50 protein-coding genes and 1 pseudogene (1 of these 51 running past the window's edge) are annotated in these 57671 nt (G+C 55.5%); 27 read left to right on the top strand and 24 right to left on the bottom strand.

What is annotated here, in order from left to right; genetic code table 11:
• Both Y017_RS03590 and Y017_RS03585 read left to right on the top strand, forming a co-directional pair.
• Positions 1-225: the 3' portion of a sirohydrochlorin chelatase gene (locus Y017_RS03590; protein ID WP_011587548.1), read on the top strand. Its footprint begins 156 nt before the window's first position; 225 of the gene's 381 nt are visible here — the last part of the coding sequence; the start codon falls outside the window, past its left edge; the stop codon is at positions 223-225.
• A gap of 207 nt (positions 226-432) precedes the next feature.
• Positions 433-1599: an acetyl-CoA C-acetyltransferase gene (locus Y017_RS03585; protein WP_035458975.1), complete on the top strand. Its 1167-nt coding sequence runs from the start codon at positions 433-435 to the stop codon at positions 1597-1599.
• A 178-nt stretch (positions 1600-1777) separates the two neighbouring features.
• On the opposite strand, the pseudogene Y017_RS03580 reads toward Y017_RS03585, so the two are convergent.
• Both Y017_RS03580 and Y017_RS15390 read right to left on the bottom strand, forming a co-directional pair.
• A pseudogene (locus Y017_RS03580) lies at positions 1778-3148 on the bottom strand (ATP-binding cassette domain-containing protein); the annotation flags it as partial.
• Position 3149: 1 nt separating this feature from the next.
• The coding region (locus tag Y017_RS15390; RefSeq protein ID WP_231483372.1) for an ATP-binding cassette domain-containing protein at positions 3150-3693 on the bottom strand (544 nt) is incomplete at its 3' end.
• Positions 3694-3815: 122 nt separating this feature from the next.
• Here Y017_RS15390 and Y017_RS03575 point away from each other — a divergent pair.
• From Y017_RS03575 to Y017_RS03560, 4 genes are all read left to right on the top strand, one after another.
• Positions 3816-4292, top strand: a complete 477-nt coding sequence (locus Y017_RS03575) for a TIGR02444 family protein (RefSeq protein WP_035458973.1) — start codon at positions 3816-3818, stop codon at positions 4290-4292.
• Between the two features lie 227 nt (positions 4293-4519).
• Positions 4520-5794: an adenosylmethionine--8-amino-7-oxononanoate transaminase gene (gene bioA / locus Y017_RS03570; RefSeq protein ID WP_035458970.1), complete on the top strand. Its 1275-nt coding sequence runs from the start codon at positions 4520-4522 to the stop codon at positions 5792-5794.
• 621 nt (positions 5795-6415) lie between these two features.
• Positions 6416-6754 (top strand): DUF4124 domain-containing protein, encoded by a 339-nt coding sequence (locus Y017_RS03565; RefSeq protein WP_011587553.1) that lies wholly within the window; start codon positions 6416-6418, stop codon positions 6752-6754.
• 22 nt (positions 6755-6776) lie between these two features.
• Positions 6777-7487 carry an FKBP-type peptidyl-prolyl cis-trans isomerase gene (locus tag Y017_RS03560; protein ID WP_011587554.1) on the top strand — a complete coding sequence of 237 codons (711 nt, stop codon included), beginning with the start codon at positions 6777-6779 and terminating at the stop codon, positions 7485-7487.
• A 246-nt stretch (positions 7488-7733) separates the two neighbouring features.
• Here the strand turns inward: Y017_RS03560 and rsd are convergent, their stop codons facing one another.
• The 9 genes from rsd to Y017_RS03515 form a co-directional block, all read right to left on the bottom strand.
• Positions 7734-8234 (bottom strand): sigma D regulator, encoded by a 501-nt coding sequence (rsd, locus tag Y017_RS03555; protein WP_011587555.1) that lies wholly within the window; start codon positions 8232-8234, stop codon positions 7734-7736.
• Positions 8235-8524: 290 nt separating this feature from the next.
• Positions 8525-9250 (bottom strand): LrgB family protein, encoded by a 726-nt coding sequence (locus Y017_RS03550; protein ID WP_035458968.1) that lies wholly within the window; start codon positions 9248-9250, stop codon positions 8525-8527.
• Positions 9240-9623, bottom strand: a complete 384-nt coding sequence (locus Y017_RS03545; protein ID WP_011587557.1) for a CidA/LrgA family protein — start codon at positions 9621-9623, stop codon at positions 9240-9242. Before Y017_RS03545 ends, Y017_RS03550 begins: the two co-directional genes overlap by 11 nt.
• Before the next feature lie 7 nt (positions 9624-9630).
• Positions 9631-10134: a disulfide bond formation protein B gene (locus Y017_RS03540; protein ID WP_011587558.1), complete on the bottom strand. Its 504-nt coding sequence runs from the start codon at positions 10132-10134 to the stop codon at positions 9631-9633.
• Between the two features lie 482 nt (positions 10135-10616).
• Positions 10617-12194 (bottom strand): glutamate--cysteine ligase, encoded by a 1578-nt coding sequence (gshA, locus tag Y017_RS03535; protein WP_011587559.1) that lies wholly within the window; start codon positions 12192-12194, stop codon positions 10617-10619.
• 104 nt (positions 12195-12298) lie between these two features.
• Entirely contained in the window at positions 12299-14671 is a 2373-nt protein-coding gene (locus Y017_RS03530; protein WP_011587560.1) for a Tex family protein, read from the bottom strand.
• A 182-nt stretch (positions 14672-14853) separates the two neighbouring features.
• Complete coding sequence (locus Y017_RS03525; RefSeq protein ID WP_011587561.1) at positions 14854-15216, bottom strand: PleD family two-component system response regulator; 363 nt, start codon at positions 15214-15216, stop codon at positions 14854-14856.
• Between the two features lie 206 nt (positions 15217-15422).
• Positions 15423-19034 carry an efflux RND transporter permease subunit gene (locus Y017_RS03520; RefSeq protein ID WP_035458965.1) on the bottom strand — a complete coding sequence of 1204 codons (3612 nt, stop codon included), beginning with the start codon at positions 19032-19034 and terminating at the stop codon, positions 15423-15425.
• The gene (locus Y017_RS03515; RefSeq protein ID WP_011587563.1) at positions 19027-20391 is read right to left on the bottom strand and encodes an efflux RND transporter periplasmic adaptor subunit; all 1365 of its coding nucleotides are present in this window, start codon (positions 20389-20391) and stop codon (positions 19027-19029) included. The genes Y017_RS03520 and Y017_RS03515 overlap by 8 nt, the downstream gene beginning before the upstream one ends.
• A 182-nt stretch (positions 20392-20573) precedes the next feature.
• Here Y017_RS03515 and ompR point away from each other — a divergent pair, with 182 nt between their 5' ends.
• Together ompR and Y017_RS03505 are read left to right on the top strand one after the other, a co-directional pair.
• Positions 20574-21284 carry a two-component system response regulator OmpR gene (ompR, locus tag Y017_RS03510; RefSeq protein ID WP_011587564.1) on the top strand — a complete coding sequence of 237 codons (711 nt, stop codon included), beginning with the start codon at positions 20574-20576 and terminating at the stop codon, positions 21282-21284.
• A gap of 94 nt (positions 21285-21378) precedes the next feature.
• On the top strand, positions 21379-22698 hold the full coding sequence (locus Y017_RS03505) for an ATP-binding protein (RefSeq protein WP_011587565.1): 1320 nt from the start codon (positions 21379-21381) through the stop codon (positions 22696-22698).
• 208 nt (positions 22699-22906) lie between these two features.
• Here the strand turns inward: Y017_RS03505 and Y017_RS03500 are convergent, their stop codons facing one another.
• Entirely contained in the window at positions 22907-24112 is a 1206-nt protein-coding gene (locus Y017_RS03500; RefSeq protein WP_035458963.1) for a lytic murein transglycosylase, read from the bottom strand.
• Positions 24113-24306: 194 nt separating this feature from the next.
• Here Y017_RS03500 and Y017_RS03495 point away from each other — a divergent pair, with 194 nt between their 5' ends.
• Positions 24307-24957: a TrkA family potassium uptake protein gene (locus Y017_RS03495; RefSeq protein ID WP_011587567.1), complete on the top strand. Its 651-nt coding sequence runs from the start codon at positions 24307-24309 to the stop codon at positions 24955-24957.
• 56 nt (positions 24958-25013) lie between these two features.
• Positions 25014-26315 (top strand): TrkH family potassium uptake protein, encoded by a 1302-nt coding sequence (locus Y017_RS03490; RefSeq protein WP_231483371.1) that lies wholly within the window; start codon positions 25014-25016, stop codon positions 26313-26315.
• Positions 26316-26343: 28 nt separating this feature from the next.
• Here Y017_RS03490 and Y017_RS03485 read toward each other — a convergent pair whose 3' ends face one another.
• The 6 genes from Y017_RS03485 to yrfG form a co-directional block, all read right to left on the bottom strand.
• On the bottom strand, positions 26344-27273 hold the full coding sequence (locus tag Y017_RS03485; protein WP_101235048.1) for a YihY/virulence factor BrkB family protein: 930 nt from the start codon (positions 27271-27273) through the stop codon (positions 26344-26346).
• 217 nt (positions 27274-27490) lie between these two features.
• Positions 27491-28783 carry an NAD(P)/FAD-dependent oxidoreductase gene (locus Y017_RS03480; protein ID WP_035458961.1) on the bottom strand — a complete coding sequence of 431 codons (1293 nt, stop codon included), beginning with the start codon at positions 28781-28783 and terminating at the stop codon, positions 27491-27493.
• Positions 28784-29047: 264 nt separating this feature from the next.
• A complete protein-coding gene (locus tag Y017_RS03475; protein ID WP_035458959.1) occupies positions 29048-30592 on the bottom strand; it encodes a phosphoenolpyruvate carboxykinase in 1545 nt (514 codons plus the stop codon).
• Positions 30593-30951: 359 nt separating this feature from the next.
• Positions 30952-31806 (bottom strand): Hsp33 family molecular chaperone HslO, encoded by an 855-nt coding sequence (hslO, locus tag Y017_RS03470; protein WP_011587572.1) that lies wholly within the window; start codon positions 31804-31806, stop codon positions 30952-30954.
• Between the two features lie 51 nt (positions 31807-31857).
• Positions 31858-32244, bottom strand: coding sequence for an RNA-binding S4 domain-containing protein (locus Y017_RS03465; RefSeq protein WP_081737568.1), 387 nt, complete (start codon positions 32242-32244; stop codon positions 31858-31860).
• Between the two features lie 21 nt (positions 32245-32265).
• Positions 32266-32919, bottom strand: a complete 654-nt coding sequence (gene yrfG, locus Y017_RS03460) for a GMP/IMP nucleotidase (RefSeq protein WP_035458954.1) — start codon at positions 32917-32919, stop codon at positions 32266-32268.
• A 56-nt stretch (positions 32920-32975) separates the two neighbouring features.
• On the opposite strand from yrfG, the gene nudE reads away from it, so the two are divergent.
• The 4 genes from nudE to Y017_RS03440 all read left to right on the top strand — a co-directional run bounded on the left by nudE (position 32976) and on the right by Y017_RS03440 (position 37467).
• Positions 32976-33521, top strand: a complete 546-nt coding sequence (nudE, locus tag Y017_RS03455) for an ADP compounds hydrolase NudE (protein ID WP_035458952.1) — start codon at positions 32976-32978, stop codon at positions 33519-33521.
• A gap of 37 nt (positions 33522-33558) precedes the next feature.
• Complete coding sequence (gene cysQ / locus Y017_RS03450; protein ID WP_035458950.1) at positions 33559-34374, top strand: 3'(2'),5'-bisphosphate nucleotidase CysQ; 816 nt, start codon at positions 33559-33561, stop codon at positions 34372-34374.
• Between the two features lie 119 nt (positions 34375-34493).
• The gene (locus Y017_RS03445; protein ID WP_035458948.1) at positions 34494-35381 is read left to right on the top strand and encodes an alpha/beta hydrolase; all 888 of its coding nucleotides are present in this window, start codon (positions 34494-34496) and stop codon (positions 35379-35381) included.
• 586 nt (positions 35382-35967) lie between these two features.
• The gene (locus tag Y017_RS03440) at positions 35968-37467 is read left to right on the top strand and encodes an NAD(P)/FAD-dependent oxidoreductase (RefSeq protein ID WP_011587578.1); all 1500 of its coding nucleotides are present in this window, start codon (positions 35968-35970) and stop codon (positions 37465-37467) included.
• Between the two features lie 193 nt (positions 37468-37660).
• Here Y017_RS03440 and Y017_RS03435 read toward each other — a convergent pair whose 3' ends face one another.
• The 3 genes from Y017_RS03435 to Y017_RS03425 all read right to left on the bottom strand — a co-directional run bounded on the left by Y017_RS03435 (position 37661) and on the right by Y017_RS03425 (position 39951).
• A complete protein-coding gene (locus tag Y017_RS03435; protein WP_011587579.1) occupies positions 37661-38626 on the bottom strand; it encodes a nitronate monooxygenase family protein in 966 nt (321 codons plus the stop codon).
• Positions 38627-38781: 155 nt separating this feature from the next.
• A complete protein-coding gene (locus Y017_RS03430) occupies positions 38782-39276 on the bottom strand; it encodes a DUF4282 domain-containing protein (protein WP_011587580.1) in 495 nt (164 codons plus the stop codon).
• Between the two features lie 54 nt (positions 39277-39330).
• A complete protein-coding gene (locus Y017_RS03425) occupies positions 39331-39951 on the bottom strand; it encodes a TetR/AcrR family transcriptional regulator (RefSeq protein WP_035458946.1) in 621 nt (206 codons plus the stop codon).
• 114 nt (positions 39952-40065) lie between these two features.
• Here Y017_RS03425 and Y017_RS03420 point away from each other — a divergent pair, with 114 nt between their 5' ends.
• The 4 genes from Y017_RS03420 to Y017_RS03405 all read left to right on the top strand — a co-directional run bounded on the left by Y017_RS03420 (position 40066) and on the right by Y017_RS03405 (position 45678).
• The gene (locus Y017_RS03420) at positions 40066-40899 is read left to right on the top strand and encodes an SDR family oxidoreductase (RefSeq protein WP_011587582.1); all 834 of its coding nucleotides are present in this window, start codon (positions 40066-40068) and stop codon (positions 40897-40899) included.
• Between the two features lie 53 nt (positions 40900-40952).
• Positions 40953-41879, top strand: a complete 927-nt coding sequence (locus tag Y017_RS03415) for a reductase (RefSeq protein WP_035458944.1) — start codon at positions 40953-40955, stop codon at positions 41877-41879.
• Between the two features lie 70 nt (positions 41880-41949).
• Positions 41950-43503: an NAD(P)/FAD-dependent oxidoreductase gene (locus Y017_RS03410; protein ID WP_035458942.1), complete on the top strand. Its 1554-nt coding sequence runs from the start codon at positions 41950-41952 to the stop codon at positions 43501-43503.
• A gap of 264 nt (positions 43504-43767) precedes the next feature.
• A complete protein-coding gene (locus tag Y017_RS03405) occupies positions 43768-45678 on the top strand; it encodes a choice-of-anchor I family protein (RefSeq protein ID WP_035458941.1) in 1911 nt (636 codons plus the stop codon).
• Positions 45679-45769: 91 nt separating this feature from the next.
• Here the strand turns inward: Y017_RS03405 and Y017_RS03400 are convergent, their stop codons facing one another.
• Positions 45770-46081 (bottom strand): DUF1244 domain-containing protein, encoded by a 312-nt coding sequence (locus Y017_RS03400; RefSeq protein WP_011587586.1) that lies wholly within the window; start codon positions 46079-46081, stop codon positions 45770-45772.
• A gap of 113 nt (positions 46082-46194) precedes the next feature.
• Positions 46195-47778 carry an ABC-F family ATPase gene (locus Y017_RS03395; protein WP_035458939.1) on the bottom strand — a complete coding sequence of 528 codons (1584 nt, stop codon included), beginning with the start codon at positions 47776-47778 and terminating at the stop codon, positions 46195-46197.
• A 198-nt stretch (positions 47779-47976) separates the two neighbouring features.
• Here Y017_RS03395 and Y017_RS03390 point away from each other — a divergent pair, with 198 nt between their 5' ends.
• From Y017_RS03390 to Y017_RS03365, 6 genes are all read left to right on the top strand, one after another.
• Entirely contained in the window at positions 47977-48774 is a 798-nt protein-coding gene (locus tag Y017_RS03390) for a hypothetical protein (RefSeq protein ID WP_035458937.1), read from the top strand.
• A gap of 83 nt (positions 48775-48857) precedes the next feature.
• The gene (locus Y017_RS03385) at positions 48858-49262 is read left to right on the top strand and encodes a thioesterase family protein (protein WP_035459078.1); all 405 of its coding nucleotides are present in this window, start codon (positions 48858-48860) and stop codon (positions 49260-49262) included.
• Positions 49263-49348: 86 nt separating this feature from the next.
• Positions 49349-50374 (top strand): ferrochelatase, encoded by a 1026-nt coding sequence (hemH, locus tag Y017_RS03380; protein WP_011587590.1) that lies wholly within the window; start codon positions 49349-49351, stop codon positions 50372-50374.
• A gap of 136 nt (positions 50375-50510) precedes the next feature.
• Positions 50511-52127, top strand: a complete 1617-nt coding sequence (locus Y017_RS03375) for a hypothetical protein (protein WP_155849241.1) — start codon at positions 50511-50513, stop codon at positions 52125-52127.
• A 112-nt stretch (positions 52128-52239) separates the two neighbouring features.
• Positions 52240-52776, top strand: coding sequence for a hypothetical protein (locus Y017_RS03370; RefSeq protein WP_155849240.1), 537 nt, complete (start codon positions 52240-52242; stop codon positions 52774-52776).
• Positions 52777-52869: 93 nt separating this feature from the next.
• Complete coding sequence (locus Y017_RS03365; RefSeq protein ID WP_035458933.1) at positions 52870-53970, top strand: hypothetical protein; 1101 nt, start codon at positions 52870-52872, stop codon at positions 53968-53970.
• A gap of 52 nt (positions 53971-54022) precedes the next feature.
• Here Y017_RS03365 and Y017_RS03360 read toward each other — a convergent pair whose 3' ends face one another.
• Positions 54023-55039, bottom strand: coding sequence for an isocitrate dehydrogenase (locus Y017_RS03360; RefSeq protein ID WP_011587592.1), 1017 nt, complete (start codon positions 55037-55039; stop codon positions 54023-54025).
• A gap of 429 nt (positions 55040-55468) precedes the next feature.
• Here Y017_RS03360 and Y017_RS03355 point away from each other — a divergent pair, with 429 nt between their 5' ends.
• From Y017_RS03355 to Y017_RS03345, 3 genes are all read left to right on the top strand, one after another.
• Complete coding sequence (locus tag Y017_RS03355; protein ID WP_011587593.1) at positions 55469-56467, top strand: ABC transporter ATP-binding protein; 999 nt, start codon at positions 55469-55471, stop codon at positions 56465-56467.
• Positions 56464-57225 (top strand): ABC transporter permease, encoded by a 762-nt coding sequence (locus Y017_RS03350; protein WP_011587594.1) that lies wholly within the window; start codon positions 56464-56466, stop codon positions 57223-57225. Before Y017_RS03355 ends, Y017_RS03350 begins: the two co-directional genes overlap by 4 nt.
• Positions 57226-57324: 99 nt before the next feature.
• Positions 57325-57666: a bestrophin family protein gene (locus tag Y017_RS03345; RefSeq protein WP_231483369.1), complete on the top strand. Its 342-nt coding sequence runs from the start codon at positions 57325-57327 to the stop codon at positions 57664-57666.
• Positions 57667-57671 lie beyond the last annotated feature (5 nt).

Raw genomic sequence — 57671 nt, 5'->3', positions numbered from 1 at the left:
TCATTGATCGAAGCGATTCAACAGCTTGAACACCAACCAGTGAAAACAGTGCAGCTGTATCCTTTATTCTTTAATAAGGGAAAGCATGTAGGCAGGGATATCCCCGCTCAAGTGGAGGATGCCCGCCAGCGCTTCCCGGATTTGTCGATTGAGCTACTGGAATATTTCGGTAATGCCCACGGGCTGACCTCGTTAATTTTGCAACATGTTGGTGAGCAAGCCTAACAGGGGGCAGGGAGGTACATAGTGCTCGCTATAGCATTGGCTATGTAATCGATTTCGTATTCCCTCGCACTTGTGTTGACCTGGAAATGACTAGATCCACGCCCGGTGGTCTATTTTGGTCATTGAGGTTCCTTGTGGAGAGGGCGTAGCCTCGATGCCATCTTTATGACCTGATAGTCAACAGCGTGTGATGACGAGGAGAGTACGGTGGCAGAAGCATATATCGTAGCGGCGGTGCGTACCGCGGGTGGTAAAAAGAACGGTCGGTTGAGCAAGGTACACCCGGCGGACATGGGTGGCCGTGTTATTGATGCAGTGGTAGAGCGCACGGGTGTGGCTCCAGAGAAAGTCGACGACGTGATTTTTGGTTGCGTGAGCCAGATTGGCCCACAGGCCTTTAACGTGGCGCGCACTTCCATTATGAGCTCCTGCCTACCGGAATCTGTGCCGGGGGTTACGATTGACCGCCAGTGTGGGTCTTCCCAGCAGGCCATCCACTTTGCAGCCCAAGCAGTGATGAGTGGCACTCAGGATTTGGTAATTGCGGGTGGTGTGGAATCCATGAGCCAGCTGCCGATCGGTTCCCCGGTGCTTGCGGCGAAAGAACTGGGCAACCCGTTTACCGGTGAAATCAGCAAGCGATATCCCAGTGCAACATTCAGCCAATTCCATGGGGCTGAGTGTATGGCGGAAAAATACGGAGTGAGCAAGGCAGAGCTAGACCAGTTCGCCTATGACTCCCACAAGCGTGGTGCTGCAGCGACGCAAGCGGGTCGTTTCAGCGATGAGATCATCCCGGTACCGGTGACCCTGGAAGACGGCTCTCAGGAAGACCATGTGGTCGATGAAGGGATTCGCTGGGAAGCAGAGCTGGACGCGATCAAAGCGCTAGAACCTCTGCAGGAAGGGGGACATATCAGTGCCGCCAACGCGAGCCAGATAACGGACGGGGCTTCCGCCGTTATGATCGCCAGCGAGGCTGCGGTTAAAGAACTGGGTTTGACACCGCTGGCGCGTATTCATGCCATGGCGGTGGTGGGCTCTGACCCGACCATGGTATTGGAAGGCCCGATCCCGGCCACTGAGAAAGTGCTTAAGCAGGCCGGCATGAGTATGGCGGATATTGATCTGTATGAAGTGAACGAAGCGTTCGGCTCGGTGCCATTGGCCTGGATGAAGGCGGTGGGTGCGGATTACGAAAAAATGAACGTGAACGGTGGTGCTCAGGCGTTAGGCCACCCATTGGGGGCCACCGGCTCCAAGTTGATGGGTACGTTGGTCTATGAGCTCAAGCGCCGTGGTGGCAAGTACGGTCTGCTGACTATCTGTGAAGGCTTAGGGACGGCAAACGCTACCATTATTGAAGCGTTATAGAAGCGGCTACAGAGTAAGGGTCGAGTTCCTCATTGCTGAGATCTCGATGGAGATAAAAAAAGCCGGCCAAGGTCTCCTTAGCCGGCTTTTTTATATTGGTTGTGGGCCTGGGGTGTTGGCTCGTTATCTGCAACCTCGATAGTGAGCGCGGTACCCGGGAGTGATAGGAAAGCCCCCCTTACGACGTTGCGCTTTCTGCCTCTTCTAACACTTCCATGGCGTCTAATAATTTCCCTTCCAATTCGTCGTGCTGTTTCTTCAGGCGCGCTTGGTCACCGAGCAAGCCGTTCATTTCGTTCTTTCGATTTGGGTCCGTATATAACGCTTCATCGCCTAAAGCGGCTTCCACGGCTAGCAGTTTTTCGCTGCACTGGCCTAGCTGTTGTTCTAACTGGTCTACCTGTTTTTTTAGTGGCCGTAGCTGCTGACGTAGCTGGGCGGCTTGCTGGCGACGGGCCTTGGGGTCTTGCCCATCGCTGGGTTTTTCTTCTTTCACTGGTTTACCGTCGCGGCGGTGTTGTTGCAGCCAGCGAGCGTAATCGTCCAGATCACCATCGAAATGGCTGACACTGCCGTTGGCCACAAGGAAGAAGTCGTCCACGGTGGTTTCCAGCAAGTGGCGATCGTGGGAGACCATCACTACCGCGCCTTCGAAAGCTTGCAGGGCCAGCGTCAGCGCTTCGCGCATGTCCAGATCCAGGTGGTTGGCCGGTTCATCCAGCAGCAGTAAGGCGGGTTTTTGTTGAACGATCATGGCCAGGGCCAGGCGCGCTTTTTCACCTCCGGAAAAGCGCCCGATGGACGCGAATACGTCATTGCCCTGAAACCCGAAGCGGCCCAGCTCACTGCGTAATTCTGATTCGCTCCACTGGGGGTAGAAGCGCGACAGCATCTGGTATGGGGTATCGTTAGCATCCAAACGATCCACCTGTTGTTGGTGGAAGTAACCAATTTTCAGGTCGTCGTTTTTTTCAAAATGCCCGCCCAAGGCGGGCAGTTCGCCGACCAAGGTGCGTACCAGCGTTGATTTGCCCGCCCCATTGGGGCCCAGCAGGCCGATGCGGCTTTCCGGCCGCAGGCTCAGGGTGACCTGATCGAGAATCACGGTATCTATGCCGTCATTGCGATAGCCGCACTGCACCGCGTCCAGGTTTTCCATAGGGTTGGGCAGTTTTTCTGGCTGGTGGAAATCAAAACTGAAGCCGGAATCCACATGGGCGGGGGCGATCAGTTCTAGCTTTTCCAGCGCCTTTACGCGGCTCTGGGCCTGCTTGGCTTTGCTGGCTTTTGCCTTGAAGCGGGTAATGAATTTCTGCAAGTGGGCTACTTGGGTTTGTTGCTTGTCGTGCATTTTTTGCTGCAGCGCCAGTTTCTCGGCACGTTCACGCTCGAAGTCAGAATAGCCGCCGGTGTATTGCTTCAGGCTATTGTGCTCGATGTGCAGAATCTGGGTGACGATGGCATCCAGAAAGGCGCGGTCGTGGGAGATAACGAGTAGTGCTCCGGGCTGCTGAACCAGATAGCTCTGCAGCCAGAGGATGGCATCCAGNGATCCAGGTGGTTAGTGGGCTCATCGAGAAGCAACAGGTCGGCATCGCTTATCAGTACCTGGGCTAGGTTAAGGCGCATGCGCCAGCCGCCGGAAAAACTGGAGACCGGTTGTTGCTGTTGGGCTTCATTAAAGCCGAGGCCGGCTAGCAGGATGGCCGCGTTGGCTGGTTGTTGCCAGGCATGCAAGGCATCCAGCTCGCCGTGGGCCAGAGCGATGGCATGGTTATCGCCGGCCTGTTCCGCTTTGGCCAGTTTGCGTTCCGCGGTGCGCAGGCCATGGTGGCCGTCGAGAACATAGTCGATGGCGGGCTGGTCCAGTGCCGGCACTTCTTGGGCCATCATGGCCAAACGCCAGTCGGCTGGGCAATTAATGTTGCCGCCATCGCTCTCTAGCTCGCCCATGATAAGCTTAAATAACGAGCTCTTGCCGCTGCCATTGCGGCCCACCAAGCCTACGCGCCAGCCCTTGTGCAGGACCAGGTTGGCGTCTTCCAGCAGCAAGTCGGGGCCGCGGCGAAGGTTGATATGTTCAAGAGACAGCATGGTAAGCCTTTTTGTGCCTGAAAACGGTGGCCTGCGCGCAGTGAAAGACACGCAGGAAACCGGCGCAGTGTAAGCGATGGCCTGTTTAAGCACCAACCTGCCCGAGGGCGGTAAATCAGGGGATGCCGGTGAGTAATAAAATAAAAACGGATCTGTGGCGTTTTGCGTTGGGGCGCTGGCAAGACAAGGCGTTTGAGAATGGCTGCCTGCATTTGCAGGATGAATATCAAGTCCCGGTGTCATTACTGCTGTGCGGATTATGGCTAGCGGAGGCGGGAAAGCTGCCAGATGCCCGAACCGGCCGGCGGCTGGCAGAGTTGGCCGAGCAATTCGAAGCGGATTACCTGCGCCCTCTGCGCGCGGTGCGTCGCAAGGCCGGGCAGGATGACCGGTTGCCCGAGTTCAAGCGCCAACTCCAGCAAGTGGAGCTGGAGGGAGAGCGTTGGTTGCTGACTACCTTGCCCGCTTTGTGCGATAACCTGCTACCGGCAGGCAAATCGGTAGACCCGCTGAGCTGGTTATTGGTGTTGGCTCCGGAAATGGCTCAGTGCGAAGGATTGCAGAGCGCACTTTCCCAATTGGTTGAGTTGAAAGTTTAAAGCCCTGGATTCAATGGCGGGCGTTGGGCAGGCGCCATCCGAACCGGATTATAGCCGCACCGCAATATGTTCAAAGACATTGGTTCCGCCAGCAATGAGGAGTGGTGGTGTGGCGGGAACGTTAACGATTTGGCACACATTTCAGACGCTCTTTTGAACGTTCAACTTTGAACTTTCCCCCCTCCGCTGCCATTCTGTCTTCCCTCGTTTTATCCGGATATCGCCCCATGACCACCGATCTTGACTTCGACCGTGACCATCTCTGGCACCCCTATACCTCCACCTCCAAACCGCTGCCCACCTTTCCCGTGGCTAGTGCCAAAGGGGTACGGTTAATGCTGGAGGATGGTCGCGAGCTGGTGGACGGTATGTCGTCTTGGTGGGCGGCGGTGCATGGTTATAACCATCCCGTGCTGAATCAGGCAGCCAAGGATCAAATCGACCGCATGGCCCATGTGATGTTTGGCGGGTTGACCCACGAACCGGCGGTGGAACTGGGGAAAAAACTGGTTGATCTAACGCCCGAGCTGTTGGAAAAAGTGTTTCTTGCCGATAGCGGTTCGGTGTCTGTGGAAGTGGCGATTAAGATGGCGCTGCAGTATTGGTTGAGTCAGGGGTATGCGGGGAAGGACAAATTGCTGGCCCTGCGTAACGGTTATCACGGCGATACCTTTGGCGCCATGGCTGCCTGTGATCCGGTCAACGGCATGCACTCGCTATTCAGTGGTGTGCTGGCCAAGCACTATTTTGCGGAGGCGCCGCAGTGCCCCTACGACAGTGATTTTAATACGGCGGACCTGGATTCCATTCAGCAGATGTTGGCGGAGCATCACCAGGAAATTGCCGCGGTGATTCTGGAGCCTGTCGTGCAGGGCGCCGGCGGTATGCGTATCTACCATCCGACTTATTTGAAAGCGGTGCGCGCGCTGTGTGATGAGTACGGTGTGCTGTTGATCTTTGATGAAATCGCCACCGGGTTCGGCCGCACGGGCAAGCTTTTTGCTCTGGAGCATGCGGATGTATGCCCGGATATCCTTTGTTTGGGCAAGGCGATTACCGGCGGCTACATGACCCTGGCCGCCACGTTATGCACCCGCCAGGTGGCCGCAGGCATTTGTGAAGGTGAGGCGGGCGTATTGATGCACGGCCCCACTTTTATGGGCAATCCGTTGGCCTGCGCCGTGGCGAATGCCAGCATTCAGCTGTTGCTGGATTCCGGCTGGCAGCAAAAAGTGGCCGCTATCGAAGCTCAGCTCAAAGACGAACTGATGCCGTTGAAGGCGTTGCCTGCGGTGGCCGATACTCGGGTGCTGGGTGCCATTGGCGTGATGGAAATGAAGGAGCCTGTCGCCATGGAGCAGGTGCAGGCGCGTTTTGTGGAGTTGGGTGTGTGGATTCGTCCGTTCGGCAAGCTGGTCTACATCATGCCGCCATTCGTCATTGAAGCGGATGATTTGAGCAAGCTGACTGGCGCGATGCGGGATTTGGCTGAACAGAAATAACGGCAAGCTTGGATGAAGGAATCGGAAACATTCCAGGTTTTTTTCTTTTGAACCTTTCACGTTGAAGGTTCAAATGAATCTGGCGGGCCGTGTGGTGATCGCGCAGACAGCGAGTCTGGCCGGCACATACCGTTGAGTATCGTGCAGGGTTACCAGGAAGGGGATTTTCAGGCTGAACAGAAATTGACGCTGCGCTTCGTAGATTTTCGTGCGGGTACGGGCCTGGTTGGCGACGACGGCGGTAGCCGGGTGTTAGCGCCACACTTTGCAGGATGCGGGTGGTGGGGGCGGTGGCGCGGATATCAATGCTGGTCTTGCAGTAAGCCTCTTTTCTGTTTGCGACCAGAATCACTAAGCGCGATATGTGGGGTTTATTCAGGGAGTCGCTGCCCCTCCGATAGGCGACTCTGTGCGCTGTTTATACAGTTTCTGTATGGTTATTTCGCATGATTCTAGCTCACCCGGAATGCCGGCTGGAGCATGGTCGAACGAAAGTGAGCTGTGCTCTCGAACTTGGCATTACCGCAAAAGTGGCAAAAGTCATGTAAATTGTGATCGTATTTTGCTCTCATCGGGAACTCGATCCTGTGAAGAGGCTCAATATAGGGGGAATTCGGCATTATGCGCTTCGGGCTCATTATTACCGTGCTGTTGGTAGCGGTGCTTACGGCACTGTTTACTGTGCCGTTAGGTGGAGGCAAACCACTACTGGACTGGCAACATGTTGAGCGGAATTGGCAACAGCCGGAAAAACTGTTCGATGGCAAAGTGTCGCCTTGGCTGGGAAAAAAGGACGAGACTGAGCTGTATCGCTGGCGTGACCCGGGTGGAAACTGGCAGTATGGCCAAATTCCACCGCCGGGAGTGTCGGTGGACCCCATTACAGTGAAGGCTCCAAGCACGATCAGCGCGGAAGAGATGCGCGGTGGCAAGGGGCTTGAGACACAACAGAAACAATAATCGTAGGCCAATTGGAGGCAGAATGAAGAAATTGGGAATCGTGCTGGCGGGTACCGTCTTGCTGGCAGCCTGTGGTCAGGACAATGCAGAAGTAAAAACGGATGACCAAAAGGCGTCCTACGCACTGGGTTTTCGCAGTGCAGAGCAAATGCGCAGCCTAGAGAGCCTGGATCTGGATGCCATGGTCGCTGGCCTACGTGATGGTATTGACGAGAAGGGTGAATCCCGTCTCGGTGACGAAGATCTGGATCAACTGATCCGCGATTTTCAGGGGCGCATGATCGCGGCTCAGCAGGAAAAACTGGAAGAAAAGGCTGGCGAGAACATGGAAGCCAGCGAAAAATTCCTGGCTGACAATGCCGAGCGTGAAGGTGTTACCGTCACCGAGAGCGGCCTGCAATACGAAGTGTTGGCTTCGGGTGAAGAGGGTGCGCCGTCTCCGACCCTGGAAGACACCGTGGAAGTCCACTATCACGGAACTCTGCCCGATGGCACGGTGTTTGACAGCTCTATCGAGCGCGACAAGCCGGCCACATTCGGTCTGCAGCAGATCATCCCAGGTTGGCAAGAAGCATTACCCATGATGAAGGAAGGCGACAAGTGGAAAGTCGTCCTGCCGCCGTCTTTGGGCTATGGTGAGCAAGGCGCCGGTGGCGACATTGGCCCTAACCAGGTGCTGATTTTCGAAATCGAGCTTCTGGATGTGAAAGGCAGTGGTGATGACGCGGAATAAACCCCGCCGTTTCACGCTTCATCAAAAAGGGCGCCTTCGGGCGCCCTTTTTGATGAAATGCCGAGGAACATTCAACGTTAAAATGCGACGAATAGGTGAAGAGAACCTACACCGTTGAATTCAAACGGCGCGCGATTTTTTATAAATCCGCGGCGTGTCTGAAGGTTACGGGCGAAGCCCTAAACAAAGTCGTGTTGCAACATCTCCACCCCGCGGTTCAACGTTCAACTCGCAATATATCCTTTATTAATGTGTGGCCTGTTGGTAAGGGGGATCTTGCTGATGGATGCTGAGGATCAGCTGGTCTTCCAGTGCAAAGCGTTCTTCTAGGGTTTCCATCAGCGCACTGATGCGTTCTGGTAGCACATCTCGTTGCGCCAAACACTGGTCTGGGTGCTCAAAATCTTCGTTGAAGGCAAGAGCTGCATCAGTGGAGCGGTCCAGCTTGGCCAAAATCTGCCGGGTCAGTGTCGGGTTGTCTCGCTGGAAATGCCGGGCTTCATTGACTAGCTCTCGGTATACCTCGAAGTAACCTGCGCTGATGTAATCCATCAACAGTTGGCAAAAGCGTTGAACCTGACGGTGTATGGGTTGTGGGTTATCGTTGGGTTGGACTGCAGAAAGCCCTTTCAAGCCCTGCATAGTGCAGAGCAGCACAATCAGCTGCTGGCGTTCATCCAGCCAAGCCTGAACCAGTGCTTCGATACGTTGCCATTGAGCCAGTGCTGCAGATGTTGAACTCGCCATTGTATTCCCTCCTTAGTGAATGGCTGAGACTGCCTTAGGCCGGTAAGCAGTGAATAGCTCGGCGGCCGATGGTTTTGATTCTTCAGCAGGGCTATTGAGACTAGGACGGGGTGAGATGGTGGGGCAATGGGCAGAAAGTGACCTTTTTGATGGGCGAGCTCAAATTGGCGGAAAAACAGCCTAACGTCAGCCACTTGCGGGCAAAGACGGATTTCTTATAAGGCGGGTATTTTTAGTGCTTTGTAACAGCGGTATGTAACGTAAAGCGCGCGTGCAGGCTGTGGGGTTGTTTACAAGTATTGCGCCACCCAGGGCCAAAGCCAGGGGAGGGCGATGGCCGTCACTAGCCCACACAAGCCCAGCGCCAGGCCCGCGAAGGCCCCGGCTTTCTCACCGTATTCGAAGGCGCGGGCGGTGCCGATGGCGTGGGCAACTAGCCCTAGCGCAAACCCCTTCACCCGATGGTCCGTGACCCTGAGCAATCGAAAGATGGGGCCGGCGCTGAGTGCGCCGACGATGCCGGTAATGGCCACAGCGCCAGCTGCTAGCGACACATACCCTCCCGTGGACTTCACCACTTCAACAGCAATCGGCGTGGTGATGGATTTAGGTGCCAGCGAGCCCACAACTTCAGGTGGTGCACCCAGCCACCAGGCCAAGCCTACGGCAATGGCGGCAGACAGAGTGGCGCCGAAGACCGTGGCTACTAGAATGGGCTTGAGCACGCTGCGCACGGTGTGTAACTGCCGGTATAGCGGCCAGGCCAGGGCGACAGTGGCTGGGCCTAGCAAGAAAGAAATCATCTGGGTTTGTTCGCGGTATTCCTCGTAGTCTACGTTGACCAACGGCAGCACAATAATTACTGGAATGGATGCCACAAGAAACGGGTGAAAAATGGGCAGGCTGTTGCTGCGCCCGTATACCCACAGTGCAAAACGGTAGCTGGCCAAGGTTAATAGCAGGCCAAACAACGGCGTATGTACCAGTTCGGCCAGGTTATCTAAATTAGCCAGCATGGTCGTCTCCATGGGGCTTGTTACTGGCTTCCTGGTGTTTGCCGCCGAGCAGTTTTTTCAACATGAATGTGATCACAATCATGCTGAGAATGGTCCCCAACACTACGGCAACGCCTAGCGCCAGCGCATAGTCTTCATAGCGGTGCCATTGCAGCACGATACCTACTCCGAGCGGAAAAATCAGCAGGCTGATGTGTTTGATCAGGCCTCCGGCGGCAGGCGCTACCCGCTGGGTATAGGGGGCGTTCAACAGCAATGCCAACAATAGCAGTACCATGCCGACCACAGAGGCAGGCAAGGGGATGCCGGTGAGGCGAATAATGACCTCACCGAAAAACTGGAACAGTAAGAGAATCAGCAAGCCATCAATCATGGCGGGCTCAGCGGGTCAGGGGGCGGAACATCTGAATCAGGCCGACGAGCAGCAGCCCAGCAAACACCACCATGGACCAGCCTGGCAAGCTCAGCCCCAGAAAGGACCAATCCATTTCGGCGCATTCGCCGGAGCCGGCCAGCACTTGCTGAAGCACATTCTGCAGAGGGAAAACCTCTAGCATGTAATCCAGGCCGGGGCCGCAGGCAGGCACCTGATCGGCGGGCAGATTCTGCAGCCAAATGTGGCGAGCGGCGACTGCACCGCCGCCAAGGGCCGCTAGGGTGGTCAGGGCACCATAGATGCGCACGCCAATGTTCTTCGGGCCATGCAGGCTGGCGATGAGCAGAATCACGGCCCCGGCGATCACGCCGACGCGTTGAAAAATACACAGCGGGCAGGGCTCGAGCCCATCTACATGCTGCAGATAGAGCGCCCCGACAATGGCCGCGAGACAGGCCAGAAAAGCGAGAGCATTAAGCGGGCGTGGAGCAGGAATAATGGACGACATGGGCGGCTCTTTTCGTCGAGGGATCGGCGAAGGGTAGGCAAAAGCGGCGGTGGCAGCAAGGGGCTTTTCGATAGCCCGTTAACGCAGGGCACCCGGTGCATGAAGAGATGCTTGCGCTCCACGGCTGCGGTCTTCGCCTGCAAGCATTGTTTTCCACGCAAGAGGTCAGAGTGAGTCTGGACTCTTTTGCGGGAGCGGCGTCAGGCTTGCTTGGTGCTTTCTTGCCTGCAGGTTTCAGCCACACCAGGCATCACTTCCGGTTTAGAGACATGCCGCTGTTGCACGGTTTGCATAGCGCGCGAGTCCGCATTTTTGTTGTGCAAAAGCAGCAGGCGTGATTCTACTGAGGTATTAACGGTGGGCTGTACAGCGGAGTGGGTCGCAATGCAATGTCATGTTGATTGCTGGCGGCGGGTGAGGTGGCCGGCGGCCGACTTCCGCCCTACGGTTGATACATAGGGCGGATTCGGATCTCGAGGGAGCTAATCGTGGAAGTAATCCGCTAGATATTCCTCGAAGGATTGCTGATCGGCGGCTTCGCCTGCGGCTTGTTCGGCCAAGCTGTCGGCGGCCAGCGCTTCCAGCTGCTGGTTGGTGGCGTCGCAACGCTGACCGGACAGGAAATGATCGCGGTGGGCCAAGGCCTGCTCCATGGCGAACTGGAAAAAGCCCTGATTACGGCTCTCCAGTTGTTCCAAAATCTGTGCAGACGGAGTGGCACTGGGATTGTCGACTTTTTCCTGTTGGTGCGCCAGCGCCTCGGCATAGTTGTTGCCGCCGTGGGCGCGATCAAACAACTCGGCGATGGGCTGCATTTGCGTCAGTTTTTCTGATGCCCAGTTTTTTAGGCTCACCGACTTGCCCCAGTTGTATAGCTGGATGTCGGTATTTCGACCGTCGTAAACCACCTTGCGCAGGTTTTCCTTGCTGGCATGCAGGTCGCATTTTTCCAGTTGCGGTGATTCGCGCAGCAGGCAATAGGTGGCAAACAGATCCAAGAAACGGATTTCTTGTTGGTTGATGCCCACCGGCTCGAACGGGTTTAAATCCAACGCACGGATTTCAATGTACTCCACGCCGCGTTCTTGCAGCGCTGTAGTGGGGCGCTCGCCGGGTTTGATGGTGCGTTTCGGGCGGATCGACGAGTAGTACTCGTTTTCGATTTGCAGAATATTGGCGTTGAGTTGCTGATATTTCACGTTGCCATCGGCGTCGGTGACTTTAACGCCCATTTTTTCGTAGGCCGGCTCCGGGGTGTTGATGGCATGAGTGAGTGTGCTGACGTATTCATCCAGATTGTTGTAGCTAATCGCCAGCGATGATTGGGCGTTGTTCTGGTAGCCCAGGTCGCTCATACGCAGGCTGGTGGCCTGGGGGCGATACAGGGAGTGATCGAAGCGCTCCAGCAAGTCGTGCTCGCGCCCGGCCAGGAAAGAAGCACACAGCGCGGGTGAGGCCCCGAACAGATAGACCAGCAACCAGGAATAGCGCTGGAAGTTGCGTGTTAGGTCGAAATAGCGACGGGAAATGTAATCCTGTAATGGTGCGTTATCACCTTCCAGTTGCTGGTTCAGTTTCCAAAATGCGTCCGGGTAGGAAAAGTTGTAATGAATTCCGGCAATGGTTTGCATCTTGCGACCGTAGCGGTGGCCGAGCCCTTCTCTGTACACCGTTTTCATACGGCCCACATTGGAGCTTCCATATTGCGCTACGGGTACGTCGCTGTCTTTGCCGATCATGCAGGGCATGGAATTCACCCACAGCACTTCATCGCCGATATGGCTGTACACATAGCGGTGCAGTTGCTCGAGAAATTCAATGGGCTTGTGCAGCTCGGTACTTGGGGGCGTAATAAATTCCAGCAGGGCTTCAGAATAGTCCGTGGTGATGTACGGATGCGTTAGCGCAGAGCCCAAGGCACGAGGATGTGGCGTTTGCGCCAGGGTGCCATCGGTGGTGATGCGCAGGCTTTCTTTTTCGATGCCACGACGGATGCCGGCCAAGGTGGCTGCGGCATCTGCATTCAGCAGGGCATGAATTCGCTGTTCAAGATGCTTCATGGTTGGGACCTGTCGTGCGACCAGTCAGATAAGGGACCGGCCGCGGGTGTGACGGAATTCCGACAATCATGGGGCAATAGAATGACGCTGAGAAGTCGCTCCACTCAGGAGCGCTTCTTGCTGTCTTTCTTCTGCTTCTCTTCCTTAGCTTTGGCAAATAGGTCGGCGAAGGTGCCGCCGCCGCCCTGGGGCTGGCCGCCAGCGCGTTGAGCTCCACCATTACCACCGCCACGGCGTGGGTTATTGCCTTTGTTTGCTTGGTTGGCGCGGTTGCTGGTGGGGCGTTGGCCGCTGGGTTTCTCCGTGGGTTGATCGCCCATGCGCATGGTCAGGCTGATGCGTTTGCGGTCTAGATCCACGTCCAGCACTTTCACTTTAACGATATCGCCGGGGGCGACCACTTGGTGCGGATCTTCCACGAATTTGTCGGCCAGTGCGGATACGTGCACCAGTCCGTCCTGATGAACACCCACATCTACAAAGGCGCCGAAGTTGGTCACGTTGGTGACGGTGCCTTCGAGGATCATGTTTTGCTTGAGATCCTTGAGGGTTTCCACCCCTTCCTTGAGAACCGCGGCTTTGAATTCCGGGCGCGGATCGCGGCCGGGTTTTTCTAATTCACTGAGAATGTCGGTGACGGTGGGTAAGCCGAAGTTATCGTCGGTGAAGTCGGCAGCGTTGACCTTCTTCAGGAACGGCACATCACCCACTAGATCCTTTAGGGGGCGGCCATGCTGCTCGGCAATTCTTTCCACCACCGGGTAGGCTTCTGGGTGAACCGAGGAGCGGTCCAGCGGGTTTTCGCCGTTCATGATGCGCAAGAAACCAGCGGCTTGCTCAAAGGTCTTGTCGCCTAGGCGCGGCACCAGTTTCAGGTTGGCGCGGCTGGCAAAGGCGCCGTTCTTCTCTCGAAACGAAACGATGTTGCCGGCGATGGTGCTGTTAAGGCCGGCAATACGGGCCAGCAAGGGGGCGCTGGCGGTGTTCACATCCACGCCCACCGAGTTCACGCAGTCTTCCACCACGGTATCCAGTGAGCGGGACAATTTTACCTGGCTTACGTCATGCTGGTACTGGCCAACACCGATGGCTTTCGGATCGATTTTTACCAACTCGGCTAGTGGGTCTTGCAGGCGGCGGGCAATGGATACCGCGCCACGGAAAGACACGTCTAGTTCTGGGAATTCCAGGGCCGCCATTTCCGAGGCAGAGTAGACCGAGGCGCCGGCTTCAGAAACGATAATTTTTTGGATCGGCTGATCCTTGAGCAATTTCACCACTTCGCCGGCCAGCTTGTCGGTTTCCCGGCTAGCAGTGCCGTTGCCGATGGCGATCAATTCCACGCCATGCTGTTTGCTCAGCGCAGTCAGCTTACTGAGGGACTGATCCCACTGCTTCTTTGGCTGGTGAGGGAAGATGGTGGTGTGTTCCAGCAGCTTTCCGGTGGCATCCACGACAACCACTTTCACGCCGGTACGCAGGCCAGGGTCCAGCCCCATGGTGCATTTAGGGCCGGCGGGGGAGGCCATCAACAAGCTTTTCAGGTTACGAGCGAAAACCTGAATGGCTTCCTCTTCACCCATTTCACGCACTCGGCCCAGTAATTCGGTTTCCAGATGAGTGTTGAGTTTGATCTTCCAGGTCCAGCGCATCACTTCTTTGAGCCAATCATCGGCGGCCCGGCCGGCGTGCTGCCAGTCCGCTACGGCAGTGACCATGGCTTCGCAGGGATGCGGTTGAGCATTTTCCAACTCTTCCGGCAGCACCATTGAGACATGCAAAATGCCCTCATTACGGCCCCGAAACAGGGCCAGTGCGCGGTGGCTGGGGATGCCTTTGAGGGTTTCGCTGTGATCAAAATAGTCACTGAACTTGGCGCCGTCTTTTTCCTTGCCTTCCACCACTTTGGCCTGAATTTGGCCTTTGTCCCAGAGGAAGGTGCGCAGGCGGGTGAGCAGCTCGGCATCTTCAGCGAAACGCTCCATGAGGATCTGTTTGGCACCGTCCAAGGCGTCCTTGGCGGTGGCAATCTTGTGTTCCTCGTTCAAGTAACCGGCGGCTAGTGCTTCCGGGTCCTGGGTGGGATCATCTATTAGGCTGTTAGCCAGCGGTTCCAGGCCAGCTTCGCGGGCAATCTGGGCGCGGGTACGGCGCTTGGGCTTGTAGGGCAGGTAGAGATCTTCCAGCCGGGTCTTGGTGTCGGCAGCCTTGATGGCTTTTTCCAGTTCCGGGGTAAGCTTTTCCTGTTCGGTGATGCTCTTCAGGATGGTCTCGCGGCGTTCTTCCATCTCGCGCAGATAACGCAGCCGTTCTTCCAGGTTGCGCAGCTGGGTGTCGTCCAGCCCGCCGGTCACCTCTTTGCGGTAACGGGCGATAAAGGGGACGGTGGAACCTTCGTCGAGCAGGGCAACGGCAGCGTTGACCTGGCGTTCCTGGCAACCGATTTCTTCGGCAATAATCTGTTCGATACTACGCATGATATATCCTGACGGCGTACGGTCTGCAAGCGTGCTGCGTGCAAGCGCTCTTTAAATACAAAACGACCGGAATCATAGGGAATGAATCCGGTCGTTGATAGATTGACTTGTAAAAGCGGCTGTGGCTGCGGTGAAGGTCATGGACACTTGGTCAGTGCGGGTTATGGCCCGCAGACGATCACTTAGGCCAGAGCTTCATTGATTTTGGCGACCAGTTCCGCTTCCTGCGGCGGCTTCACCACATAACCGAAGGCGCCTTGCCGTTCGCCCCAAACCTTGTCCGTTTCCTGATCTTTAGTGGTTACCAGAATTATCGGGATGCTCTCGGTAACAGGGTCGCGGGTTATCTTTCGGGTTGCCTGGAAGCCGTTTAGCTCCGGCATTACCACATCCATAAGGATCAAATCGGGGTGTTCCTGTTTGGCTTTTTCAATTCCTTCCATGCCGTTGCTGGCAGTAACGACATCATGGCCCTGGCCTTGGACAATCTTAACCAGATTGCTCCGCTGGGTTGGGGAATCGTCCACCACAAGAATTTTGGCCATGCTGCTCTCCTCAAGCCGGTATTGATCCCATCGGCTGTTTTTTATATATGTCTCGACCCAATCGCGAATCATACCAGTGGCGGCTTAAAAGGTAAGCTGTCGAATTATGGCACATGTGTGCCGCTTAGCGTCGCGAGGGGGCAGCAAGCGGTAACAGTTCGCCGCTGTGCGCCCAGTATACTCGGGTGTGACTTGTGCTTGCGTTGTCATCTCGTCAGCGTGTGAGCGCTGCGCCGTCCCCATAGCAGGATCGGTAGCACAATCAGGCCCGTCACCAGGGTCCAGCGGGCCAGGGACCAGAAGCTGTTGGCCAGGGCTTCGCCGTGATGCCCCACCAGTGGGGCGAATGAGGCAATGGTAAGGCTGCCCAGCCCCGTTATTAGTAGCCAGTACAGCGCCAATGCCTGGGTCTGTTGGCGACGACGGAATAGGCTCCACAGGAAGGCCAGACCCAAGCCAAGCATTAGCAACCAGAGCACGCCGGCGGGGGCGATCAGCTGCAGGTTAGCCTGTTCGCTGGCCACTGATTTGAGCAGTGGCAGACAGGCAAACACTTTTAGTAGCAGGGTGGGCCCTAGTAGCATCGCCCACCATAGGTTGCCGCCTAGGCCTTGCGGGCCGGGTTGTTGGCGATAATGGATAGGATCAAAGCGCCAAGCGCGCTGTAGCAGGTTGGGCCAATGGCGTGGTGCTAGATGTTGGCTGAGCCCTTGGAAACGATCGCGCTGTTCTTCGATCAGCATAAGCATGGCGGGCACGACTAGCAGAATCAGCCCGGTGCCGAACAGTAGCCCGAACACCAGGCTCACCGCCATGGGTTTGAGAAACTGGGCTTGCAAGGAGCTTTCGAACAGAATCGGGGTGAGCCCGGCCACGGTGGTAATGGAGGTGAGCAACACTGCACGTAAACGGCGCACACAGGCTTCGGTGATTGCTTGGAAACGTTCCATGCCTTCCGCCACCAGTTGTTGGTAAAAGCTCACCAGAACAATGGAGTCGTTAACGATAATGCCGGACAGACCAAATAGTCCCATGGCCGAGAACATGGAAAATTTGATTCCAAACGGGGCGGTGAAAATATGCCCGATGACCGCACCGGTGAGGCCGAAGAAGATCGCTGTCATGATCGCTAGCGGCCAGGAATAGGAGCTGAACACCCAGGCCAGCACGATATAGATAATGGCTAGGCCAACCAGGGCGCCGGTGGCCAGATCTTGCAGGTTTTCGGCTTGTTCTTGCAGTTTGCCTTCGTAGCCAACGCCGATGCCATATCGGCTCTTCAGCTCCGGGAGAATGCCGTCGTTGAGTATGGCGATGATTTCGTTGGCGTTGCCCTGTTCCGGGTCTAGGTCTGCGTATACGGTCACTGCCAGCTCGCCGTTAACCCGGCGTAGCAGATCGACCCCCTTGCGGGCGTCAAAAGTGACAACGTCGCGCAGAGGAATGGCTTCACCCTGACTGGTGATGATCGGTAGGCGTTCAATGGCGCTGAAGCGGCGACGTTCGCTGTCGGGCAGCATCACCCGCACTTCTACTTCGTCATCGTCTTCGTTGTAAAGTTGAGCCAGGCTGCCGTCGAAGGCCGCCCGTAGCTGGGTGGCTACCTCACTGAGAGTTAGTCCTAGGGCGCGGCCCTGGGCGGTCAGTTCGAATGTCAGTTGTTCCTTACCGTAGGGCAAGTCGTCATCCACGTTGCTGACGCCAGAGAATTCGTCTAGGCGTTCCTGCAAGGTGAGGGATGCTGCTTTCAGGGTGGCGGCATCACTGCCGGTGAGTTTCACCTCAATGGGTTTGCCTGGGGGGCCCGCTTGTGGCTGGGAGATAGTAAGACGATCCAAGCCCGCGGGCATGGAAAGTTTTTCACGCCAGGCCTGCATCAGTTCGTCGTTGGAGATTTCTCGATCCGAGCCGGTATAAACCTCGGCGACCAGAGTGCCGTATTCATCACCGAATTGGTCCTGTCGGCCACCGATATTGGCGAAGCCTGCGGCGGCGCCATGGTGTCTGATAATAGTGTGGACCAGATGCCCACCCAGTTCTTCGTTGGTCTCTTCCAGGGTGTGTTCCAGCTCGGCAAGGAAGGTGTTCACCTGTTGCTTGTCGGTACCGGAGGAAAATTCCACTACGGCACGCAACTGGTCGCCGTCCACCGGCGGGAAAAAAGTGAATTTGAGCCAACCGGTAGCCACCAGAGACAGTGCCATGATAAAGGCACATATGGCGGACACGCTGACCAGTTTGCGGTGTTTGATCGACCATTCTACCAAGGGGCGGAAGCGCTCATCGCGGAAGCGGTTGAAGCCGACGTCGATACGTTCGCGCAGGCCGCTAGCCTTTACCTCTATACCGCGGAAGCTGTGGTGTAAGTGCCCGGGCAGAACCAGGAAGCATTCCATCAGTGAGGCAAGGATCACACAAATCATGACGAAGGGGATGTCGAAGGCAATTTTGCCCATGGCGCCGCCCATCATGCCCAGCGGCAGGAAGGCGGCAATGGTGGTCGTCGACGAGGCCACCACCGGCCAGAACATGCGTCGTGCGCCCCCCAGGGCCGCGCGCTGGGCGGATTCCCCTTGCTGCAGATGGGTGAGCGTGTCTTCGCCCACCACAATGGCGTCATCCACAATCAAGCCAAGAGCCAAAATCAGGCCGAATAGGCTGATCATGTTGATGGTGCCGCCGAACACCCAAAGGATGCCCAGGGTGGCCATGAACGACACAGGAATGCCCACGGTGACCCACCAGGCCACCCGGGCGTTGAGGAAGAAATAGAGGGTGAGAATGACCAGTATTAGTCCGGAGATGCCATTCCATAACAGGGTGGATATGCGCTCTTGTACGTGTTTCCAGGCTTCGAAGTAGAACGTCATTTTGACGCCCTGGGGCAGCGAGTGTTTGTGCTCTGCTCCCCAGGTGCGGACCTTTTCTGCCAGGTCGAGCATGTCGTCGTCTTCGCCGCGCATCACTTGTAGCTCAATGGCGGGGTTGCCTTCGAAGGTGAGCGTTGCTTGGTCATCCCGGGGACGTCGTTCGATGATGGCTACGTCGCCTAAGGTTAGCTGCTGGCCGTCGGCGGTGGTAATCAGAGGGAGTTCGGCAAACGTCTTTTCATCACGGCGTTGGCCCAGAGCGCGCAGCTGCTTGGCGGCGTCGTCACGGCCCACTGTGCCGGCGGGGGTGTCTTGGCTGAAGCTACGTACTTTATCGCCGATTTGCCCGAGGGTCATGCCCAAGTCATGGAGGGTGCTGGTGGGTACCTGGATGGCCATTTCTTCTTCGGGAAGGCCGATGAATTCAACTTTGCCGACGCCTAGCGCCAGCAGTTCGTCTTCCATTTCCCGCACCAGTGGGCGGAGTTCTTCTCGGCTGCCGTTTTCTGTGGAGACTAGAATCGAGGTGACCGGTGAATAACGGGTGATTTTCTGGATTACCGGGCGTTCCGCATCTTGTGGCAGGTTGCGGATGGAGTCGATGCGTTGACGTACTTCGTCTAGGGCTAGGCCCAGGTCGCTGCCGTCTTCCAGTTCGATAAAGATAGCGCTGGCGCCTTGCTGGGAGCGGGCGATAAATTTACGGGTGTTGGGTAAGGTTTTTAGGGCCTGCTCAACGGGGATGGTGATGGAGCGCTGCACATCTTCCGGGCTGGCACCGCGCCAGGGGATGGTCACGGTGACATATTCAAAGTCGAAGTCGGGGAATAGCTGGGTGTTAAGCCGGGTTAGGCCTAGCACCCCGAGCATGATCATCAGCACCATCAGCAGATTGGAGGCAACTTTGTGTTCGGTAAAGCTGGCAATCAGGCCTCGCGACTCATTCACTGTCGCTGCCCTCGCTGTTCTGCTCTGTTGCGTTCACTGGGGGTGGGGGGCTCTCGCCACCTGTATCTAGACTGTTTTGGGTACTGGTATCGGCATTACTGCCGGGTACAGGCTGTGCGTCCACTGCTAGGCCGACGATGGCCTGGGGCAATTGGGTTGTCATAATGCGTTCGCCGCCTTGCAAAGCATCGGCACGCAGCAATAAACGGGGCTCTTCACTATCAATTGCTTCACCGACGATTTCAGCGGACACTCGCTGCAGGCGGTTATTACTGTCGATACGATAGAGTCGATCAAGCCCGTGCAGAGCAGTGGCAGGCAGGGCCAGCAGCTGCGGCTGCGCGGGGAGTGTCAGGGTAATGGTCAATGGACGGCCCAGGGCCGCGGTGGGTGCACCTTTGGCTCCGTCGCCGCTGAAGGCAAAAAGGCCATCGATACCACCGCGAGCGTCGGCGGCATCCCCGGCCAGCCGTTTCAGTTTGAGGGGCAAGGTATAGCCTTCCAGCTGGGTGCTGGCGGATAGGTCTCCGTCGATCAAACCTTTACGGACTGCGGGCAAATAGCGATCGGGAATCTGCGCGCGGACTTCCAGTTCGGTGTCTGCAAACAGTTTGATAAGGGGCTCGCCAGGGCGAACCCGCTCGCCGGGGGCCACACTTACCTGAGTCACGGTGCCATCGAAAGGGGCATTGACGGTGGTGCGGGCCAGATCAATTTGTGCCTGCTTAAATTGAGCTTCGGCGCTGGCCAGCCGGGCCTTCATGCGAGCGAGCTCATTACCAAAATCGCTGACACTGAGCTGGCGCAAGCTGAGTGACAGGTCTGCCCGTGCTTGCGCTTCTTCAGCTTGGTCTAACTGGGTCTGGGCTACCAGCTTACGCTCACGTAAGGTTCGGATACGCTCCAGATTGTCGGCGGCCAACTTGGCCAGTTTCTTTTCCAGCTCCAGATTATTTTTGTCACTTTGGTGGCGCAGTCGAGAGGTTTCTAGCTGGGCTGCGGCTTCGTCGCGGGCAGCCTTGGCGCGATCTCGGGCTAGGGCTGCCTCGGTATCGTCCAGTTGGATCAGTACTTGACCCTTCGAGACTCGATGGCCGGCACGTACGGGGATACTGTCTACATTAGCAGTGACCACAGCGGTCAGGCTGGCGGCTCGGGGGGATTGAACCCGTCCTAACAATTGAATTTGCGGAGAACGTGCCTGCGGATCGGCTAGCTCAAAGCGTACCCTGGCATTGTTGTCGGCCACGTCGCGAGTGGGGGCCGAGGGCTTGAGTACGGCAAGTAAAATAATCGCTAGAACGGTGCCCAGAATAACGCGGGCAACCGGGGGAGTTCGTTTCAGGCGGTCTCGCAAGGGAATTCCTTTATCGATAATAATTCTCAGCCAGGTATTTTAGCGTTTTCTTATAAGAGTTCCTAATTCGCGGCCTCTACCTTCATCGTTGGCAATGTTTTTATACAATCTCTTCGTGTCATTTTCTTGCACGTTCGGGCCACAAAGCGTAAATCAGGGGCAGTGAAACCTTCGGAGGCGCCGTGAGCGAACAACAAGACAAGATTCTAGTCGTGGATGACGATGCGCGACTGCGCAGCCTGTTGCAACGTTTTCTTGAAGAGGCGGGCTATACGGTGAAGGCCGTGGGGGATGCCGAGCAGATGGACCGAGCCTTGTCTCGTGAGCTGTATTCTCTAATGGTCTTGGATTTAATGCTACCGGGAGAGGACGGATTGTCCATATGCCGGCGTCTGCGCGAAGCTGAAAATATCATGCCGATCATTATGCTCACCGCCAAGGGCGATGATGCAGAGCGCATTGAGGGGCTCGATGCCGGGGCCGATGACTATCTGCCTAAGCCGTTCAACCCCAAGGAGCTGGATGCCCGTATCCGTGCGGTTTTGCGTCGGCATGTGCGAGAGTTGCCCGGTGCACCGAGTAAGGAAGAAGGGTCGGTGACGTTTGGCCCTTGGCTGCTTGATCTGGGCAACCGCACGCTAACCCGTGACGGTGACCCACAGAGCTTGACCACGGGTGAATTCGCCGTGCTTAAGGCGCTGTTGCAGAACCCTCGTGAGCCGCTGACTCGGGACAAACTGATGAGCTTGGCCCGTGGCCGTGAGTGGTCTGCTATGGAGCGCTCCATTGACGTGCAGGTATCACGCTTGCGCCGCCTACTGGAAGACGATCCTTCTAAGCCCCGCTACATCCAGACCGTATGGGGTGTGGGGTATGTTTTTGTACCTGATTGAACGTGCCGGACCTTGACGCCGGAGGCCTGACGCTTAAAGTCGGAGGGTCCTTTTTTTGTCTGGCGTTCAGCGTCTAGCTTCTGGCGGTTTATCAATGACACTCTATCCCCGTACTGCCTTTGTCCGCTCCGCTGTTGTGGTGGGGCTGGTAATTGGTATTAGTCAGGCGTTGACGCTGTTGTTCTTCGCCCGTAATGCCTACCTGCCTGGCATTCGTGAATATGCTCGCCTGACAGTTTTGCAGGCAGAGTTGACCTTTGATACCCCGCGGGCATTAGCGGATCAGGACCTGGCCGATCGGCTGGGCCGTGCCTCTGGTATTACGGTGGCCATTCCAGAAGAACTGCACGATGGCATCATGCTGCTGTCGCGTCCGGTGGTGGGGCGTTTTCAGGAAGAGCTGGAAAGTATGCTCGAAGAGCCTGTGACGGTGCGACTGGGGGACAGCCGCCAACCTGTTCTGTGGGTCAATGCGCCGTCGTTTGGCAAGCAGTGGGTGCGCGTGCCTATGGCGTTCTTCCGGGATTACGATCGCTACCTGTTGTTGGGCTGGGGGGTGACGGTGCCGTTACTCGCGATTATCGGTGGCTTGCTGATTGCCAGGGGGCTGAATTTACCGTTGCGCCGGTTGGCCAAAGTGGCTCTGAAAGTGGGGCGTGGAGAAGCGGTGCCAGTATTGGATACCACCACTGGGACGGAAGAGATTCAGGCGGTAAATAGCGCCTTTAACCGAATGGCCCGTGATTTACAGCATGCCCAGCGAGATCGAGCATTGTTGTTGGCCGGGGTGTCCCATGATTTGCGTACGCCACTCACGCGCCTGCGTTTATCCGCAGAATTCATGCAGGACGAAGAGTTGGCAAAAGGCATTATCGAGGACATTGAGGATATGGACGCGATCCTGGATCAGTTTATTTCCTTTATCCGTGACGGTGCCGATGAGCAGCCGGATTTTGAGAATTTGAATGACTTGATTCAGGAAGTGGCCGGTAAGTATTCGCCTGAACAATTGCGGTTTGAACTAGAAGACTTACCCCGGCTTATGCTCAAGCGCCTAACCATAAAGCGGATGCTGGCTAATCTGGTGGGCAATGCGTTTAAGTACGGCGCCTCACCAGTAGAGGTGCGCACCGCTGTTGCCGAGAACAAGGTGCTATTAACGGTGCGTGATCATGGCCGCGGTGTCCGCGAAGAGGATATCCCGTTGCTGCTGCAACCATTTTCCCGAGGTGAAAAGGCTCGCACCTTGAGTGGCAGTGGTTTGGGCCTTGCCATCGTGAAACGGATTGTGGATATGCACCACGGTGAAATCCGTTTAGCCAACCATCCTCATGGTGGACTATTGGTTGAAGTGCGGTTTCCGGTAACCGGAAAGTTTGTGCAACCGGAACCCTTGTCTGCGGGCGTGAGATAAGGAGCCTTGTTACCTGCTAACCACAGATGCCTTTATTGATTGAGTCATCAAAGGTGCGGGGAGCTCGGCTTGGCGCTGAGAGCAGTGATGATGACCTTCCTTCAGGGACCCTCCTGCCAGAAATACAGTCGCTGGCCGATGGCCAAAGCTATTCTTACCTACCTAGGTGCCTAGCGCATCGGACGCGTTATGGTTGGGCCAGCCTCGATTAGTCTTTCTCGCTGAATGCACTAAGCAGGGTTAGTACCTCTTGGTCTGGGAAGCCGTCGGCGACCATGCCGTTGGCTTGCTGGAAACGGCCGATGGCCTTGCGGGTGCTTGGGCCCATCAGGCCATCTTCTTCACCCGCATCGAAGCCTTTTTCGTTCAGGGTGTGCTGTACCCGGGTAACTTGTTCTCGGGTTAGGCGTGGGGCAGGTACCGGTGCTTGGGCCAGCTCGCCGCCACCGGCGATGCGGTCAGCTAGCCGCCCCACGGCAATGGCGTAAGACTCTGAGCGGTTCCAGCCCATGATCACGCGGAAATTCTGGTAGGCAAGGAAAGCCGGGCCATTATGGCCGGAAGGCACAATCACAGCGGCCTGCATGTCTGCCTGTGGCAACGGTTGGCCATTGGGCATGGTGATGCCCATGTCAGCCCAGTCGCTCAGAGAGCGCTGGTGGCTGAACCCGGTGAGTTGGTAGTCGAAGGATTTAGGTAGGCGCACTTCACGCCCCCAGCGTTGTTCGCGTTCCCAGCCGAGTCCTTGCAGAAAATTGGCGGCTGAAGCCAGCGCGTCATCGGTGGACTTCCACAAATTGCGTTTTCCGTCACCATCATGGTCCACCGCGTAGCGTAGGAATACCGCGGGCATGAATTGGGTCTGGCCCATGGCGCCTGCCCAGGAGCCTTCCATTTGCTTGGCTTCAGCGTCGCCGGCCTGAATGATACGCAGGGCATTGAATAGCTCGCTGGAGAAATACTCTCCACGCCGGCCTTCGCAGGCCAGGGTGCTCAGGGAATCCAGCACCGGAATGCTGCCAAGGAATCCGCCATAGTTGGTTTCCAAGCCCCAAAAAGCCACCAAGTAATGGCCGGGAACACCGTATTCACGGGCCAGCTCTTGCAGTAGGGGTTGTTGCTCCCGGTATTTCTTGCGGCCGGTTTCAATGCGCGTTTCGCTCACCCGGCGGGTGTAATAATCGGAAAAACTGCTGGTGAATTCCGGCTGGCTGCGGTCCAGTTCAATGACCCGCTCGTTCAGCTTTACGGTATTTAAGCTACGGCTTATCACTTGGGCGGGGATGCCTTCCTCATGGGCCTGGGCGCGTAATTGGGCCATGCATTGTTCAAACTCGGCCTTATCCAGGGCATAGCTGGCATGGCTGGCGAGCAGAGTGCTACCGGCAAACAGGGCGGCGCGAATCGAGGGCATGAGGTCTCCACCGTCATAGGGAATCGGTCAGGATAATGCGTCACAAAGCATAACGCTGTTGCTGCTCAGTTGTGGCAACAAAACTGAAAAAAGAGGAAAAACGGTTTCTTGACGGTGCGCTCTCGGCGCAATGACAGCGGCAAATAAAAGGTGCAGACTTTTGTTTTCGCCACGGCTTCAAGCAAGGAGGGCCTGTGAAGCATCAGTATGCTGTGATCGGTTTGGGCAGTTTTGGTTCGACCATTGCGCAGGAGCTTACCCGCTTGGGCCATGATGTGATGGGGGTGGATATCGATGGGGAACGGGTGGAGTGTTATGCCGACAAATTGTCACAGACTCTGATTGCCGACGGTACCAATGACAAGGTGATTGCCGAGCTGGAGATGACGGCTTTTGATGCGGTTGTGGTGGCCATTGGTGAGAACCTGGAGGCCAGCATTCTTACTACTTTAGCGTTAAAAAGTGCGGAGGTGGAGCAGGTGTGGGTGAAAGCGATCAGCGAGCCTCACCACCGGATCTTGTCGCGGCTGGGCGCCAACCGGATCATTCATCCTGAGCATGAAATGGGTATTCGGGTTGCCCAGACTATCGTTCACCCGGAAATGCTCGACTATATCTCCTTAGGGAATGACTGGTTGGTGGTTGAGGTCAAGGTGGATAAGCGATTTGCGGGCAAGGCCGCGTCTGAATTGCCTTTGGGCGATGATGAGCTGCGCTTGGCGCTAGTCAAGCGAGGGACCCAGGTCTGGCAGTCGCCCTTTGAAGACTTACTGTTGCAAGAGAGGGATCAGTTGGTGCTGATGGGCACATTGAACGACCTGCTGCGGTTTTCTAAAGCGCAATGAGGCCCTGGTTCGCTCGCCGGCTCGGGGCGCCCCGTTCCCATACCCACAAGCCTCTAGTGTCACCGCCAGCGGCGCTGGCCGGCAGTTTTCTTCTGTTGATTGTGCTGGGCTCTTTGTTGCTTAAGTTGCCCATGGCGACCCATTCCCCGATTAGTTGGTTGCAGGCCATGTTTACGGCCACTTCGGCGGTGACGGTAACCGGTTTGTCGGTGGTGGAGGTGGGCGGACAATTCACTCTGTTCGGGAAATGGGTGTTGTTACTGCTGATCGAGGCGGGTGGCATTGGCATTATGACCTTCGCGGCGGCCACTTTGTTGGCCATTGGGCACCGCTTAGGTATTGGCGAGCAGCAGCTCATTCGTGATTGCATGAATTATAGCCGGGTCAGTGATATTGCTTGGCTAATCCGCCGGATTCTGGTCGTGGTTGTGGTGGTGCAGGCGGTGGGCATGGCGTTGTTGATGTGCATCTGGGTGCCTGCGCTGGGCTGGGGGGAAGGGACCTTTCACAGCCTTTTCTATACGGTGTCGGCCTTCAATAATGCCGGCTTTGGCCTTAGTGCCGATAGCCTCACCAGCTGGGGCGGCCACTGGGGTATTGTGCTGGTCATTACCGCCATGATTATTGTCGGGGGGCTGGGCTTTACGGTGCTGGCGGATTTCGGCAAAGGCTGGCGCTGGCGAGGGTTATCGTTGCACAGCAAGCTGATGTTGGTGGGTACAGCGGTGCTGTTGTCGGTAACGTTAGTGTTTTTCATGCTGGCCGAGTGGAATAACCCAGGCACCCTGGGGGGCATGAGCCTCAGCGACAAACTGGCAGCCTCTTGGTTTCATGCGGTAACACCTCGTACTGCCGGGTTTAATGTGGTGGATGTGCGTGCGTTGTTATTGCCGACCAGTTTGCTTTATCTGCTGCTGATGTTTATCGGTGCGGGCACCAATTCCACCGGTAGCGGGATCAAGGTCACTACCTTTATGGTCTTGTTGTTGGCTACCCGTGCTTTTTTGCGTGGCCGCCCTCTGCCAGTGATTTTTGGCCGGCAGATTTCCTCCACCTTGGTGTATAAATCCCTGGCGATTACCTTTATTGGCTGCGGGGTATTGTTCGCGGCCTTGATGGCGTTGTCGGTCACCGATGCGCAATTGGGATTCGAGAATCTTGTGTTCGAAGTGGTGTCTGCCTTTGGCACAGTGGGGTTATCACGGGGTATTACCGATGAGCTGTCTTCCGCGGGCCAGTGGGTGATTATGCTGGTGATGTTTGTGGGGCGGATCGGTCCGTTGACCCTGTCATTTCTGTTGACGCGCCCCCGCCAACCGGTGGTGCGTTATCCGGAGGGCGAGGTGTACATTGGTTAGCGCGCGTCTACAAATGTATTCCGACGCTTTATTGGGCGGGTAGATCAATCTGCTGACGTTTTACCCGAATAGCGCTGCTTCGGGCTAGGATTTCCATGCTCCGTGCCTCGCAATGGGCGCGAGTGAAAGCGGCCCCGAACAGCAGGATCATGGAGGAGAAATATACCCACATCAGCAGTACCACCAGAGAGCCGGCAGCGCCGTAAGTAGACGCCGTGGCGGTGTGGGCTAGGTACAAGCCGATTAGCGCGCGGCCCACAGAAAACAGAATGGCGGTGATCAGTGCCGCTGGCATTACTGCTTTCCAATTTAGCACTACATCGGGCAGTACTCTGAACATGGTGCCAAACAGCAGACCGATGACCACCAGTGAAACCGTCATTTCAAAGATCACCACCACACTACTATGAATCGGTAGCCAGCCCTCCGCGTAGACGATGATCGCCTGCACCACTACGTTCAGAAGGAGCGAAACCAGCAGTACAAAACCCAGAGAAACGACCACGGTGAGAGACAAAAGCCGACTTTTGATCAAGGCCGCAATGGTGTTGCGTGACGGTCGCGGCATTACCTCCCAGATGGCATTCATGGAGCGCTGCATCTGGGCAAAGACTGTGGTGGCACCAATGACCATCACTAGTAAGCTGAGCAAGCCGGCGAGCAAACCTTGGCGGGGCGTTTGAGTGTTGGCGATGGCGTTGCGCACTTCGTTGGCCGCTTCCGGGCCGATGGTGGCTTCCAATTGACCGAGAATTTCTGCCATTGCGGCATCGCTGGTCATCACCAAGGAGATGACTTTTACCGCCAGAATGATTACTGGGGCGAGAGAAAACAAGGTAAAGAAAGCCAATGAGCCGGCATAGCTTACGGCGTTACCCTCCAGCCACAGGGTTACACTGCGTTTGAGAATACTGAACCAATACAGGAAAGAGTCTTTCATCGGGATACTATCGTCCATGAAGTTGCTAGCAGTGCTAGTGTAGCGGGGGAGGCTTAGACGTTGAAAGTCTTGGATTCAATAGCGCGGGAATGGGGCGCCTCCAAGTGGGTTGGTGGTGGATGCTGCGAGAAGCATGAGTCGCCGTCCCACAGTTTTAGACACGGCGACTACATGGCTGTTGAAGCGATCACGCTTAGACTCCGTAATGGAGTGAGCGTATTGCTTGCGGGGTCCTTTAATGCAGCTTTAGCCTAGGGCGTACCAGCTTGTTAAAGCGCCCGGCAATTAACAGCATGATGGTACGTGGCCAGCCGTAAAGCGCGGCTTGGTGCATGCGATACAGGCTGATATACATCATTCGGGCGAGCCAGCCTTCCACAAAGAAGTTACCGCCCTTCAGGTTGCCCATCAGCATGCCCACCGAGCTGTAATTGGACAGCGATACTAGGGAGCCGTGGTCCTTGTACTCGAAGGGCTTCGGGTCGCGGTGCATTAGCAGCCGTTGCAGGCTGCGGGCAGTGTGCTGCGCCATTTGCTGGGCGGATTGGGCCCGTGGCGGGATCGGGCGTTCCGAGCCTTCTGGGATCAAGAATGCCGCATCACCGATGACGAAAATATTTTTTTGGCCCTTGGCTTGCAGCGTCGGCTCGACTTCTACCTGATTAATACGGTTGGTGCTGAGGCCGTCGATTTGGCTCAGCCATTTTGGACATTTTACCCCGGCAGCCCAGACCAGTAGGTCTGCCTTGATCGGATCGCCGTCTTTAGGCACCAAGGCTTCGGGGGTTGCTTCGGCGATCATGACGCCAGTGCGCACCTTCACTCCCAGGCCTTCCAATCGTTTGGTGGCGGTGGCGGACACTCGCTCGCTAAGCACCGGCAGAATGCGCGGTGCGGCTTCGATGATATCCACTTGCAAGTGTTTTCGATCTAGGTGCTCGTGGCCGTAGAAGTTGAGCATGCTCACGGCATGATGAAGTTCTGCGGCCAGTTCCACACCGGTGGCTCCGCCGCCGACAATCGCTACAGAAATCGGTTTGTTTTCATAGTTGGCATGCAGGCAAGCGTTAAGGAACCGTTCGCGAAAGCGCTCTGCTTGGCCCCGGCTGTCCATGAACAGGCAGTTGTCACGAACGCCGGGGGTGCCGAAATCGTTGCTCTGGCTGCCGGTGGCCAGCACCAGATAGTCGTAACTCAGTTGGCGTTCCGGTAGGACTTCGCTGCCGTGGGCATCGTACAGTGGCGCCAGGGTCAGGGTCTGGCCGGTGGTGTCCATCTGAGTCATGGTGCCGGGTTCAAACCGGTAGTGGTTGAGTTGAGCGTGGGCGCGGTAATCCACGGCGTCCAGATCGGCATCAATGGCGCCAGTGGCCACTTCGTGAAAACGGGGCTTCCAAACGTGGATGCTGGACGAGTCCACTAGGGTGATATCGGCATTGCCATATTTGCCGAGCTTTGCGCCGAGTTTGGTTGCCAGCGGAAGACCGCCGGCACCACCACCGACAACAACAATTTTGGGTTTGCTCATTGGGGCTCCTGTCAGGCTGCCGACCTTTGGGGGAGAGGCCGTCAGTCAATCATATTCATGGGTGCGGGAACAGGGTTAATGAGACGGGCCCTTGTGGGGCGTCATTCTGCCTTGCGCGGCAGAACGGATGCTGAGTTCAGGCTGGGTGGTAGGCCGCTTCTGAACCGGAGGCTTTCCTTGCGTCTTCCCATACGTGCGGGTCTGCTCGTCGGGCGACAACGAAAAAGCCCGCCGGTGGCGGGCTTTTTCGTGGATGCTCGCGGCTTAGGCCTTGGGGCCGGCCGCGCGAATTTCGTCGGACACATCTGCGTACTTGTCAGCGAAGTTCTTCTGGAACTGTTCTGCCAGGTCGCGGGCGCGTGCTTCGTAGTTCTCCGGATTAGCCCAGGTATTCTTGGGCTGCAGCAGATTGCTGTCGACACCGGTAACGGCTTTGGGCACGTCCAGGTTGATGATGTCCAAGTGCTCAGTTTCGGCGGTGTCCAGTTCGCCGGACAGGATTGCGTTAACCACGCCACGGGTCGTGGGGATGCTAAAACGCTCGCCTTCGCCGTAAGGGCCGCCGGTCCAGCCGGTGTTCACCAGGTATACCTGGGAGCCGAATTCTTCCATGCGTTTGATCAGCAGCTCGGCGTATTCGCCGGCACGACGTGGGAAGAAGGGGGCGCCGAAGCACGTGGAGAAGGTGCTTTTGATGCCGCCGCCGGACCCCATTTCTGTGGAGCCGACCAGGGCGGTGTAGCCGCTCAGGAAGTGGTAGGCTGCGGCCTCTTTGGACAGTTTTGATACGGGCGGCAGGACGCCAGTCAGGTCGCAGGTCAGGAAGATGATGTGCTTGGGTTCGCCCGCGCGGTTTTCTTCGACTTTCTTGTCGATGTTTTCCAGCGGATAGGCAGCACGGGTATTCTGGGTCAGGGACACATCGGCGTAATCAGCGGTGCGGGTTTCGTCATTGATGATGACGTTCTCCAGCACCGCACCGAACTTGATGGCGTCCCAGATCACCGGCTCGTTCTTTTGGCTCAAATCAATACACTTGGCGTAGCAGCCGCCTTCGATGTTGAAGACCACATCTTTGCCCCAGCCGTGCTCGTCGTCACCAATCAGATAACGGGCAGGGTCTGCGGACAGGGTGGTTTTGCCTGTGCCAGACAGGCCGAAGAACAGAGCCACATCGCCGTCTTCGCCGACGTTGGCAGAGCAGTGCATGGGCAGCACGTCTTTTTCCGGCAGTAGGAAGTTCTGCACGGAGAACATGGCTTTTTTCATTTCACCGGCGTAGCGCATGCCGGCAATCAGAATTTTGCGCTGGGCGAAGTTAAGAATAACGCAGCCGTCGGAGTTGGTACCGTCACGCTCCGGGTCACACTGGAAGTGCGAGGCATGCAGGATCTGCCATTCTTCCTTGTTGCGGGCGTTGTACTTCTCCGGGCGGATGAACATAGTGTTGGCGAACAGGTTGTGCCACGCGGTTTGCGCGGTCACTTTCACGGCCAGGTAATGATCAGCGTCAGCGCCGACGTGCAGGTGGGAAACAAAAGCGTCGCTTTCTGCAACGGCCGCGGTCACACGGTCCCACAAGGCGTCGAATTTATCACTGTCGATGGGACGGTTAATGGCGCCCCAGTGGATGTGTTCGCTGGTGCTTGGCTCGTCAACGATGTAACGGTCCATCGGTGAGCGGCCGGTGCGATGACCGGTTTCCACTACCAGGGCGCCGTTGTCGGCCAGGCGGCCTTCGTTACGCTGAACAGCCAGCTCTACCAGCTGGGCCGGGCTGAGATCGTTATAAACAATTGGATCTGTCATGGTTATTCCTGGGCTTGTGGCCGTGCGGTTGCAACGGGTATGGCCGCGCAACCTTTAAGTTCGCATTGCGGATACACAGTGCCGGTCTCGTGCCCGGATCAAAGACCGGACAAGACCAATAAGGGACCAGTAGTGGCGCCACTGATCAGCACAGGCGCGCGATTATGCCAGAAAAGGGAATCAGTGGCGATTCCCCTTCGGACTGTGCGGTCACGGCTGCAGGGCCACCCTTTTAATGCGTCAAGGCACGCGACGCAGGGAAAGGGCGCAGGAAAAGATGGGAGGCAAATGCGGTGTCGCCTGCTATTTGCCTCTGGCTGTCGAGGCCAGGAATCGCGGGTTAGCTATTCTTGGTATTCCTATCGGCTTTCTCGGAGCATTTCCGCCAGGTCCACGGCATCAAAATGTTCCTGATGGCGACAGAAGTCGCAGGTCAGCGTGACTTCCCCGTCTTCCTCCAGTAATTGCTGTAATTCCTGATTGCCAAGGGAAATGAGTGCATTGCGGTTGCGTTCCCGGGAGCAGGTGCAGCCAAAGCGCAGAGGTTGGGCGTCGGGCAACTGGGGTGGGGTGTCGTGAAACAGCCGGCGCAGGATGGTTTGGTCATCCAGGTTTAGTAGCTCTTCCATTTGCAGGGTGCTCGCCAGCGCCTCTAAGTGTTCCCACATCTGGGTGTTGCCGTCGGTGGTGGACAGCTGGTTGGGCAGGCGCTGCAGCAGCAGGCCCGCCGCGCGATTGTTGCCGCTGGCCAGCCACAGCCGGGTGGGCAGTTGTTCGGATTGTTGGAAGTATCCCTGCAGGCATTGGGCAAGAGTGTCGCCGCTGAGCGGTACGATGCCTTGATACTGGCGCCCCTGATCGGGGGTGATGGTGATTACCATGGTGCCTTCACCGATCAAGGTTTGAATGTCGCCGTGGCTCCAGTCTTGACCGTCGCTGTGGCGGGCTAGGGCACGCAGCTCGCCATCATGGCTGCATTCGGCCAGTAGCAGAGACACCGGCCCCTTGCCTTGGGCTTGCAGGGCGAGCCGGCCCTTAAATTTGAGAGTGCTGGCCAGCAACGCCACAGCGGCCACGGCTTCGCCGATCAACCCCTGCACCGGCAGTGGGTAGTTTTGCCCTTCTATAATACGGCTAATGCTACTTTCCAGTTGAACCAGCTCACCACGAATGTCGGAGTCGGGGAAAAGAAAGCGCTGTTTGTGGTCTTGCATTATGAGGTCCTGAGGTTGGGCTGTTGCGGTAAATTCAGCGCGAAAAAGCAGTTATTCCAGATTGTCTCGTTTGAAGCGCTGGATATCCCGACGTTCCTTTTTGCTGGGTTTGTGGTCCGGTGCAGCGGCTGCGGCTCGGGCCAATTTGCGCTGTTCACTGTTCATTTCCCGTTTGGCCACGCTTTCGGAGGTTTCTTCATAAAGTGTCTGGGCCACCTTTGCCGGGCCACGTTTGTTGCTCAGACCGCGGACGACCACCTCGAAATGCTCAGTGCCTTTGCTGATGGTCACTGTCTGGCCGGGTTGCACTGCCTTGCTGGCTTTGGTCCGGTTGCCGTCGATATGGATCTTGCCGCCTTCAATGGCGTTTTTGGCCAAGGTGCGGGTCTTGAAGAACCGTGCGGCCCAGAGCCAGGAGTCTATACGTACGCTTTCCATCGCTTTCTCCATAGTTGGCCGTTAGGGCAGCACGGTCAGGAAATCATCAATGGCCGGGAACGGGGCCGTATCCGAACGTTTTGGCAGACTGGAATCCGGGTGGAGGATGCTCACCGGCTGCCCAATACCGTATTGCCGAGCGCTGTGTAGGACCGGCAAGGAGTCGTCCACCAGCAGGGCGCGGGCTCGCTCGAAAGGGAGGTGTCGTTGCAGGTGCTGCCAAAATGACTGGGCTTCTTTGGGGTGACCGTAATCATGGCTGGAGACCAATTCGTCAAAATATTGATCAATGCCGGTGCGCGCAATTTTCAGGTGCAAGGCATCGCGGTGAGCATTGGTCACCATGATGACTTGCTTGTCTGATGCCTTAAGCTTCTGTAGAAACGTTTCCGCGCCAGGCCGCACGGAAATGCGGTCGCCAGCCGCCCTTTTCAAGTGGGCAATTTCCAGCCCCAGCTCGGCGGTCCAGAAATCCAGGCAGTACCAGTTCAGGGTGCCTTGGTGGCTGGTGATCCAGTCGTGGATGATGCGGTTGGCCTCGACCTGCTCTAAGCCCCGTTGCTGGGCGTAGCAGTTGGGCACATGTTGTTGCCAGAACCAGTTATCAAACTGCAGGTCCAGCAGTGTGCCGTCCATATCCAGCAGCACGGTGTCCACGGATTGCCAGTCAATCATGAATTTCCTGCGTGTTCGGGTTAGTCTTGCCTTGGTGAGTAGGCTCAGAGGTAATTATGGATGAGAAACCGGAGATTCTCGACACCCGGCTGATAGCAAAGAGCCGCCTGTTCGGAATTGAAGAGTTACACCTGCGGTTTACCAACGGAGTGGAACGCACCTACGAGCGCTTGCGCACGCCGCCGATCGCGGGGGTGATGATGGTGCCGTTACTGGATGACGATACCGTGGTGATGATCCGTGAATATGGCGCCGGTACGGAAAGCTATGAGTTGACTCTGCCTAAGGGTGCCTATGAACACGGTGAAGATTGGCGCGATGCGGCTAACCGGGAATTAAAGGAAGAGGCGGGTTACGGCGCGCGGCGTATGAGCCTGATGAAGGAGCTGACCTTGTCCCCCGGGTACATGGGGCACCGCATTAAAGTCGTGTTGGCTGAAGACCTTTATGAGGAATCGCTTCCCGGTGATGAGCCGGAAGAGCTAGAAGTGGTGACCTGGAAATTATCGGAACTGGATCGCTTGATTGAGCGCGATGATGTGACCGAGGCGAGAGTGATCGCTGCGTTGTTGATGACCAAGCGGTTGTTGGAGAAAAGATAGTTCAACACGTCTCTGAATTAATCACAGGAAAATGGAAATGACGGATTTAAATGCCCTGCTGGGTCCGCTTGGTGAGATTGCCCGTGCCGCGGGACAGGCGATTCTTGAGGTTTACGAGCGCGATGATCTGGGTGTGGAAACTAAGGATGACAAGTCGCCGATTACCGAGGCAGATTTGGCAGCCCACAAAATTATTGAAGCTCGGTTGCAGGCGCTGACGCCGGATATTCCGGTTTTCTCTGAAGAGTCAGGGGGTATTGCCTATGCGGACCGTAAGGACTGGCCGCGTTTCTGGCTGGTAGATCCGCTGGATGGCACCAAGGAATTCATTAAGCGTAACGGTGAGTTCACCGTCAATATTGCGCTGGTGGAGGGCGATACTCCGGTGCTGGGGGTGGTGCACGTGCCGGTAACGGCTGTGACCTATATGGGCGGAAAGGGCGTGGGCGCCTTTAAAGAACATAACGGTGAGCGCCAAGCCATTGAGTGCCGTGCGCGCACCACGCCGGTGGTGATGGTGGCCAGCCGTAGCCATGGTGGTGAGGCTGTGGAAAAACTGGAAGCTTTTATACGAGAAGAGATCGGGGAAGTGGAGCGCGCTTCCATGGGATCCTCTCTCAAACTGTGTCTGGTGGCGGAAGGCAGTGCGGATATTTACCCGCGCCTTGCGCCTACCAGCGAGTGGGATACGGCTGCGGCCCACGCGGTGGTTGCCGCCGCCGGGGGGGTGGTGGTGAACACTGACTTTGCGCCCTTGCAGTACAACAAAGAGGACATTCTTAATCCGTTCTTTCTGGTGTTGGGGCAAAGTATTGAACAATGGCGCTTTATCGCTCCGGCCTTGAACGGTTGATGGGCGATGCCTAACGTTCGCCCTAGGCAGGACATGGGAGTGAGCCCCTCTCCGGCACGGGGTTCAGAGTGTCCTGCGCTTTCATTATTAGTGTTAGCAGGCCAAACAAGGAGTTTCCCATGAGTGCAATGCGTGAATTACGTTTCGTTAGTGACGGGCAATCCTGCCGGGGCGATCTGTATTTGCCTGAAGGCGAGGGGCCTTTTCTGACAGTGGTCATGGGCCACGGTTTTGGGCTTACCAAGGAATGCGGGTTGGCGCCGTTTCGCGATGCTTTTGTGCAGGCCGGTTATGCCGTGTTCCTATTCGATTACCGCCATTTTGGTGAAAGCGAAGGAATGCCCCGCCAGGTGTTGTTGCCCTATCGTGAAGTGGCTGATTGGCAGGCGGCGCTGGCCTGTGTGCGCAAGCTAGATGAAGTGGATAACCAGCGCATCGTTTTGTGGGGTACCTCCTTTGGTGGTGGTTTGGTCACTGTGGTGGCGGCCCGGGAGCCGGTGGCGGGTATTATTGCGCAGTGTCCGATGATGGACGGCATGGCGTCAGTGTTGGAGGTGATTCGTTATGCGGGTGTGGGGCAGGCGTTGAAGATGACCGGTATTGGTCTGTGGGACCTGGCCAGCAGTGCATTGGGGCTGGGGCCTAAAATGTTGCCCTCGGCAGGGCGCCCCGGTGAGCTGGCGGCTATGTCCAGCGACGACGCCTATGATGGGTACACCGCGTTGATGCCGGCCCACGTGCCTAACGAGGTGGCCGGGCGGGTTGCGCTGGCGCTGCCGCTATTTCGGCCTGTGGCCCAGGCCAGTAAGGTCACTTGCCCGGCGCTGATCCTTATTTGCGAAACCGATACGGTGGCGCCGGCATCGGCGGCAGAAAAAGCGGCTGCAGCGATGGCTCGAGCCAGCGTGAAACGTTATCCGGTGGGACATTTTGATGTCTACCAAGGCGAGGCCCGGGAGATCAGCCTGGCGGATCAGTTGGCGTTTTTGCGGGATGTTGAAAGCTAAAAGTTAAAATGGCGTTGTAACGGGCGGCTCAATGAAAGCAGAACCGTTGTCTGATCCAGTGACAGCGGATTGGCATACATGCTCGCGCGGGTGACCCTCCGAGCAGACCCCAGTTGGCGGAGGCCGGACCCTCACGGCTCAAGCCGATCAGTGCTGAACAGGAAACGGGAATCTGGAGCTAATCTATGGCGCCGTCTGAAAGCCCTTAGGTCTTGAGCGTGAGCTATTAGCTGCGCCGGGTTGTGAATGCTAGGCGTGGTGGGGTGCCCGGAATACGCGGCTAAGGGCAACCTGATTTAGTCCTGCAAGCAGAATGACCTAGAATGAGGCGGCCGGGCGCGATTAAAACCTAGGCCCTGGTATCGGGCTGAATGGTGACTCAAGCCCAATGTTTATAACGGTTACAGCGAGATGGCCGTCTTTAGCGGCACTTTCCTTCGGCGCTAAAGCCAATTAACGGCCCGTTTGGGCCTTTTCTCATACCCTCTAGTGCGGCTATTCTGTCCGCCATTAAAACGTGCCATTGATCGATGTCAATGTTTGCGCTGAGAGAATCGGGCAGCCTGAGAGGCTGGAGGTAAAGTATATGTCTAATAAACACGTTGATGTATTGATCGTTGGCGCCGGCCTTTCCGGCATTGGTGCCGCTTGCCATTTGACTCGCAAGGCGCCGAATCGCACCTATGCGATCCTGGAGCGCCGCGAACGCATCGGTGGCACCTGGGACCTGTTCAAGTATCCCGGCATCCGTTCTGATTCCGATATGTTCACACTAGGCTACAACTTTCGCCCTTGGACCGAACCCAAGGTGCTGGCGGACGGCAACTCTATTCGCCAGTACGTGGAAGACACTGCGGAAGAGTACGATGTGAAAAAACATATACGCTTTGGTCGCAAGGTGATCAAGGCGAATTGGTCCAGTGCCGATAACCACTGGGCGGTGGAAACCACCAACGAGAAAACCGGTGAGCAAGAAACCTTTACCGCTAACTTCCTGTTCTCATGCGGTGGTTACTATAACTATGACGAAGGCTATAAGCCGGACTTCCCCGGTGAGAAAGACTTTAAAGGCCAAGTCATTCATCCTCAGCACTGGCCGGAGAATTTGGACTATAAAGGCAAGAAAGTGGTGGTGATTGGTTCCGGCGCTACCGCCGTAACGCTGGTGCCTGCAATGGCTAAAGAAGGTGCAAAAGTCACCATGTTGCAGCGCTCGCCAACCTATATCGCCACCGTACCGGAAGTGGATCAAATCTCGGTGGGCATGCGCCGGTTTATGCCGGAGATGATGGTTTACCGGTTAACCCGTGCGCGTAATATTGGCCTTCAGCGTATGGTGTTTAAATTGTCCACACAGCGCCCCAAGCTGGTCCGCCGTGCGCTGTTGGCTGCGGCCAAACGACAGCTAGGTGATGACGTGGATATGGCGCATTTCCGGCCCCATTATAACCCTTGGGACGAGCGTCTGTGTGCAGTGCCCAACGGCGATTTGTTCAAGACCGTGCGCAATGGCGATGCTGAGATTGTGACCGATCACATCGAACGTTTCACTGAAACAGGGATCTTGCTCAAGTCTGGCAAGGAGTTGGATGCGGATATCATTATTACTGCGACGGGGCTGAACCTTCAGATGCTTGGGGGGGTAAAAAGCACCATTGATGGTAAGCCGGTGGAGCCACGCGAATCGCTGGTTTACAAGGGCATGATGTTGCGGGACGTGCCGAATATGGCGCTAGTGTTTGGTTACACTAACTCGTCTTGGACTCTGAAAGCCGACTTGGTCTGCGAGTATGTTTGCCGCTTGCTAAACCATATGGAAAAAACCGGTGCCCAGACAGTGATTCCCCGTGACAAGGATAATTGCATTACCGACGATAACTTCCTCGGCATGCAATCGGGTTACATTCAGCGTGCCAATGATCGGCTGCCGCGCCAGGGTTCAAAGGAGCCGTGGAAGGTGGTGCAGAATTATATGGTTGATTTGCCCAAGCTGCGTTTGGGCGCCATTGATGACGGGTTCCTTGAGTTCGATAACTATCAGCCGGTGAAAAAGAAAGGGCTGGTGGCGTCGTTGTTGGGTGCTTGAGCTGAAAGCTGAAAAAAAGCGCCATTTACGGTGCTGTTACCCTAGTAGGCATGGACAGCGGGCCTAGCTAGGGCCAGCACTAAAAAGGCCGCATCCTGAAAAGGGTGCGGCCTTTTTAGTGCTGCTATCTGTTAATGAGGGCAGAGCTTATGGCGAATAATCGCCAAGCTTTAGCGCCTCTTTTAACGTTTAACTATTTCCAAGGTAAAGCATTAATCCGTTGGCGTGCGGCTGAGTATTCTCGCTTCAGGCGGTCGACCAGATCTGCTGCTGGGCCTATTTTCTTCACCGCACCGATACCCTGACCGCTACCCCAGATGTCTTTCCAGGCTTTGGAGCTGCCATCGCCGAAGTCCATTTTTGACGGATCGCTTTCCGGTAGGTTCTCCGGATCCAGACCCGCGGCTTCGATGGACCCGCGCAGGTAGTTACCGTGCACGCCAGTGAACAGGTTGGAATAAACAATGTCGCTGGCGCCGCTGTCCACAATGGCTTGTTTGTAGCGCTCATCCGCATTCGCTTCATCGGTGGCAATAAAGGCGGAGCCGATATAGCCCAAGTCTGCGCCCATGGCTTGAGCAGCGAGAACGGCGTCCCCGGTGGCGATCGCACCGGAGAGCAGCAGTGGCCCGTCGAACCACTCACGAATTTCCTGCACCAGGGCCAGCGGGGAGAGGGTGCCTGCATGGCCGCCCGCGCCAGCGGCCACAGCGATCAGGCCATCAGCACCTTTCTCTATGGCTTTTTTGGCGAAGAAGTTATTGATGATGTCGTGGAATACCAGTCCGCCATAACTATGAATGGCTTCGTTCACATCCACTCGTGCGCCCAGTGAGGTTATTACGATAGGCACCTTGTACTTCACACATAGCTCCAGATCATGCTCCAGCCGATTGTTGGATCTGTGCACAATCTGGTTTACCGCGAATGGGGCCGCAGGCTTGTCAGGGTTGGCCTGGTTCCAGGCATCGAGCTCTTCGGTAATGCGCTTGAGCCATACTTCCAGCTCTTCTGCGGGACGAGCGTTCAGGGCGGGAAAAGAGCCGACAATGCCGGCTTTGCACTGGGCGATCACCAGCTCCGGGTTGGACACAATGAACATGGGGGATGCCACAACGGGTAGCTGCAGGCTGTTTTGCAGGGAGGCAGGTAGGGCCATGGGAACTCCTCATCTCACAAGGTGAGCGCCACCGAAAAAAGTGGGACGCTTTCAGGAGCATAATAGTGCGGTATACATGTGGCGATGTCAGCACCGAAAACGACAATCTGTGGGTTGATGTGGACGTGAATGAGGGCGGATGCGGCTTGCGAACGTCAGGCGTCAGGCGTTCGACGCCGCAATGCATTGAGCAGGCGGCTGGGTAAGCCCGCGGAGCGTAGCAACGGGCGGGCGTGCATCAGTGTTTCATGGATATCGGTTACATGCCCGCTCAATTCGTCTACATGATTGGTAATGCCGTCAACACGTACTGATAAGTCTGCTACCTGGCCGGGGAGGGCGTCCATGCGTTCGATGATGCGCATGATGCGGTGGGCCATAATCATGTATTCCAGTGCCGCGCGGATCACCGCCACCATTACCACAAAGGCAAGTGGTGCAATAACGGCGGCAATAATGCCGGCCAGCGTAGAGAACCAAAAGCACAAGCCAACTACGCTAACGACCACAATCAGTGCGCCAGCAATCAGCAGAAGATAGAACAGCGGCATCAGCTGCATGGTCAGATAGCGGTTGAAACGCCAATCCGCCAGGTTGGGAATACGAGGGGGCGGCCCAGGTGGTGGCGTTTCCGACTTGGGTGTCTGCATGGTGCCTCCTGATTTTATTATTATTTATGGTGTTCGTTTTTGAGTCGTGCGGCGCTATTGCGTGGCGTTGCTGGCGCCCAGTTTGTGTTCCGCATAACTGGCAAGAAAGTCTCCGAACACCGTGGTCAGTTCCTCGAAACTCTGGGTTGGTTTTTCTTCCGAGAGATGGCGTACCACGGTGAAAACCCCGCCGTTGATATAAAAATAGGACACCGCCGGAATATTAGGCATACGCAACAGCTCCGGGTGGTGCATCAGGTATTGAGTAAACAGGTCCAACAGGGCGCGATTGATGGGCTCCAGATGCATCACCATGTCTTGGCTGAAAGCGTGGCGTGCACAGTTCAGATACAGCTGGCGATTTTCTTCAAGAAAATCGCGAAAGGTAAACAGCAGCTTACTCACTGCATCGCGGATATTCATCCGTACCAGTTCCGGAGTCAGCGGCTTAATCATGGCCACGGTATCGTCCACGAAACGGGCGCCGGCGGCTTTCAGTATGGCGTCCTTGTCCTCGAAATACTCATATAAAGAGCCCACGCCGATGCCGGCGATGTCGGCAACTTGGCGTGTTGTGGTGGCCGATGGCCCCTGCTGGGCAATCGAGATTAGGGCGGCCTCGACGATAGCATCGACGGTGGCTTTGGAGCGCTGTTGTTTGGGTTTGCGAGCCATAATGATTTCCGAGTTGAATCCGAACAAGCATTCGATCTACTGTCACATTAGAGGATGTAACAATAAACCGTTGCCTTGATGCAATGGCTATTTTGACTTGATGGAGCAGACGGCATGTTTGGTCGTAATAAAACCATTAGCGCGAATGCCTCCGCTGTTGTCACCGGGGCAGGAAGCGGCATAGGCCGTGCGTTTGCCGAAGAGCTGGCTCGGCGCAATGGGGCGGTGGTCTGTGCGGATATCAATCTGGGGACCGCCCAGGAAACGGCTGACCGCATTGTCAGCACGGGCGGGAGGGCGTGGGCGGTGCAGTGCGACGTCAGTGTCCAAGCAGAGGTAGAAGCGCTGGCCGAACAAGCAGATGCGCTGCTCCCAGAGCCGGTGAATCTGGTGATCAATAACGCGGGCGTAGGCGTGGGCGGCAAACCGGTAGGCGAGACTTCCATGGACGATTGGCACTGGACCATGGGCATTAACCTATGGGGTGTGATCCATGGTTGCCACGTTTTTGCACCGAGACTCAAGGCGCAAGGGTACGGTGGGATTATCAATGTGGCCTCTACGGCCAGTTTTGCGGCGGCCCCGTTGATGGGGCCCTACAACGTGACCAAGGCAGGGGTGTTGGCGCTGTCAGAGACACTGGCAGCCGAAACTTCCGGCACCGGCGTTAACGTAACGGTGCTATGTCCTACAGTGGTAAACACCAATATTTTCACCACTGGCCGGATCGATGCCGGGATCACGCCGCTGATGAACAGACTTGTGGAGCTTACTGGCGTGCCCGCCGAAGGTGTCGCGCTCACCACTCTCAAGGCTTTAGATCGCGGGCAGCTTTATGTGCTGCCGCAAATGGATGCACGAATGATCTGGCGGGCGAAGCGTTATCTGCCCTCCGTCTATACCCGTGGTGCCGGGCTGCTCAGCCGCTTGGCGTCCGCAAAAGCATAAACCGAATGCCGTTAAACGGCTTCAAAGCCGTATCGCAATAACAGGAGAGCATCATGGCTTCTATCGATTTGGAAAAAATGTTGGCAAAGATTCAATCCACCCAGTGGGCCCTGTCAGATATCGACTGGGATGCTCCCGGCGCGGAGCTGATTACCGAAGAACAATGGCCCAAGCTGAAAGCTTTCATGGCTGATGTGATGTGGATTGAGCACGTGGGCGCCAGGGCCTTTGCCGCCATGGCTAAGAAAGCGCCCACAGAAACCTTGCGTCAAATCTATACCTACTTTCACGCGGAAGAGCAGCGCCATGCCAATGTCGAAATGGCACTGATGAAACGTTGGGGGATGCTCGAGGGAGAAGGTATTCCCGAACCTAATATCAACTTACGATTGGCGATTGAGTGGCTGGATCGTTACAGCGATGAGATGCCGATTTATGTGTTGGGCACAATGGTGCCGATGCTAGAAATTGCTCTGGATGGTGCCTTGTGTACCTTCCTGCTGGAGACCGTAAAAGACCCGATTTGTCATCAGGCCTTTGAAAAAATCAATGACGACGAATCCCGTCATTTGGGCGTCGGCTTTAGCGTGATGGAAATGCAGGGGCGCGGGAAGACCTTTATTGGTGCCGCCAAAATGCTGGCCCCCTTGCTGAATCCTCGCCTGTTGTTAGGCATGGCCTCCTATCTGCCTTTGCTCAACAAGATGCGCGACAACATTATTGGTATGGGGCTGCCGGAAGAGCGCCTGTATGCCGCGATGGCCAAATTCGAAACAATTGGTGGGCGTACCGAAGATGGCCGTCGTAACCCTTGGTATCAGTTGGTCCGTCACCACGCCAAACTTATGGTAGATCGCAATAAACGTGTTTATCACGTACCCGTGGATGGTCTAGTCAAGTTGACCGGAATGATACCGCCCCGGATGCTGCCTGCTGTGCCTTCCTGGGTGAATGAGCTGACTTATCACCCCACTGCTTGATGTTACCGAAGACCACCATCATGTGCCTGGCAGATGATGGTGGTCTCCTGCTTTTTGATGAGATTTTGTTATGACTGCATCCCCTACTTCCCCTAAAAAGGCCGTTCGCAAATCGGCTTCCCGTCAGCGTTCTTCCTCAACGAAAGAGCCGGCGGTAACAAAAACACCAGTGATAAAACCGGCCTCGGTCCTGATTGTGGGCGCGGGGTTTGCCGGCCTAGGGATGGCCATTCGTCTCAAGCAGGCCGGTATTGAGGATATCGTGATTCTGGAACGAGCCAACGCGGTGGGCGGCACCTGGCGAGACAATCAATACCCTGGGGCCGCTTGCGACGTTCCCTCCAATCTCTATTCGTATTCTTTTGCGCCCAACCCGAACTGGTCACGGAGCTTCTCGGGCAGCGAAGAAATCCTGGGTTATATCCAGCATCTGGTGGCTGAGTTCGAGTTGGAGTCGTACATTCGTTTCGAGAAAAACGTGCAAGAGCTGTCTTTTGATGAAAAGAAAGGCACCTGGACCGCCACGACGGATAAGGGGGAGCAGTTTGCTGGGCGGGCCGCAGTGATGGCTCAGGGGCCCTTGTCGAACTGCAGTTTCCCGGCGATTACTGGTATTGAGGATTTCAAGGGCCACAAGATTCACAGCGCCCGCTGGGATCATGAGTACGATTTTACCGGCAAGAAAGTGGCTGTCATTGGTACCGGTGCCAGCGGTATCCAAATCATTCCCGAACTGGTCAAACAGGCGGCCCACGTGAAGGTGTTTCAGCGCACTCCGGGCTGGGTTCTGCCGCGTCCTGATTTTGTCACTCCGGCCTGGAACAAAGCCCTTTTTCGCAAGTTGCCGGCCAGCCAGCAGGCCATGCGTAATCTTCTCTTCTGGACCCATGAAAGCATGGCGCTGGCGGTAATATGGAACTCGCCGCTGACCCGCGTTGCTGAACGGGTAGCGAAGATGCATCTACGCCGGCAAGTGAAAGACCGCTGGTTGCGTCGTCAGTTGACCCCGGATTTCACCATCGGCTGCAAGCGGGTGTTGGTCTCCAATGATTATTACCCTGCGTTGCAAAAAGACAATGCCAAACTGATTACCTGGCCCATTGCTCGCCTTAGTGAAAAAGGGATTCGTACGGTAGAAGGTATTGAGCATCAGGCCGACTGCATCGTGTTTGCTACGGGCTTCGATGTCAGCCATTCCGGCACGCCTTTCCCCGTTAAAGGGCGTAAGGGTCGGGTGTTGGGTGACGAGTGGCAAGGCGGTGCCCAGGCCTACAAGAGCATTAATGTGTCCGGTTATCCCAATCTCTATATGACCTTTGGGCCTAATTCTGGGCCCGGTCATAATTCCGCCCTGGTGTATATGGAGTCCCAGCTTGATTACGCGGTGAAAGGGGTGCAGAAAATTCTTCAGGAAGACCTGAAGATGCTGGATGTGAAAAAAGATGTTCAGCGTAAGCACAACCAGGCCATGCAGAAACGGCTGGCAAAAACTAACTGGAATTCAGGTTGCAAGAGCTGGTATCTCACCGAAGACGGCTTCAATGCCACCATGTACCCAGGGTTTGCCACTCAGTACGCGGCACAGATGGCCGCTTTTGAAGAGAACGATTACGAAACCGTCTGATGTGAATCAGCTTGGTTTCGCTCGGTAAACGCGGCCCTGCCTGGCAGGTGCCGCGTTTTTTATGCCGCATTGAAAGTTGTTGGATTACCCCTTCCAGGCTCTCTGTACCCTTGGGTCAATTCCCTCTGTGGAACGGTGCTCTGTCCGTGGCCGCCCGGTAGCTGTCATCAAGTCGTCATTTCACTGTCGTGCTGGCTTCATTCCTGCCCTGTAAAACCCTGTGAGCAATCCGTTTGGGGGATCTGCAGATAACAGGGGAAACCGATGAAGAATTTGTATCTGGGAGCTGGTGTCATTCTGGCGGCAACGCTGACGGCCTGTGGTGGCGACAGCAATCAGCCTGACGCGGTTGTGGATGAGGCGGTGCGCACACCGGACAGTATCAAGCTCTCCTATGTCAGTCGCTATTCCACAGGCAGTTTTGATGCCTCCGCTGCAGAAATCCCGGCTTATGATGCGGCAAGCCAGCGTTTGTTCGTAGTGAATGCGGAGCAGGGCGAACTGGATGTGCTGGACCTGAGTGACCCTGAGAGCCCGGTCAAGATCGATGCGATTAGTGTCGCAGGCATTGCGCCGGGCGCGGAAGTGAATAGCGTCGCTGCCAGCCATGGTTTGGTGGCGGTGGCCATTGAGGCGGAGCCGAAAACTGATAATGGCTTTGTGGCGTTGTATCAGGCCAGTGATTTGACCTTGCTGGGCAGCCAGCGGGTTGGCGCCCAGCCAGACATGGTGGCGTTTACCCCGGATGGAACCCGCGTGCTCACCGCCAACGAAGGCGAGCCCAGTGATGATTATCAAACAGACCCTGAGGGCTCTATCAGCATTGTAGATTTCAGTGATCCGTCCAACCCGGTGGTTAGTACTGCAGACTTCACGGCGTATAACGGCCAGGAAGAGAGCCTGCGTAACCAAGGGGTTCGCATTTATGGTCCGGGGGCATCCGCCGCGCAGGATCTGGAGCCGGAGTACATTGCGGTTTCAGCTGATGGCAACACAGCCTGGGTGACCCTGCAGGAAAATAATGCGCTGGCGAAAGTGGATATCGCCACAGCGACGATAACCGACATCGTTTCTCTGGGAGAAATTGATCGCAGCGTAGAAGGTAACGGGATTGATGCCAGCGATGACGATGAAGTTATCAATATCAGGACTTTTGCCGGTGTAGTGGGGCTGTACCTGCCGGACTCGATTCATGGCTATACCGTGAACGGCAAGACCTACCTGGTGACCGCCAACGAAGGGGATGCTCGGGCCTGGGGCGAAGACAATGAGGACTACTGGGGCGAAGAAGCGGATGCAAAGGTGGTGCCGCCGGTCGCTTGTGAGCCGGATGCTAGCCAGGGCTTTGTTGAAGAATTCCGCGTGAAGCATCTGGTGCATAACAGCGGGTTTGCCCGTCGTTGTGGCGATGATTTGCCGCCGCAGCTGAGCGCGTTGGCAGAGGGAGCCCTGTTGGATCCTGCGGTCTTCGGCTATTGCGGTGCCACAGCGGGCGATTCCGGCGATTGCCGTGAAGACGATGTGCTGGGGCGCCTGAACATCACCTGGACGATGGGCTACAAGACGGACGTCGATGGCCAACCGCTGAAATTCATGGCCAATGGTTCGCAGCCTGAAGGAGACGAGGTGGGTACGCATATCATGTACAACACGCTCTACAGCTATGGTGGTCGTTCGTTCTCCATTCGCGATGACAGTGGTGATCTGGTGTTTGATAGCGGCGATGCCATTGAGCAGTTTCTGGCCAGTGATACCTGCAAGTTGGGCTCCGAGCGATCAATCGATTGTGCCGACTATTTCAACAGCGGCCACGATGAAGGCAATGCCATAGACAGCCGCAGTGATGCCAAGGGGCCTGAGCCGGAAGGGCTGACCATCGGTCAGATTGGCGACAAGCATTTCTTGTTCTTGGGGCTGGAGCGCATGGGGGGCGTGCTGGTGTATGACATTACGGATCCGGCGGCGCCGGTCTATCAGGATTATTTGAACAGCCGTGAAACCTGGGATGTGGCTCCGGAAGCGGGCAACCTGGATGGGTATGGGGATCTGGGTCCGGAAGGGTTGGTGTTTATTTCGGCTGCGGATTCTGCCAACGGCAAGGCGCTGCTGGTGGTGGGGAACGAAGTCAGTGGCTCCACCGCCATCTATGAAGTGCAAAGTGTCTTCAGCGAATAAATCACGGCAATAAAATACAAGCCCTATGTGTTGTCAGGCGGCCTGCGGGCCGCCTTTTTGGGGCCGGGGAAATTCGTTTTGCTAAAGCAGCTTAGCGTTTACGGGCGGCTTGTTTGGCCTCAAAGGCTGCCAGTTGTGCCTCGCTGGCGGGTTTCTGGTAGAGCGTTTTCCATTCAGCGAAGGGCATGCCGTAGACGTATTCCCGTGCGCCGTCATAATCCAGTTCCACGCCTTGCTCCGTCGCCGCTTCCATTAGCCACTTAGCCAAACAATTACGGCAGAAATCTGCCTGAATCATCAGGTCGATATTTTGCACGTCTTTGTGTTCATCCAGATGCCGCAGCAGGTGGCGAAACGCAGCGGCTTCCATCTCGGTTTTGCTGGCTTGATCAATATCGGCCATTGGATTCTCCCGGTTCTGAAATCCCTATCTGGTGAGGCCCTTATAGAAGGGGGGGGCATAAAACGGCGGAAACGCCTTGCCGGCATTTCCGCTTTGCTGTTCTTTACGTGCCTTCAGGCCTCAATGCTCTTCAGATAATCATCGTAACTGCCGGTGAAATCACGCACTCCGTCCGGGGTGATTTCCAGAATGCGGGTGGCCAAGGAACTGACGAATTCCCGGTCGTGGCTGACAAAGAACAGTGTGCCTGGGTAGTTCTCCAGCGCTAGGTTGAGCGCTTCGATGGATTCCATGTCCAGATGGTTGGTGGGTTCGTCCAGTAACAATACATTGGGCTGAGTCAGCGTCAGCTTGCCGAACAGCATGCGGCCTTGTTCTCCCCCGGAAATCACCTTCACGGATTTCATTACTTCGTCGTTGGAAAACAGCATGCGGCCAAGCGCTGCACGGACTGCCTGCTCGCCATCGCTGGTCCATTGGGCCATCCAGTCGAACAGGATCATGTCCTGTTCAAAGTCATGGCTGTGGTCTTGAGCGAAGTAACCGAGGTCGGCGGCTTCCGCCCATTTTACGGTGCCGGTATCTGCGGTCAGGTCGCCGGCCAGGCAGCGCAGCAGGGAGGTCTTACCGATGCCGTTAGGGCCGATAATGGCTACCCGTTCGCCGGCCTCTACTTGCAGACTCAGGTCCTGGAACAGGGTCAGGTCATCGTAATGCTTGCCGAGCCCTTCTAGGGTTACCGCTTGGCGGTGTAGTTTTTTGCTTTGTTCAAAACGAATGTAGGGGCTAATGCGGCTGGAGGGTTTTACCTCTTCCAGCTGGATCTTGTCGATTTGCTTGGCCCGGCTGGTGGCCTGTTTGGCCTTGGAGGCATTAGCCGAGAAGCGGCTAACAAAGCTTTGTAGGTCAGCAATTTCTTTTTTCTTCTTGGCGTTATCTGCATACAGCCGATCACGGGCGGCGGTGGCGGCGGTCATATACTCGTCGTAGTTACCGGGGAACAAGCGGAGTTCACCGTAATCGAGATCCGCCATGTGGGTGCATACACTGTTCAGGAAGTGGCGATCGTGGGAGATAATAATCATGGTGCTAGAACGGGCCACCAAAATATCTTCCAGCCAGCGAATAGTATGGATGTCCAAGTGGTTAGTGGGCTCATCAAGCAGCAATACGTCCGGATCGGAGAACAGCGCTTGGGCGAGCAGCACGCGCAGTTTCCAGCCGGGAGCCACTGCTGTCATCGGGCCCGCGTGTTGCTCCTCGGGAATGCCAAGGCCCAACAGCAGATCCCCGGCACGGGCTTCGGCGGTGTAACCGTCCATTTCTGCGAACTGCATCTCCAGCTCCGCCACGCGCATGCCGTCTTCTTCGCTCATTTCCGGCAGGCTGTAGATACGGTCGCGTTCGGCTTTTACCGTGGCCAGCTCGGTATGCCCCATGATCACGGTGTCCAGAACCGTGTATTCTTCGAAGGCGAACTGGTCCTGGCGCAATTTACCAAGGCGATCATTGGAATCCAGCATGACCTGACCATTGCTGGGCTGCAGTTCGCCACCGAGAATCTTCATGAAGGTGGATTTGCCGCAGCCGTTGGCGCCGATTAGGCCGTAACGGTTGCCGTTGCCGAATTTGACGGAAACGTTTTCAAACAGTGGCTTGGCGCCGAACTGCATAGTGATGTTCGCGGTAGAAATCAAAGGACTATCCTGTAACGAGAGAGCGGCGGGGGCACGCCATCGACGGCTGCGGAGTACTCTCAGCAACCGGCGGGGAGAAAGAGGCGGCATTGTACCGGCTTGTCAGGCAAAACACAGTCCCGCCGGGCGGTATGGGTGGGGTGAAGAATTAAGCAAGAAGGCGCGTATTAAGCAGACAAACCAGGAAAGCGAGGGGCCATGACTATAAAATCCACCCTGATCGGGCTCGCCACGGGGTTGCTGGCGCTTTTGGCTGTTGGTTCTTGTAGCAATGATGGCAAGCAAGCGTATCTGCAGCAGCAGGTACGGCAGACCTTGCAGGATAACAACCTGAGCGTTTGGCGGGTGGATACTCTGACCGTGACGGGGCGCAATGAAGAGGGGCATGAGGACCATTCTGCTACCCATTACCTGTTTGATGTGGCTCTGCTGCTGCAGGAGGATCTGCAGCGGGTGCGTTATGCAGATGCAGATACTCGGGAACTGGTGGTGACGGCGGGGGCTCGGGCCGGGGAGCGAGCAGTGTTGCCCGGTGTGGCGAAAATTGAAGGCGAACAGACCGGACTGTTCGATAAGGACGATGTGATCCAGGCGCGGATTAGCCTGCCGCTTACGGACCTTCCTGCTGGCCTGCCGGTCTCCCTGTTGCGGCAGCGCTTCGCCGACTGGCAGCAAATAACCGTGGGTAGCGATGCTTACCAGTCCTTGCTCAATCGGCTGCGACGCTTGCTGCTGGATGAGCAGCGAGCCTTGATCGATGTCTCTGAGCGGTTGCGCCGTGCGCGCCAGCAGCTCTCGGTGCAGGATGAGGAGTTGCGGGAATTGGAAGAACGCGCGCAGCAATCCAGCGAAATGGGAGAGCCCATGGAGCGGGCCAGTGAGGGCATCGAGGCCTTAATGGCGCGGGTGGATCAGTTGCAGGTGGAGCAGTATTCCCAGGAAGAGGCCGTCGAGAAATTGCGAGCGGACTTGGATCATCTGCAAGGCGTTCCCTAAGTCCCGGCTCGTGATCATCAAGGCTTCGATTTATGGGAGGCTATGGGTATCATGGCGGCTTCTTTCCTGTATTGGATTCAGCCATGTTTGAACAAACCATTACCCCCCGCTTTTACGAGACCGATGCTTTTGGCCATGTGAATAATACGGTTGTCACTGGTTGGTTTGAAACCGGTCGTGCGCCGTTGTTTCGGCTTTTCGGTGACGCGGAAAATCCAGCATCAATGCCGTTGATTCTCGCCCGAGTGGAGGTCGATTTTGTCGCTCAGATTTACTATGGCAGTGACGTGATCCTGCGTGCAGCTATTGAGCGCATTGGCAACAGCTCCTTTGTGGTGATTCAGCAGGCATGGCAGAACGGGGCTCTGGTGGCCAGAGGGCGGGCCGTTCAGGTGTATTTTGACCACAAGACGCAGGCCTCAGCGCCGCTGCCCGATGATCTCCGTGACGCTTTAGCCCAGCACGAAGGCGAGCTACCAGAAAACTAATCGTTGCAATAGATAGGGCTTCATGGCGCTTTGAGGTGCTAGCGCTACACTAACGAATCAACATGTATTGCTGAGCGAGAATCAGGATGGCCTACAAGGGACAGGAAAACCTAGAGCACCTCAACCCCCGCAAGGTTGGTGTGCTCATTACAAACCTGGGAACCCCAGATGCGCCGGAAACAGGCGCCCTGCGCCGTTATCTGCGGGAGTTTCTTTCTGATCCCCGAGTGGTGGAGATTCCCCGCTTTATCTGGTTTTTCATCCTTAATCTGGTGATTCTGGTCATTCGCCCTCGTAAGTCTGCGGAAGCCTACAAAAGCGTGTGGACGGAAGAGGGCTCGCCGTTGTTGGTGTACAGCCTTGCCCAAGGGGAAGGTATTCGTCAGCGCTTGCAGAGTAAATATGGCGATGATGTGGTGGTGCGTGTGGCCATGCGTTACGGCAATCCGTCCATTGCCAGCCAGTTGCAGGCGTTTGAGGACGAGGGCATTCGTAAGCTGGTTGTGTTGCCGTTGTATCCGCAATATTCCGGTTCCACCAATGGCTCTACCTTTGATGCCGTGGCCCAGGATTTTATGGGCCGACGCTTGCTGCCTGATCTACGCTTTATTAGCCATTACCCGGATTACCCGCCCTATATTCAAGCCATGGCTGAGCATATTCGTGCCTACCGAGAAAAGAACGGTAGTGCGGACAAGTTAGTATTTAGCTTTCACGGTGTGCCGAAACGCTTTTTGCTCAAGGGCGATCCATATTTCCATGAGTGCCACCAAACATCACAGTTGTTGGCCAAGGCGCTTGGGCTGAGTGATGGCCAGTGGATGACCACGTTCCAGTCCCGCTTTGGCGCAGAAGAGTGGCTGCAGCCCTATACTGATGCCACCATGAAATCCCTCCCCGGTGAAGGCGTGAAATCAGTACAGGTATTCTGCCCAGGCTTTTCTGCGGATTGCCTGGAAACCGTGGAAGAAATTGACCAAGAAAACCGTGAGTATTTTGAAGAAGCTGGCGGTGAGTCTTTTGCTTATATCTCCGCACTTAATGCTGAACCTGCCCACCTGGATGCTCTGGCCCAACTTGTTGAAGATAACCTGCAGGGCTTTCTGCCCTGACAGTCCACCCTAACAGGACTAGCAATGGGGTTGATACCCAAATTGGGGTATGCGATAGGCCGTCTCCTTTTGCTATTTTGTAATAGAGGTTCCCTGCCTTAGTGCGGGACCTCTATTGTGTCTGTTGTCGGGGTAAATGATGTTTAAATCCATTGCTTTCATTCTGATGTTGGCCGCGCAGCTACTGCTGGGTGGCTGTTCGACTACCTACCATGAAAATCTGGTTTCCGATCTTCAGAAGCAGGGGGACAACCCCTATATCGTTGAGCCTGAACTGAAAGATCTGGAGCAAAAGATACGAGCCATTGTCATGGCTGAGCGGTCACTGGCAGAGCCCTACCGCCTCACCTTCGATCCCCGTAATGAGGCGATCATTAGTTACTTTCAGGATCAATTCAGCAAGCAGGAAATGATGAAGACCATCAACTTGGTGCGTGCCGGATATGAAGCGGTGGTGGCTGCTCGGTATCCTAATGTCGGTTTAGAGGCGGGCTGTGCTTTGGTGGATAGTGGTGCTTTTGTGATAAGCAGTAAGGTGGCTGCGGACCAATTTGAATGGAGCTTTATCCATGGTGACTGTGTCGATGGTCTTGCCCATGGGGTCGGCAAGGCGATGGATGAAAAACACAATGCAGTCTTTGTCGGTAAATTTAACCAAGGGGTAATGGTTGAGGGAGTTTTCAACTTACTCCAAGAGGATGGCCGTGAGGTTATTCAGGTGGGGCAAGTCCCCGGCACTATGGAGAGTGCTCGCCTGCTCGTCACTGAAATTCGCAAAACGGGTTTTCAGTGGATTCGGTATGGCGATTTTAATGATAGCGGGGGAATAGATGGTTTTGCGGTAAGCATATGGGCCTTTACCAACACCATGGTCGTGAAGTCTATTGGCGGCGTTGAAAACAGTTTCTTAAGCGGTTTTGCTGCCAAGCAGGAACTGAAACCTTGGAAGAACGGCAAGATATGGAATGTGTGGATTGGTCATTTCATGGATGGGAATCTTAACGGTCCGGGGGCGTGGTCCAATGGAATGGCGCATTTAAGCGTTGGCTATTGGAAGGACGGTAGTCGTCACGGCAAGACCTACGGAGAATACGCCATGTCTGACGATAACAATGAAAGTTATGCGGGTATCTACGTTAATGGCGAGCGTGATGGGGCTTTCAGGGTGCAGAGACGAGCGCTGATCGGAAGTAGAAAAGGTGAATTCATAGAAATTTATGCTAACGGTGAATTGATCGATGATGGCATCGCTAAGAAGCCAAACCATGGCGATACCCTTGGCAAGTTTGTCGCGCTCGCGGGTGGTGCAGCCGTGATTGGGTCATCGGGGATTACAGATTCCGCAAAAGTGGATATTGGCACTGCCTTTGCAACTGATATATTGGCTGGCGGTAATGGTCAGAATATAAATGCAATGCGTCAGAGCATGGCTGGGGGGGCGGGAGCTGGGAGTAACGCTTCGACCGATAGTGACAAAGGTGTGTTCAGCTTTAGTTGCTACGATCCGGGCAATTTCATTTGCGTTGATTATACCCTTTATAGCCGCACTAAAAGTGAGCAATTTAAGGCGCAGTGCTCTCAGGGGAATAATAAGCTAGTTGCTAGTTGTGACAGTTCGACTCGGCAGGCAATTTGCAGCCATCAGAGCCCGGTAGGGAAAACCGATACCCATGACTACCTTTATGGTTCCGAGCCGGAGCAAGTAAAGCAAGCCTGCGTCTCCACGGGTGGACAGTTCAAAATGGTTGAGTGATTGGGTTTTGGTGAAAATGCATATACGTGTAGAGGTGCTGATGTGTTCCGTTTTTCTTGGGTATCGTTTGTTATCTATATTGTTATGGGCCTTTTTTAGGCTGAGTTAGTTTGTGTATTCTCGTGCTTTGGTGATGGCGCCCCTGTTGGGAGCGAAGTCTGGGGCAATATATAAAATTCATTTTTATCATGGTGACGGGCGGCCTAAGCACCAGCTTATGGCAGTGAGCGGCGCCCATAAAGGTAAGCAGATGAAGAAATGTTTTATAATTGCCGGCTTTCTTAGTGTGTGTGGTATGGCAAATGCTGAAACATATAACCTGCATTGCGAGGCGATCGGTTACGCATACAATTATGATAATGAGCAGTTTTTTGAGTCTAGAAAGGTGAGCTTCAATTATAAGACGACACGGGGATGTGTTCTCGATGGTGGGCGATCTTATATCGTAAATGAATGGCAATCTTATTTTAGTAGCGAAGTTCCTGATTACTTCAAATACAGCGTTGGAGTGAATTCAGATTGTGATTGTCATGATGAACCCGCTTCCGGTGTTTCGCGCAAGCATCAGGACTTTAAACGGGATTTCGTGAGGAAGAATTTTTCTGTCTCTCGGATGCGTGGGTTCCAACCGGAAGACAGAACGTTCTAAGCGGTTTTCTTATAGGGCGTTAAGCCTTGGTAGGTCAAAATGGCTGAGGAAGAAAGATGTGCATTTCATCTAGTGCCAAGATATGAGGGTGGCATGAAAAAGAAGTTTGTTATCTTTTTTCTATTTCTTTCGGTATTGAGCGGGTGTGGAACTATCAATGCCGAACGTAAAGCCTACATGACTGACTCCGTTTATGAAAAGGAGCGGTATCTTGGCGGCGATGTTTCTGAGCCTCGGTTCTCTCACTATGACCTGCGCGGCAAATATGATGTTTCCAAAGGATCATTGAAGGTCTATGTCGACCCGCTCGAGGTGTATACCCAGGAAAAAGAGCAGTTTGTCGTTCGTCAAGAGGTAACCTACAAAAGATATGGTCCCTACGGTTATAGCCCTGTTGGGTGTGCCTTTGGTGTGGTGACGGTTTTTCCCCTGCTTTTTGCAATCTTCGATGATAGCTATGCAAGGAACCTTAAGAAAAGTTGTTATAAGGTTTATGAGTGGAGAAAGAAAAATAACGATTTACCGGCGGAGCGTTTGGGAACCGAGGAGGTGGAGATAGTAGAGAGGAATTACACTGATTCTCAGGGGGGCCTCTACCTTCAGATTTATGCCAATGGAAAGCAGGTTAACCGACAGGGGCTGTCTGGGTTTAGTGGAAAAGAAAGGCGTGGCGCATACGTTTGGACGGTGAATGACTGGTTCGATTTCTCTCGATTGGACTCGGGCGCTAAGTTAAGGGTCGATATAACGAACATAAGAGGGTCGAAAACGTTATCCAAATCTATGGTGCTAACGAATGAGGAATCCGAGGCTCTTGTTTTCAACGGTAAATACGATGGCCTGGTTCAGTATTACTATGTGTGCTCAAAATGTAATGCTGATTTGCAAACGAATTATTATTCAGATGCTCAGCGAATTGTCTGGTTTTCTGGAATGTACAAATTCAAGGCTGACCGTGGATCAGACCTAGATCGAGTGGCTAGTTGTCTCGGGGAACGATTCAATACTACCGGAAGCAATGGTTACGTTACGTTGATGCGCGCTAACACGCCGGCGGAAGCTGCTAGAGAATGGCCCATGGCTTATCAGGCGTATGGGCGTGTTCAGCCAAATGGGCGTATTGATAAGCCGGGTATTGAAGATCTGCAGGCCTGCGCACGCTCGAAAAGGTTACAGGTAACGTTTGAGCAATAGCCCGGTTGCCGACGATGTCGGGCCACCGGGCGGGCACTCACTTTGGTGGCGGCTATTGGTTAGTGAGGTGGCGAATTAGCTCGTCGGTAAACTCGCTAGTGCTGGCGCGGCCCCCTAGATCTGGAGTCACTACTTCACCTTGGCCGACCACATGGCGTACCGTACGGCGCAGTTTCTTTGCCTTGTCGTGTTGCTCCATGTAATCAAGCATCATCGCCCCGGCCAGTAAGATGGCCGTGGGGTTGGCGATGCCTTTGCCGGCGATGTCTGGGGCGCTGCCATGCACCGCTTCAAATAGGCCGCCGTGTTCCCCGATGTTGGCCCCTGGGGCCACGCCCAACCCACCGATCAGCCCGGCACACAGGTCGGAGAGAATATCGCCGAATAGGTTGGTGGTGACCAGCACGTCGAAACGGTGTGGGTTCATGGCTAGCTGCATGGCGCAGGCGTCCACAATCATTTCTTCGTGTTCCAGGTTTGGGTAATCCTTGCGCACCTTGCGTGCCACATCTAGAAATAGCCCAGAGGTGGATTTCATGATGTTTGCTTTATGTACCACCGTGACCTTTTTTCGGCCTTGTTTGGTCGCCGTTTCATAAGCAAAGCGCAGTAAGCGTTCGGACTCAGTACGGGTGATACGGCTACGTAGCTCGGCGGTTTCGCCGTCGTCGCTGACGGTTTGCCCCAAACCAGAATAGATGCCTTCGATATTTTCTCGGATGGTCATGATGTCCACATTGTCATAGCGGGACTTCACGCCGGGAATGGAGAGGGCGGGGCGCACATTGGCGAACAGGTCAAAGGTCTTGCGAAGGGTGACGTTAACGGAAGTAAAGCCGCCGCCCACTGGCGTGGTGATGGGGCCTTTTAGGGCTAGGCGATTGCGACGTAGTATGGTGAGAGTCTCTTCGGGTACCAGTTCCAGCCCTTTATCCAGAGCGGTCTGTCCTGCGATGGCATATTCAAACTTGAGCCCGCAATCCAGTGCGTCCAGAACACGCACTGTGGAATCCACGATATCCGGCCCGATTCCGTCCCCGGGAATAACGGTTACGGTGTTCTCGTTCATATTGCCTCCTGATTGCGGTTGGTTAGGGTGAAACCGTAGTGTCCGAGTTTGTGCCGGACTGAGGGGTGGTCCCTATTCTGGCACGCTGGCGGGCAAGATGAAGTCCGACCTAAGTCGTGATGCTCGCGGTGTGAGCTCGGCTCTCGTGTTCAGGCTGGCAACAGCGCTGGCGTGGAGATCCTGCGCTGTTGCCCGGGTGGGCGGGCGCAGGAGGTCGCGCTGTATCGTGCTGCGCCGGACCTGATTGTGGTTCGCTATATTAGCACATCAGCGGTCTGCGCGGGGCCGTAGCGGTAATGACGTTGTCTGGGGTTTGATGCGAAGGGACTAGGGGCTCCAGAACGATGCGCCAAGGGCCTGCCGGGTGTGCATAATAGGCGCCTGAATTAATGCAAGTGGGCAGCCCTGATGTGCTGCCATTGAGGGAGAATGCGTGTGGATGCAGTGGTTTCGATCAAGAACCTGCACAAGACTTATCAATCCGGGTTTCAGGCGCTCAAAGGCGTGGATCTGGATATTCGCGCTGGCGAGATCTTTGCCTTGCTGGGGCCCAATGGTGCGGGCAAAACCACGCTGATCAGTATTATTTGCGGTATTGTTAATCCTTCTTCGGGTACGGTGCGGGCCGCAGGCCATGACATCATTTCCGAATTTCGTGCCGCAAGAAGTGCCATTGGGTTGGTGCCTCAGGAAATTTCCACGGATGCCTTCGAAACAGTTTGGGCAACGGTGAGTTTTAGTCGTGGCCTTTTTGGAAAACCGCGCAATGATGCCCATATCGAAAAAGTGTTAAAGGCATTGTCTCTGTGGGACAAGAAAGACAGCAAGATCATCACGTTGTCCGGTGGCATGAAACGTCGGGTGATGATAGCCAAGGCGCTGTCCCATGAACCCAGAATTTTGTTTCTTGATGAGCCCACCGCGGGCGTGGACGTGGAGTTGCGACGTGAAATGTGGGAAATGGTACGTCAGCTTCGTGAGCAAGGAGTCACTATCATCCTGACTACCCACTACATTGAAGAGGCCGAGGAAATGGCCGACCGAGTGGGGATTATCAGCAAGGGTGAAATTATTCTAGTGGATGAAAAATCGCGCCTGATGGAGAAGCTAGGCCGCAAACAGCTGATCGTGCATCTGTCTGAGCCATTGACGGCAGTGCCGGATGTGTTGGCAGGGCAGGAACTGGCGTTGGCCGATGAAGGCTTCTCACTGGTGTATAGCTACGATGCCAACCAGGAAAACACCGGCATTGCCGAACTGCTACGTCACCTGAACGAGCAGGGTATCGATTTCAAAGACCTGCACTCACGACAAAGTTCGCTGGAAGATATTTTTGTGGATCTAGTTCATAACGGTAAGCCTGGCGCTAGCCCGGTTTCGAATGGAGCCACCAGTGAAAAACCCAATGTACCGGGGGATGAAAAATGAATATTCACTCCATTCGCGCGATTTACAAATTCGAGATGGCGCGAACCTGGCGTACTCTGATGCAGAGTGTTGCATCACCAGTGATCTCCACATCGTTGTATTTTGTGGTGTTCGGGTCCGCCATCGGTTCACGTATGGTCGAGATTGATGGTGTTAGTTATGGCGCGTTTATTATTCCTGGGCTGATCATGTTGTCTCTGATGACGCAGAGTATTTCCAACGCGTCTTTTGGTATATACATGCCCACCTTTTCCGGCACCATTTATGAAGTGTTATCTGCTCCTGTGTCCTATGTGGAGATTGTGATCGGCTATGTGGGGGCTGCGGCTACCAAGTCGACGATTCTGGGGTTGCTTATTCTTCTTACCGCTCGATTATTTGTGGATTATGACGTGCAACATCCACTTTTAATGATCAGTTTTCTGTTGCTTACGGCAGTGACGTTCAGCTTGTTTGGCTTTGTTATCGGGGTGTGGGCAGATACGTTTGAGAAGTTGCAGATCATTCCTTTGATGATTATTACACCGCTGACCTTCCTGGGGGGCAGTTTCTATTCCATCGATATGTTGCCGCCGGTCTGGCAGACGGTGACTTTGTTCAATCCGGTTGTCTATTTGATTAGTGGATTCCGTTACAGCTTTTTCGGCGTCGCCGATGTACACATTGGTGTTAGCTTGGGTATGACGTTGTTTTTCCTGACCCTGTGCATGGGGCTGGTGTGGTGGATTTTCAAAACCGGTTATAAATTGAAGAGCTAAGTGAGTGAGTAAGCGCGGTTGCTAGTGGGGGTGCTCGCGCTACCGATTGGCTAGCGGCGCCGTTTGGCGCCAGCCCCGACATTTCTGCGGATTACTACCATGATCGTTCGAGAGCGTCCTAACGCTATTGCCCTATTGCTTGCCCTGCGAGGCTCGGTAGTGCCGGAAATTTTGCCGCATATTGCCTTTGTTGCGTTGTTTTCCGTGGCGGTTGCAGCGCTTAGCCACTATCAGCTGATTGGTTTGCAAAGTCTGACTATCATGCCGGTGACCCTGCTTGGAATCGTTTTGTCGATTCTGCTTGGTTTTCGCAACAATGCCTCTTATGACCGGTGGTGGGAAGCCAGGAAGCAGTGGGGGCAGATGGTTAATGAAATACGCAGCCTGGCTCGGGTTAGCGGTGCGCTGCTAGGGGAAGATGAATCGCCACCAGTTTGCTAGACACC

Origin of the sequence: Alcanivorax sp. 97CO-5 (genome assembly GCF_000524665.1) — a bacterium.
In the GTDB taxonomy this organism is placed as follows: domain Bacteria; phylum Pseudomonadota; class Gammaproteobacteria; order Pseudomonadales; family Alcanivoracaceae; genus Alcanivorax; species Alcanivorax borkumensis.
The sequence above is the reverse complement of the archived record's forward strand: the minus strand, read 5'-3'. Positions and strand labels throughout refer to the sequence as shown.

Coding starts and splice junctions, on each gene's coding strand:
- Y017_RS03480 (WP_035458961.1), bottom strand. CDS start 28,783: ATGAGCAAACCCAAAATTGTTGTTGTCGGTGGTGGTGCCGGCGGTCTT.
- Y017_RS03390 (WP_035458937.1), top strand. CDS start 47,977: ATGACTATAAAATCCACCCTGATCGGGCTCGCCACGGGGTTGCTGGCG.
- Y017_RS03475 (WP_035458959.1), bottom strand. CDS start 30,592: ATGACAGATCCAATTGTTTATAACGATCTCAGCCCGGCCCAGCTGGTA.
- Y017_RS03415 (WP_035458944.1), top strand. CDS start 40,953: ATGGCTTCTATCGATTTGGAAAAAATGTTGGCAAAGATTCAATCCACC.
- bioA (WP_035458970.1), top strand. CDS start 4,520: ATGACCACCGATCTTGACTTCGACCGTGACCATCTCTGGCACCCCTAT.
- Y017_RS03355 (WP_011587593.1), top strand. CDS start 55,469: ATGCGTGTGGATGCAGTGGTTTCGATCAAGAACCTGCACAAGACTTAT.
- Y017_RS03575 (WP_035458973.1), top strand. CDS start 3,816: ATGCCGGTGAGTAATAAAATAAAAACGGATCTGTGGCGTTTTGCGTTG.
- Y017_RS03420 (WP_011587582.1), top strand. CDS start 40,066: ATGTTTGGTCGTAATAAAACCATTAGCGCGAATGCCTCCGCTGTTGTC.
- Y017_RS03430 (WP_011587580.1), bottom strand. CDS start 39,276: ATGCAGACACCCAAGTCGGAAACGCCACCACCTGGGCCGCCCCCTCGT.
- Y017_RS03365 (WP_035458933.1), top strand. CDS start 52,870: ATGAAAAAGAAGTTTGTTATCTTTTTTCTATTTCTTTCGGTATTGAGC.
- Y017_RS03440 (WP_011587578.1), top strand. CDS start 35,968: ATGTCTAATAAACACGTTGATGTATTGATCGTTGGCGCCGGCCTTTCC.
- Y017_RS03550 (WP_035458968.1), bottom strand. CDS start 9,250: ATGCTGGCTAATTTAGATAACCTGGCCGAACTGGTACATACGCCGTTG.
- Y017_RS03345 (WP_231483369.1), top strand. CDS start 57,325: ATGATCGTTCGAGAGCGTCCTAACGCTATTGCCCTATTGCTTGCCCTG.
- gshA (WP_011587559.1), bottom strand. CDS start 12,194: ATGAAGCATCTTGAACAGCGAATTCATGCCCTGCTGAATGCAGATGCC.
- Y017_RS03375 (WP_155849241.1), top strand. CDS start 50,511: ATGATGTTTAAATCCATTGCTTTCATTCTGATGTTGGCCGCGCAGCTA.
- cysQ (WP_035458950.1), top strand. CDS start 33,559: ATGACGGATTTAAATGCCCTGCTGGGTCCGCTTGGTGAGATTGCCCGT.
- Y017_RS03405 (WP_035458941.1), top strand. CDS start 43,768: ATGAAGAATTTGTATCTGGGAGCTGGTGTCATTCTGGCGGCAACGCTG.
- hslO (WP_011587572.1), bottom strand. CDS start 31,806: ATGCAAGACCACAAACAGCGCTTTCTTTTCCCCGACTCCGACATTCGT.
- Y017_RS03435 (WP_011587579.1), bottom strand. CDS start 38,626: ATGGCCCTACCTGCCTCCCTGCAAAACAGCCTGCAGCTACCCGTTGTG.
- Y017_RS03545 (WP_011587557.1), bottom strand. CDS start 9,623: ATGATTGATGGCTTGCTGATTCTCTTACTGTTCCAGTTTTTCGGTGAG.
- Y017_RS03525 (WP_011587561.1), bottom strand. CDS start 15,216: ATGGCCAAAATTCTTGTGGTGGACGATTCCCCAACCCAGCGGAGCAAT.
- yrfG (WP_035458954.1), bottom strand. CDS start 32,919: ATGATTGACTGGCAATCCGTGGACACCGTGCTGCTGGATATGGACGGC.
- Y017_RS03540 (WP_011587558.1), bottom strand. CDS start 10,134: ATGTCGTCCATTATTCCTGCTCCACGCCCGCTTAATGCTCTCGCTTTT.
- Y017_RS03505 (WP_011587565.1), top strand. CDS start 21,379: ATGACACTCTATCCCCGTACTGCCTTTGTCCGCTCCGCTGTTGTGGTG.
- Y017_RS03360 (WP_011587592.1), bottom strand. CDS start 55,039: ATGAACGAGAACACCGTAACCGTTATTCCCGGGGACGGAATCGGGCCG.
- Y017_RS03400 (WP_011587586.1), bottom strand. CDS start 46,081: ATGGCCGATATTGATCAAGCCAGCAAAACCGAGATGGAAGCCGCTGCG.
- rsd (WP_011587555.1), bottom strand. CDS start 8,234: ATGGCGAGTTCAACATCTGCAGCACTGGCTCAATGGCAACGTATCGAA.
- Y017_RS03465 (WP_081737568.1), bottom strand. CDS start 32,244: ATGGAAAGCGTACGTATAGACTCCTGGCTCTGGGCCGCACGGTTCTTC.
- Y017_RS03350 (WP_011587594.1), top strand. CDS start 56,464: ATGAATATTCACTCCATTCGCGCGATTTACAAATTCGAGATGGCGCGA.
- nudE (WP_035458952.1), top strand. CDS start 32,976: ATGGATGAGAAACCGGAGATTCTCGACACCCGGCTGATAGCAAAGAGC.
- Y017_RS03485 (WP_101235048.1), bottom strand. CDS start 27,273: ATGGACGATAGTATCCCGATGAAAGACTCTTTCCTGTATTGGTTCAGT.
- Y017_RS03500 (WP_035458963.1), bottom strand. CDS start 24,112: ATGCCCTCGATTCGCGCCGCCCTGTTTGCCGGTAGCACTCTGCTCGCC.
- Y017_RS03425 (WP_035458946.1), bottom strand. CDS start 39,951: ATGGCTCGCAAACCCAAACAACAGCGCTCCAAAGCCACCGTCGATGCT.
- Y017_RS03530 (WP_011587560.1), bottom strand. CDS start 14,671: ATGCGTAGTATCGAACAGATTATTGCCGAAGAAATCGGTTGCCAGGAA.
- Y017_RS03410 (WP_035458942.1), top strand. CDS start 41,950: ATGACTGCATCCCCTACTTCCCCTAAAAAGGCCGTTCGCAAATCGGCT.
- Y017_RS03385 (WP_035459078.1), top strand. CDS start 48,858: ATGTTTGAACAAACCATTACCCCCCGCTTTTACGAGACCGATGCTTTT.
- Y017_RS03445 (WP_035458948.1), top strand. CDS start 34,494: ATGAGTGCAATGCGTGAATTACGTTTCGTTAGTGACGGGCAATCCTGC.
- hemH (WP_011587590.1), top strand. CDS start 49,349: ATGGCCTACAAGGGACAGGAAAACCTAGAGCACCTCAACCCCCGCAAG.
- Y017_RS03560 (WP_011587554.1), top strand. CDS start 6,777: ATGAAGAAATTGGGAATCGTGCTGGCGGGTACCGTCTTGCTGGCAGCC.
- Y017_RS03565 (WP_011587553.1), top strand. CDS start 6,416: ATGCGCTTCGGGCTCATTATTACCGTGCTGTTGGTAGCGGTGCTTACG.